This window comes from Xanthobacter sp. 126 (genome assembly GCF_000526175.1).
GTDB classification, from domain to species: domain Bacteria; phylum Pseudomonadota; class Alphaproteobacteria; order Rhizobiales; family Xanthobacteraceae; genus Xanthobacter; species Xanthobacter aminoxidans.
In genome coordinates, this window is record NZ_JAFO01000001.1 from 4772501 (window position 1) to 4827869 (window position 55369).

Sequence of the window (55369 nt, forward strand, 5' to 3'; positions counted from 1 at the left end):
CGCAGGAACTGCGCACGGGCTTTTTGCGGCCAACCGGCCCAGACCGCAGCCAGGGCCGGGCGCGCGGCATCCATCACCCGTTGCCACGGCACTCCGCGCACGGCCGCCTGCCGGACCGCCGCGCGGATGAGGCGGAGCGTCTGTATCGGGTCGCGCGCCTTGTCCGGATCAAGGAACGGCTCCACGCTACCGAGCCGGCCCGCCACATCCGCATGGACATGGGGCACCAGGCCATGGCGGGACACGCTCCAGATCGGCCCGCGATGGCCGCGCGCCTCGAGCATCAGCGCAACGTCCACCATGGTGAGGCCGGAGCCGATGAGGAGCACCGGCGCATCCGGCGCAAGACTGTCGATGTCCTGCCATCGCCACGGGTCCGGAACGAACAGCGGACTGTCATAGACGCCGCCGTCGCGGGTCCGCGGCGGACGGGGCGGGAGATTGCCCGTTGCGAGCACAACATGGGTGCCCTCGATGCGCCGCCCATCGGAAAGGGTGACGCTGGGCACCGGGCGATCTGAAACCCGCACGGCCTCGCCGCGAACCCGGCGCAGACGCCCGTTGCGGGCTGCGAGCGCCGTTTCCAGCCGCTCGGCGAGGTAGGCCCCGAACAAGGCGCGCGGGACGAAGGCGCGGGCGAGATCGCCCCCCGCCTCCTCGATGGCGGCGGAAAGTTCGGCGCCACTCGCCTTCAGCCAATGGGCGAAGCTCGGTTTGAGGCCGACCTCCATGCGCGCTACCGGCACGTTGAGCAGGTGGAGCGGATCGCAGGCGCCATAAGCGAGGCCGGGGCCGGCCTTCGCCTCCCGCTCCACCAGCACCACATCGAGCCGCGCGGCTGCCGCCGCCAACGCGAACAGTGTTCCGCTGAAGCCGCCGCCGACGACCACGACGGTGGTACGCGCATCCCGCTGCGGTTCCGAGCCCTGCGTTTCCCAGGCATTCAGCATGGCGTTGCTCCTCGCGAGGCGGTCCGGTCAGGAGGCGGAGACACGGCGCGCCTCGGGAACGATGGCATTGCCGATGATCTCCCCGAACGGGCCGCGATGATTGGTGACAACGCCCGGCGCGCCGGTTCCGGCTGCCCGCGGCAGCAAAGGCAGCACGCTTTCGCCGAAGCGATAGGCCTCCTCCAGGTGAGGGTAGCCCGAGAGCACGAAGGTATCGACGCCCACCGCCATGTATTCCTTCAACCGCTCGGCCACGGTCTCCGGATCGCCGACCAGAGCGGTTCCGGCGCCGCCGCGCACGAGGCCGACGCCAGCCCACAGATTGGGCGCCACCTCCAGCCTGTCGCGCCGGCCGCCATGCAGCGCGCTCATGCGGCGCTGGCCTTCGGAATCCATGCGCGAGAACACCTTCTGCGCCTCGGCGACGGTGGTGTCGTCCACGTAGCGGATCAGGTCGTCCGCCGCCGCCCAGGCCTGCGCCGCCGTATCGCGGACGATAACATGGAGGCGCACGCCGAACGTCACCTCGCGGCCGAGCGCGGCAGCGCGGGCGCGGATGTCCCGGATTTTCTCAGCGACCTGCGCCGGGGGCTCGCCCCAGGTGAGATACTTCTGCACCTGCCGCGCCGCCACGTCATGGGCCGGCGCGGAGGAGCCGCCGAAGAACAAGGGCGGGTGCGGCTGCTGGACCGGCGGATAGAGCAGCTTGCCGCCCTCCACCCTGAAGTGCTTGCCCTCGAAGTTCACGTCCTCGCCCTTGAGAAGGCGGGTGTAGATGTCGAGGAACTCGGCGGTGATCTCGTAACGCTCCGCATGGTCGGCGAAAAAGCCGTCGCCCCTGTTCTCCACCGGGTCGCCGCCGGTGACGACATTGATCAGGGCGCGACCGCCGGAGATGCGGTCGAGCGTCGCCGTCATGCGCGCGGCCACCGCCGGCGAGAGCAGACCGGGGCGCACCGCCACCAGAAAGCGCAGGCGTTCGGTGAGGCCGGCGAGGGCGGACGCCACGATCCAGCTGTCCTCGCAGCTTCGGCCGGTCGGAATGAGCACGCCGAAATAGCCGAGCTGGTCCGCCGCCTGGGCGATCTGCCGGAGATAGCCGAGGCTCACCTCGCGCGCCTTGTGCGACGTGCCGAGATAGTGGCCGTCCCCATGGGTGGGCAGGAACCACAGCACGTTGGCTTCTGTCGCGGCGGGCAGGGTCGGATCGGCGACAGGGGAGGACGGGGCGAGGGTCATGGACAGGCTCCGGATGGGCCGGGAGCGTCGGGGTCACGCGCTCCGGCATTAATTCAATAAACTTTATAGAATTTATTGACCAACTTTGATCCGCCTGTCTATTCTTTTCTCCGATCCACCCCCTCCGGTTTCCTCCGGAGGGGCGCTGGAACGTGTTGCCCTGAGGGGCTGAACCCGCGGGCAGGACCTTTTCGCCCGCACGTTCGAAGAAGGCAGATCGATGAACGCGCACGTCTCCGCCCCCCTGAGCCAGCCGGCCCAAATCGCTCCCGCCCCCGTTCCCGAGCTTTCCGCCGCCTCGCTCGCCTTTCGCAGTGCCATGCGCAAGCTGGCCGGCGCCGTGAGCGTGCTCACGGTGGGCCAGGGCGACGAGCGCACCGGCCTCACAGCGACATCGGTCACCTCCCTTTCGGTGGAGCCGCCGACGCTTCTCATCTGCGTCAATCGCGCCACCTCCTCGGTGGTGCCGCTGCTGAAGGAGCGTGCCTTCGCCATCAACGTGCTGAGGCCGCATCACGAGCCGGTGGCGGACCGCTTCGCCGGCAAGGGCGGTCTCAAGGGGCCGGCCCGCTATGACGGCGCCGACTGGACCCGCCTCTCCACCGGCGCGCCGGTGCTCGCCGACGCGCTCGCCGCCTTCGACTGCGAGCTGGAAGACGCCATCGAGCGGCACTCTCATCTCATCGTCATCGGCCGGGTGGTCGCCTCCCGCATCACCGAGAGCGCCGAGCCCCTCCTCTACTGGGCCGGCAGCTATCGCGGCCTCTCCCTCTGACCCCCATTCAAAGGACCTCCGACATGAGCACGGGCATCACGCGCCGACACCTCGCCATCCTCGCCTCCGGCCTCGCGGGGGCGCTTGCCCTCGGCGCAGCTCCGGCGCGCGCACAGGAGAAGGTGGTGCGCATCGGCTATCAGAAATACGGCACCCTCATCCTGCTGAAGAACAAGGGGCTGCTGGAGCCTTTGCTGAAGTCGCTCGGCTACAGCGTGAAATGGGCCGAGTTCCCGGCCGGGCCGCAGTTGCTGGAAGCGCTCAATGCCGGCGCGGTGGACTTCGGCAACACCGGCGAGGCGCCGCCCATCTTCGCGCAGGCGGCCGGCGCGCCCCTCGTCTATGTGGGCTACGAGCCCGCCGCCCCGCAGGGCGAGGCCATCCTCGTGCCCAAGGACAGCCCGCTCAAGACCGTCGCCGACCTCAAGGGCAAGACAGTGGCGCTGAACAAGGGGTCCAACGTCCACTATCTCCTGGTGAAGGCGCTGGAGAAGGCGGGCGTGCCATATTCCGAGATCAAGACCGCCTATCTCACCCCGGCCGACGCCCGCGCCGCCTTCGAGCGCGGCTCGGTGGACGCCTGGGCCATCTGGGACCCCTTCCAGGCGGCGGCGGAGAAGACCATCGACGCGCGCCAGCTCGCCGACGGCACCGGCATCGTCTCGAACTACCAGTTCTATCTCTCCACCCGCGCCTTCGCGGACCAGGCGCCGCAGGTGGTGGACGTGCTGCTCAAGGGCGTCGCCGAGGTCGGCGCATGGGTGAAGGCAAACCCGAAGGCGGCCGCCGCCGAGTTCTCGCCGCTCATTGGCATCCCCGCCGCCATCCTCGAGGTCGCCCTCGCCCGCCAGCAGTATGACGTGAAGCCCATCACCCCCGAGGTGGCGGCGGCGCAGCAGCATGTGGCGGACGCCTTCCTCGCCCTCGGCCTCATCCCCAAGCCCATCCGCATCGCCGACGCCCTGCGCGCGCCGAAGTCGTGACCGGGACGCGAGGAGCCAGCCATGAGCCCGCCCGCCCACAGTGAGGCCGCCGTTCTTCCGGCGGCCACCGCATCCCTCGCCGCGGAACCCGCGGAAATCCGTCGCCTCGCCGGCGCCCGTGCCGCCGCGCTGGGCCGCGCGCTCCTGCCATGGGCGCTTCCCCTCGGGGTGCTGGCCCTGTGGCAGGCGGGGGCGGGCCTTGGCCTTCTCTCCTCGCGCGTGCTGCCGGCGCCGAGCGACGTGGCGGTCGCCTTCTGGCGGACGCTGGGCGACGGCTCGCTCCTGACCAATGTCGCGGTCTCGACCCGCCGGGCGCTGATCGGCCTCGCCATCGGCGGCTCCATCGGCTTTGCGCTGGGGGTGCTGAACGGCATCGTGCGGCCGGCGGAGACGGCGTTCGATTCCACCATGCAGATGCTGCGCAACGTGCCGCATCTCGCCATCATCCCGCTGGTGATCCTGTGGTTCGGCATCGATGAGGAGGCGAAGATCTTCCTCGTCGCCATCGGCGTCGCCTTCCCCATCTATCTCAACACCTTCCACGGCATCCGCACGGTGGACCGCGGGCTGGTAGAGATGGCGTGGGTCTATGGCCTGTCCAGCACCGCATTGTTCTGGCGCATCGTGCTGCCCGGGGCGCTGCCCTCGGTGCTCGTGGGGCTGCGCTACGCGCTCGGCATCATGTGGCTGACGCTGATCGTGGCCGAGACCATCTCCTCCACCGAGGGCATCGGCTACATGACCATGAACGCCCGCGAATTCCTGCAGACCGACGTGGTGGTGCTCGGCGTGCTCGCCTACGCCCTCCTCGGCAAGCTCGCCGACAGCTTTACCCGCGCCATCGAGCGGCGGGCGCTGGCGTGGCATCCCGCCTATCAGAACGGCTCGGAAGGAGCGGCCTGATGGAAATCTTCGCCGCCGCAGACGCCGACGTCGCCGCGAAGGTACGCGCCGACGAAATCCGCGCGACTTTCACCCCACCCGAGCCGCGCCAGAGCACCCCGCGCTGGAAGGGCGAGCCCATCCATCTCTCCGCCGTCACCAAGAGCTTCGGCGCCCGGCCCGTCCTGCGCCGGCTGGATCTGGACGTTCCGGCCGGGCAGTTCCTCGCCGTGGTCGGCCGCTCCGGTGGTGGCAAGACCACGCTCATGCGCCTCATCTGCGGGCTCGACCTCGCCACCTCCGGCGAGGTGCGGGTGGGTGAAAGCCGCGTCACCGGGCTGATGCCGCAGGTGCGCCTGCTGTTCCAGGATGCCCGCCTTGCGCCATGGCAGCGGGTGCTTGCCAATGTGGGCATCGCGCGCGGCCCGCACTGGCGCGAGGAGGCCCATGCGGCGCTGCGCGACGTGGGCCTCGCCGACCGTGGCCGCGACTGGCCGTCGGTGCTCTCCGGCGGGCAGAAGCAGCGCGTGTCGCTGGCCCGCGCCCTGGTCTCGCGCCCCGGCGTGCTGCTGCTGGACGAGCCCTTCGGCGCCCTTGATGCCTTAACCCGCACCGAGATGCACCGCCTCACCGAGCGCATCTGGACCGAGCACGGCTTCACCGTGGTGCTCATCACCCACGATGTGGCCGAGGCGGTGGCGCTGGCGGATCGGGTGGTGGTGCTGCGGCAGGGCGAGATCGCCCTCGACGTGCCGGTGGGCCTGCCCCGCCCGCGCAGCGGCATCGCATCCGCCGAGGCGCTCGACCTCCAGGGGCGCATTCTCGCCGCCGTCTGAACGCCCCCGCAAACAGAAAGGGCGCCCGGTGACGAGCCGGGCGCCCTTTTCTTTAGCGTTACGACCTCAGCGCTGGAGACCCCATGCGCGCACCGTGCGCTGCTCCACGAGGCGGAACAGCACTTCAATCAGAAGGCCAATCAGGATCACCGTGACGAGGCCCGCGAACACGCGGTCCGTCAGCAATTCATTACGGTTGCGATAGATGAACCAGCCAAGACCGCCCGAACGGGAGGAGACGCCGAACACCAGCTCCGCCGCGATCAAGGTACGCCAGGCGAAGGCCCACGCGATCTTCAGCCCCGACAGGAGCGAAGGCAGCGCCGCCGGAATGAGGATGAGCGCCACATAGGCCGGCCCCTTCAGCCCGTAGTTTCGACCGACGAGGCGCTGCGTCTCCGGCACCTGCTCAAACCCCGTGAGCGCCGCCAGCGCGAACGGCCAGAGCACCGCATGCACCATCACCAGCAGCAGGCTTGCCTCGCCGAGGCCGAGCCACATCATGGCGAGGGGCAGGAGGGCGATGGCCGGCAGCGGATTGAACATGGCGGTGAGAGTCAGCAGCACCTCCTTCACGAACGACACGGCGATCGCCACCGAGACGAACACCAGCGCGAGGGCCAGCGCCAGCACATAGCCCTTCACCAGCACCGTGAGCGAGGCGACCGAGGCGGGGAACAGATCCTCATGGCGCAGTGCCTCCACCAAGGCCGAGATGGTGTCGGTGAAGGTGGGAAAGAGCAGCGGGCTGTTCTGCCACGTGGCAGCCACCTGCCAGAGGACGGCGAGGCCGGCGAGCACCACCAGCCGGCGCACCAGGGTGAAGCGCCCGAGGCCAGCGCCGGCCGTGGCGAGCCATTGTGCCGGCGCTGTGCGGGTCGTGGCGTAGACCACCCGGAACAGGGCAGGCTGCCGGCTGAGATCGATGTCGGACATGGCGGACCTCATGGTCTTGTCAGGCAGCTCACAGGTGGAGAAATGCCAATTGATGTTCGTCAACTCGTTCCGGGCGCAACCAACGCCCCGGATCAGATCCTCAAAGCCGCAGGTCTCGACTAACTTCACGAGACGCCGGAAACACAACCTGATGTCGGCTTGATATTCTTCAAAAGCCTTGCGACAGTCCCACGCGTAAATTCACATGGGGGAGTGGGGTTAAATGGGGAAAAGAAGAAACATCAGCGTATTCAGTTCCGTATTTCTGCTTTTTACATTCGCTTCTTATATTGACGTTGCGTCAGCTCAGACCGGAAAGAGCGGCGAATTCACTATCCATAACGAGACCGAGGCAAATACTGTCGTCGGCTTCTATACAAATGACGGGACCGGCTGGAGTACCAACTGGCTGAGCGAGCCGGTCGGCCCCGGCGACAACGCCGCCCTCGTCTTCACCAAGACGAGCGGCCGTTGCCAGCAAACGCTGCGGGTCGGCTGGCGCGGGAAGTCGGGCGGCGAAGTGAAGGATGATCCGATCCGCATCGACATCTGCAAGGCCAGCAACGTCTACCTGCACGACAACGACATCACCTACGATTGAGCCATGGGCCGGCGGCGGAACACACACCGTCGCCGGCTCCCCTCGCGCTCCGCTCATCTCCACGGCCTTCGGCCCCTGCCCCGAACGTCAGTCATGGCGGGCTCCGTTGGCGAAGAGCAGGTCGCTGACCTCCCGCACCACCCCCTCGAAGGCCGGCGAGCCGCGCTCGGCGAGGCCGAGGCCGGAGGTGTCAAAGCTGGCAATGGTCCGGCCGGGATGGGCGGCCAGCAGATGCAGCCGCGTGCCGACCAGCACCGCCTCGTCGATGGCGTGGGTGACGAACACGAGCGTGAAGCCCTGTTCCTCTGCAAGCCGCAACAGATCTTCCTGAAGCGTCCGCCGCGTCAGGGCATCGAGCGCCGCGAAGGGCTCGTCCATCAGCAGCACATCCGGCTCGGCGGCGAGCGCTCGGGCGATGGCGGCGCGCTGCTTCATGCCGCCGGAAAGGGTGTGCGGATAGGCATCGAACGCGCGCGCGAGGCCCACCTTGGCCAGCGCCGCACGCGCCCGCTCGCGGGCTTCCTTCAGCGGTACCTTGCGGGCGACGCGCAGCGGGAAGGCCACGTTGTCCGTGATGCTCTTCCACGGCAGCAGCTGGTCGAACTCCTGGAACACCACGAGGCGATCCGGCCCCGGCCCGGTCACCGCCTTGCCGCGCAGGCTCACCGTGCCGGCGGCGGGCTTCAGGAATCCGGCCAGCGCCTTGAGGATGGAGGACTTGCCGCAGCCGGAGGGGCCGAGCAGCACAAGACGCTCGCGCGCATGGAGCGTAAAGCTCACATCCTCCACCGCCCGGTGGCGGCCGGCCTGCCCGACATAATCGAGCGTCAGGCCCCGCGCCTCCAGCACGGGCGGCGCGGTGTGGACGACGGGAGGCACGGCGGCGGAAACGGGGGCGTGAATGGTCATCGCTTCCCCCTCAGCTGCCCGACGCGGAGTGCAGGTCCTCGAAGGTGAAGTCCTTGAAGCTCGTGGGCTTCGCCTTGATGGCGCCGATGCGGTTCATGAAATCCGCGAACTTCAGCGTGCCCAGCGGCACGAGCGTGTATTGCGTGTCCCGATCGCTCAGCACCTCGGCGACGAAGGCGGGATCGAGCCTGGACTTCTCGACCTTCACATAGATGTCCGCCGCCTCCTTCTTGTTCTGCTCCACCCATTTGGTCGCTTCCTCGAAGGCTTCGAGGAAGGCCTTGTAGGTCTTCGGATTGTCCTGCCGGAACTTGACGGTGGCATAGGCCACGGTGGGCGTCACCGGGCCGCCGAAGATGTCGTAGGAGGAGAACACCTTGTGGATCTTCGGGTCCTTCAGCGCGTGGTTCTGGAACGGCGCGTTGGAGAGATAGCCTGTTATCTCGGTGGAGCCGGAGAGGAGGGCCGCCGTGGCATCCGGATGGGGCAGCGTCACCATCAGCGCGTCGAGCTTCTTCGCATTGCCCGGCCCGAAGGTCTGCTCGGCGGCGAGCTGGAGGATGCGCGCCTGAACCGACACGCCAGCCACCGGCATGGCGATCTTGTCCTTCTCCGTGAAGTCCTTGATGGTCTTCACGTTGGGATTGTTGGTGAGCAGATAGTTGGGCTGCGCGCCGAAGGCACCCACGATCTTCACCGCGTTGGAGGTGCCGCGCGTCTTGTCCCACAAGGTGAGGAACGGCCCGATGCCGGCGGAGGCGATGTCGATGTTGCCTGCGAGCAGGGCATCGTTCACCGCCGAGCCGCCCGAAAGCTGGATCCACTCCACCTTGATGTCGATGCCCAGCGCCTTGCCGCGCTGCTCCACCAGCCCCTTTTCCTTCATCACGTGGAAGGGCGTGTAGAGGGTGCCGAACTGCTGGGCGATACGCAGCACGCCTTCCGCCTGAGCGGGGGCGGCGGCCAAGATGGGCGCGACAACGGGCGCAAGGGCGAGAGCGGCGGCAAGGCCGAGGACGGTGCGACGGGTTTTCATCTCGAAAGACCTCTCGAAGACTGCTCAGGAGACGGCGGCGAGGCGCCGCTCCGCGCTGTGGGAGCCCACGGCGAATTCGTTGACGATGTTGTCGGACACCTTGCGGCGGCGGCCGTCGATGCCGAGTTCGGGGAACAGCAATTCCGCCACCCGGTAGGCCTCTTCCAGGTGCGGGTAGCCCGAGCCGATGAAGGTCTCGATGCCGATCTCCTGATACTCGCGGATGCGGGCGGCGACACTCTTGGGGTCGCCAACCAGCGCGGTGCCGGCGCCGCGGCGCACGAGGCCGATGCCGGCCCACAGGTTCGGCGCGATCTCCAGCTTGTTGCGGTCGCCCGGCTGGAGCGCGGCCATGCGCGCCTGGCCGACGGAATCCATCTCGACCTTGAAGCGCTTCTGCGCGTTCTCGATCTGCGCGTCGGAGATGCGGGAGATGAGCCTGTCGGCGGCGGCCCAGGCCTCCGCCTCGGTCTCGCGCACGATGAAGTGGATGCGCAGGCCGAATTTCAGCTTGCGCCCGCGCTTGGCCGCACGAGCCTGCACGTCCGCGAGCTTGTCCTTCAGGATGTGGGGCGGCTCGCCCCAGGAGAGATAAGTGGTGACATGCTCGGCCGCGACCTCGTGGCCGGCCTCGGAAGAGCCGCCGAACCACAAAGGCGGGTGCGGCTTCTGCACCACCGGGAAATCGAGCCGTCCGTGGGCGACGCGATAATACTTGCCCTCGAAATCCACCGTCCTGCCGGCCACGAGATCGCGCCAGATGGTCAGGAACTCATCCGCCTGGGCATAGCGCTCGTCATGCTCCAGGAAGATGCCGTCGGCGCCGAGCTCCGCGGGATGGCCGCCGACCACGACGTTGAGCAGCAGCCGGCCGTCGCTGAGCCGATCGAGGGCCGCGGCCTGCCGCGCGGCGAAAGCCGGCGAGGTGACACCGGGCCGCAGCGCCACGAGGAATTTCAGACGCTCGGTGGCGGTGGCAAGGCCCGCCGCGGTGATCCAGCTGTCCTCGCAGCTCTGGCCGGTGGGCAAAAGCACGCCCTTGAATCCGAACCGGTCAACCGCCTGTGCCACCTCGCGGAAATAGGCGAATTCCGGCGGCCGCTGCTGCGTTTCCGAGCCGAGATAGGAGCCGTCGCCATGGGTCGGGATGAACCAGAACAGGTCCGGCGGGGCGGCTGGAGACTGGAACGCGCTCATGGGGAACTCCGTTAGTCCCCATAGAGGAAGCGGGCTTTATATGATAAAGTCAATAGAATTTATTTTTTTAACAAATCGCCGGCTTTTTCAATGTCATTCCAGATCATTGCCGGAAAGCGCCCTGCGAAGAGCGGTCGCGGACATGAGGGCGGGCACGAGAACAGAAGTCGATCACCAAACCAGCCTAACGTCTCGGTTAAGTTCCATTGACCGTCGTAAGGTGCGACCTTAGAAGGTTGGGCCAAGGATCCCAACGACAGCTCCACGGGCGAGTGCGCATGGCCCGCGGTGTCACTTCCACCGTGTAAAGGGTTCGCGCGACCGGAACGGATCGGCGGTCTGATGGCCAACCCTGCCTGGGATGAAAGTTACGGTTGGCGCGTCGGCGCGATGACGCTCCTCGAGGCACTCCTGCTGATCGGCACGGGCAGCCTCTGGTTCGTTGCACTGATGATGATGGACCGACCGCTTCTGGCCGGGCTCAATCTCGCCGTAGCCGCCTTCGGGGCGAGCCAGCTGGTCCTGTTGCTGCGCGGGCGGCTCCGTCTTGCGACGATCCTCGCGGTCCACCTCGTGCCTCTGGCCATCGCGGCCTCCTGCCTGTTCGACAATCCCCCCCTCGGCGTGCCGAAGGCAACGGTCCTTTACTTCCTCCCGATGGCGGCCGGCTGTTACTTTGCGTTCCAGCGCGATGAACATTACCTGCGGATTGTCCTGCCGGCCAGTTACCTCGTCGCCTTCGTCGCCTTCAGCCTCCTGCCGCTGGCGATCAGCGACCCCGCGCTGCTCATCCCGCCTGAGGCAGCCCCCGTCGCGGCATGGGTGAACACCCTTTCGGCCCTCGTTGCCTTGGTCTTCATCTTCGTGCCGATGCACGCCGATCCGACGGACCGTCGCTCCTTGGAATACGACTTGCGTCGGGCCATCGCCGGCGGGGAATTCCACCTTTATTATCAGCCGCAGGTGGATCGGGGCGGGCGGGTGCTTGGGGCGGAGGCGCTTCTTCGCTGGCGCCATCCACGGCGCGGCGAGGTTCCTCCCGACCAGTTCATTCCGCTGGCGGAGGAAACCGGCCAGATCGTTCCCATCGGGGACTGGGTTCTGCGTGCCGCCTGCGCACAGCTCGCCAAGTGGAACACACAGCCGCAGACCGCGCATCTGACGCTCTCGGTCAATATCAGCGTCGCCCAGTTCCTTCAGCCCGACTTCGTCCGAGACGTCATGAATATCGTCATGTGGAGCGGCTGCGACGTGTCGCAGCTGAAGATGGAGCTGACAGAAAGCATGCTGACCGCGAACGCGCCCGACATGGGCGCCCGAATGCAGGCTTTGTGCGACATAGGCCTCGCCTGGGCCCTCGATGACCTGGGCACCGGCTATTCGTCTCTCCAGTCCCTTAGCCGGTTTCCCTTCGCCCAGATCAAGCTCGATCAGTCGTTCGTGCGCGGCCTGCCGGCCGACGAGTCGAGTCTGCGCATCGTGGAGGCCATGATTTCCCTGGCCGACACTCTCTCCCTCATGTCCGTCGCCGAGGGCGTCGAGACGGAGGAACAGTTCAGATGCCTGGTGGAGGCCGGGTGTCAGGTGTTCCAGGGCTATCTGTTCGGCCGCCCCATGGACATCGACCGCTTCGACGCGCTCATCACATCCGCACCGGACGCGCCCGCCGGGAGCGCGGATGGCGGCGACGCGTCCCCCGAGCGGTAGGCGCGGGCCGACGTGCCGGGGTGCATTTGCCAGCGATCCTGCCTAAATGGGTGCCGTTGAGCCTTCGCTGCAAGGAGCCGCGCGCCGCCCCATGATCCGTTTCCTGCTCCGCTTCACCGGATTCTGGCTGCTTGCTGGCGGCTTCGTCGCGCTCATCGTGGATGGCACGCGCTCCATTGCGGCCTCCGGCCTCGTCTTCACATCGGCCGGAGATGCCTGGTTCGCCTTGGCGCCGGGCAGCCTGGAGCGGGCGGAGACCTCGGCCAAGGCCGGGATGCCGGCCGTGTGGAACACGGTTCTGCTCCCGCTCCTCTCCATGCCGGCCTTCGCGCTTCTCCTGCTGATCGGGCTGATCCTGATGGGCCTCGGCCGGGTGCGCGAGCGCTCGCGCTTCGAGATCGGCTGATCTCCCAAGCCCTCCCCTCGCGCAAGCACGGCCGCATCCCCATATTGGGGATCCAGCGGGGTTTCTCCCCCTGCCCCATCCAACACCATGCCGTGACCGCAGGGTCCGATACCCTCCGGTTGCGAGACGAGGAGCCCGCCATGTTCTGGCAGAAGAAGTCCCTCGACCTGCCCACCGCCGCCGAGGCCCTGCCCGGCCGCGCCGCCGCCATCCCCACCGCCGAAGTTCATTACGTCAACGGCCACGCCCTGAAGGGTCCGTATCCGAAGGGCTTTGAGACCGCAGTGTTCGCCCTCGGCTGCTTCTGGGGCGCCGAGCGCAAGTTCTGGCAGCAGGATGGCGTTTGGGCGACGGCTGTCGGCTATGTCGCCGGCCATACGCCGAACCCCACCTATGAGGAGGTCTGCTCCGGCCGCACCGGCCATACCGAGGCGGTGCTGGTGGTCTATAATGCCGCGGTGGTGTCCTACGCCGAACTGGTCAAGCTCTTCTTCGAGAGCCATGACCCGACACAGGGGATGCGGCAGGGCAATGATGTCGGAACGCAGTACCGCTCCGGGATCTATGTCGCCGGGCCGGAGCAGCGTGCCGAGGCGGAGGCGGTGAAGGCGGCCTACGAGCCGGCGCTGAAGGCGCGAGGCTTCCCCGCCATCACCACGGAGATTGTCGATCTCGGGCCGTTCTATTTCGCCGAGGGATACCACCAGCAGTATCTGGCGAAGAACCCCAACGGCTATTGCGGGCTCGGTGGCACCGGCGTCTCCTGCCCCATCGGCACCGGCGTCGCCGCGCAGTAGGGCAAACGCGAAGCCGGGCTGACGCGCCTGACCTTGAGCTGATGCGCCTTGCCAAATCGACACGCGGCGGGCTTGAGTGGGCGCCTCTCATCTGGTCCCCATCATGCCCGCTGCTCCTTCCCGTACCCTCCTCGCGCGCGGCCACGCCCTACACCTCGGGCCGCGCACCCTCATCATGGGCATCCTCAATGTGACGCCCGATTCCTTCTCGGACGGCGGCCGCAGCGCTGCGCCCGACGACGCTCTGGCCAATGCCCGGCGCCTCGTCGCCGAAGGCGCCGAAATCCTCGACGTGGGCGGCGAATCGACGCGGCCGGGCCATACGCCGGTTGCGGCGGAGGACGAGTGGGCGCGCATCGCCCCGGTCATTCCCGCCCTTGTGGCGGAGATGGGCGTGCCGGTCTCGGTGGACACCTACAAGGCCGAGGTGGCCCGCCGCGCGCTTCAGGCCGGAGCCAGCATCGTCAACGACGTGTGGGGCTTCACCCACGATCCCGACATGGCCAAGGTGGTGGCCGACTACGATGCCGCGGCGGTCGTGATGCACAATCGCGCCGAGGTGGACGAATCCCTCGATATCGTTTCGGAGATGCTGGGCTTCTTCGAGCGGGTGCTGGAGATCGCCGACCGCGCCAGCGTGAAGCGGGAAAAGCTCGTGCTCGACCCCGGCATCGGCTTCGGCAAGAGCTTCCCGCAGAACCTCACCGCCATCCGGCGCCTGCCGGAGCTGCGCGTGCTGGGCTTGCCGATCCTCCTCGGCACATCGCGCAAGTCGTTGATCGGCAAGGTGATCCAGACAACGCCGCAGGAACGGGTACCCGGCACCATCGCCTCCAACGTCATCGCCATCATGGATGGAGTGGAGATCATCCGGGTCCACGACGTGGCGGCCCATGTGCAGGCGGCCCGTGTCGCCGAGGCGATCCGGGACGCATCATGACGATCGCCTATCTCTGCCTCGGCTCCAACGTGGGCGACCGCGCGCAGACCATGGCGCAGGCGCTGGCCACCCTGTGCCGCGCCGGTCTCACCCTGCGCCGCAGCTCCTCTTATTACGAGACACCGCCCTGGGGGCCCGTGCCGCAGGGGCCTTATCTGAACCAGGTGGTGGAGGTGGACAGCCCCATCGGGCCGAAAAGCCTTCTGGCGCTGGGCCTTGAGGTCGAGCGGATGCTGGGGCGTGACCGGCCCAACGAGGTGCGCTTCGGCCCGCGCCGCATCGATATCGATATTCTGCTGTTCGGCGATGAGACCGTGCGGGAGGAGGATCTCGAAATCCCCCATCCCCGCCTCATGGAGCGCGCTTTCGCGCTGGTGCCGCTCACTGAGATCGCGCCCGACATCGTGGTCGGCGGCGTCCGTGCGGCAGAGGCGCTGGCCAAGCTCGACCAGAGCGGCATCACGCGCCACGAAGACAGCGCGTCCCACGCATGAAAATGCCCCGCGCCAAGAGACGCGGGGCCGGGGCGCGAGGCCCGTCCTTGCAGGAGCGTTCGGCTCACATGGTCCGGATGTTGGTCGACCAGGTATCGACCTGGCGCTTCACCTCGTCCTTCGCATAGCCGTAGCGCTCCTGCAGCTTGCCTTCGAGAACCTCGCGGTTCCCGTTGATCTCGGTGAGGTCGTCGTCGGTAAGCTTGCCCCACTGGGACTTCAGATTGCCCGTGAACTGCTTCCAGTTGCCTTCGATGCGATCCCAATTCATCGGCTCGTCCTCTGTGTGGGTGGAAAGATGCAACAAGAACGTTCACGCTTGAGGGGGAGTTCCGCTAAGTGTTGCGTATTGGGGGAGGAGCGATGACCGCCGCGGTGCACGACGACGAAAAGCTGGCCGCAGGCGTCGCGAGGGGAGAGAGGGCAGCGCTGGCGCGGGCCATCACCCTTGTCGAATCCCGCCGCGCAGACCACCGCCGCCGCGCCCAGGCGCTGCTCCAGTCGCTCCTGCCGAGAACCGGGAACGCCTATCGCATTGGCATCACCGGGGTGCCCGGCGTCGGCAAGTCCACCACCATCGATGGGCTCGGCACCTATCTGACGGGGCTGGGCCACAGGGTGGCGGTGCTGGCGGTGGACCCCTCCTCCACCCGCACCGGCGGCTCCATCCTCGGCGACAAGACGCGCATGGCCCGCCTTTCGGTGGACCCCGCCGCCTTCATCCGCCCCTCCCCGTCCGGCGGCACGCTGGGCGGCATCGCGGCCAAGACGCGCGAGACCATGCTTTTGTGCGAGGCCGCCGGCTTCGACGTGGTGCTGGTGGAAACGGTGGGCGTCGGCCAGTCGGAGACGGCCGTGGCCGATCTCACCGACACCTTCCTCGTGCTCATGCTGCCCGGCGCGGGCGACGAATTGCAGGGCATCAAGAAGGGTGTGCTGGAGCTGGCGGACATCGTGGCCGTGAACAAGGCCGATGGCGACAACATCCCCCGCGCACGGGCGGCGGCCGGCGAATATCGCGCCGCGCTGCACCTCCTCGGGGCGCGGGAGGCGCACTGGTCGCCGCCGGTCCTCACCTATTCCGCGCTGACCGGAGACGGCATTCCCGGCGTTTGGGAGCAGGTCATCCTGCACCGGCAGAAATGCGAGGCGGCCGGCACGTTCGCCGCCACCCGCCGTGCCCAGCAGGTCCGCTGGATGTGGACGCTGCTGAACGAGCGCCTCGCCGAGAAGGTCGCCCACGATCCCGGCGTAAAGGCCCGGCTTCCGGCGCTGGAGCGGGAGGTCGCCGAAGGCGCCCTCTCCCCGGCCCTCGCCGCGGCCGAAATCGCCGGGCTGATCGGGCTGTAAGGCCGTGAACGGGCCGATGCGCATCCTCATCTGCGCCTTCGGCCCGTTTCCGGGCGTGGCGGTGAACCCCTCGCAGCAGCTCGCGTCGGATCTCCTGCGCCTGCGCCGCCCTGCCCTCGCCGGCATCGAGATCGCGCTGGAAATCCTGCCCACCCGCTGGGACTCGCTGGCGCGGCTCGATGCGCGCCTCGCGGCGTTCGATCCGGACGCGGTGCTGCTCCTTGGCGTTGCAGCCCGACGGAGCCGCGTCTCCATCGAGATGCGGGCGGTCAACGCCACGCACGCCGCGCCCGACGCCGCCCGGCGGCATCCCCCGGCGCGCCATCTCGCGGCTGACGGACCACCTCTCCTGCGCACTTGCGTCCCGGCCGGGCCGTTGGCGAATGCCCTGCGCCGGACCGGCATCCCTGCCGCGCCCTCGCGGGATGCCGGGCGATATCTGTGCAATGCCAGCTATTTCCACGCCCTCGCCTGGGCTGGGCGGCAGAGCGGGCGCCCGCGGCCGGTGCTGTTCGTTCACCTGCCGCGGCACGAGGGCCGGCCAGCCGGCGTCTCGCGGGCACGGATGGGGCGCGGCCTGTCGCAGATTGTCATTGCCCTCGCCGCCCAGGCCCGGCACCCCTCCGCCGCCGTCCGGGCAGACGCCTTTAAGTCGATGGAATAGCTACAGCTTTCGCCTTCGCACATGAACCGCTATAGGCTCGCCCATCCCCGCGTACCGAAAGCCGGCCCGTGACGATCTATCTGCCCATCGCCGAGCTGCCCGTCGCCATCTTCTCGATCCTCGCGATGGGCCTCGCGGTGGGCTTCATCTCCGGGATGTTCGGGGTGGGCGGCGGCTTCCTGATGACGCCCCTGCTCATCTTCACCGGCGTTCCCCCGGCGGTGGCCGTGGCCAGCGTCTCGCCCTACATGGCGGCCTCGTCCCTGTCCGGAGCCCTGTCCTACTGGCGCAAGGACATGGTGGATACGACGCTGGCCGGGGTGCTGCTCTCCGGCGGCCTCGTGGGCACCCTATCGGGCGTTCTGCTCTTCCTCTGGCTGCGCTCCATCGGGCAGGTGGACCTCGCCATCCGCCTCTCCTACATGCTGCTGCTGGGCGCCATCGGATCCCTGATGCTGGTGGAGAGCGTGCGCGCCATCCTGCGGGAACGATCCGGCGCGCCGCGGCCGGTGCGCCGCCCCGGCACACGCCCCCTGTTCATGCGCCTGCCCTTCAAGATGCGCTTCCGCCGCTCGCGCATCTACATCTCGGCCCTGCCGGTGATCGTCATCGGCTATGTCATCGGCCTGCTCGGCGCGGTGCTGGGCGTCGGCGGCGGCTTCATCCTGGTGCCAGCGCTGATCTACCTGCTGCGGGTCCCCACCCAGACATCGGTGGGCACCTCGCTGGTGCTGACGCTCGTCACCATGGCGGCCGCAACCGTGCTGCACGCGGTCGCCAACGGCACGGTGGATGCCGTGCTGGCGCTGGTGATGATGATCGGCGGCACCGTCGGCGCCCAGTTCGGAGCCCGCACCGGGCAGACGCTGAAGGCGGAGAACCTGCGGCTGCTGCTCGGGCTTCTGGTGCTGTCGGTGGCGGTGCGGGTGGGCGCCGAACTGGTGACCGCGCCGGCCGATACCTTCGCCGTCACCGTGGTGGAGACGATCCGATGAGCCCCGTCCGCCACCGCGCTGGAGCGGGACCGGCATGGCTCGCCCGGTTAGCGTTCCTCGCTCTGGCGTTGATTGCTGGCGTGATCACCTCTCCGGCGCGTGCGGACCGGCTGGTGCTGTCGGTGTCGCAGCAGATGGTGAGCATCTCCTCCAGCTTCTCCGGCGCCGAGCTCGTCGTGTTCGGCGTTGCCGAGACCACCGATGGCGCCCCGCTTGACGATGCGCCCGACGTGGTCGTCACGGTGCGGGGGCCGGCTGAGGATTTCACCACCTGGCGCAAGGCTCAGGTGCTCGGCCTGTGGGTGAACACCGACAGCCGCACCTTCATCGGCGTGCCGGCCTTTCTCACCGTGCTGTCGAACCGGCCGACGGACGAAATGGCCAGCCTCACGATCCTGCGCCGGGAGCAGATCGGCCTCTCCCGCAACATCTTCGTCCAGCGGGTCGGCAGCGACTTTGCCGACGTGGTGCCCACCGATCCGTTCCGGGCCGCCTTCCTCCGCCTGCAATCGGCGCAGGGGCTTTATGAGGAAAACCCGAAGGGCGTCACCTTCCTCGCGCCCCGCGTGTTTCGCGCCGAGGTCCGCATCCCCGGTGCTGCACCCATCGGTCAGTACCAGATCGAGGTCAAGCTGCTGCGCAACGGGCTGATTTCCGCGACGGAACAGGCCCACTTCGACGTGCGGAAGATCGGCTTCGAGCAACGCGTAGCAGAGTTCGCCCTCAACGATGCGCTGCTATATGGACTGGCCGTGGCCCTAGGCAGTCTGGTTGTCGGCTTCATCGCCAACATATTGTTCCGCAAGGAATGAGCTGTGAAGAGCGGCCGTCGGATGTGATTTGGTATGCAACCGGAACGAAGATCAACAGACGGATGCGAGTACCAGCCCCGAAATTTAGAGCTGTTCGAACATTTTTTCCTTGAACCTGCTTTGATCCCCGTCCACACAGGGGCAGGGATAGTCATAATAATATAATACCTTCCGAAGGGCATTTGCAGCTGTCGCTCAGCCCTCAAGGACGTGCTTCGGGTGCCAAGCCCTGACCGGCGCCCGTAGGGGACGGGACGGCGCGCATGCGTCGTCCCGGACCCCCTTACCGCATCAAGCACCGGAATGCGGCCAGTCATTTCACCACCCTGCCGCGGGAAATCCCGTTTCGGCCCGACGGCGTTGCAATGGGCTCGGCCCGTGCTCTAGGAAAGTCTCAGCCACCGGCGATCGCCGACTGGCGAGAAGCCGCGCCCGCAAGGAGCGTCGGCGGGGAGCAGGGAGACGACCTTGGCCGGTAGCATCGCCATCACCGTCGAGGGGGGCATCGCCCGCCTTGCGCTGACCAATCCGGAGCGCCGCAACGCCATCTCCAGCACCATGTGGCGTGCGCTCTCCGCCTTTGCACAGGAGGCGACCCGCCGCTCGGACATCCGCGTGGCGGTGCTGCGCGGCGCGGGCGACCTCGCATTCTCCGGCGGTGCGGACATCTCGGATTTCGACAGCGCCCGCTCGGATGCCTCCGGTGCGCAGAGCTATGACGATCTGGTGGAGCAGGCGTGCTCGGCCATCGAGGGTCTGGCCTTCCCGACGGTCGCCTTCATCCGCGGCGCCTGCGTCGGCGCGGGGGCTGCTCTGGCGGCGAGTTGCGACATGCGCATCGCCGCCGACGACGCCTTCTTTGCCATTCCCGCCGCGCGCCTCGGCCTTGGCTACGATCCGCGCGGCCTCGGCCGGGTGCTGCGGGCTTTCGGCAGCCAGGGCGCGCGACAGCTGTTCTTCACCGCCGATCGCCTCCCGGCAGAGCGCGCTCACATGGTCGGCGCTGTCGACCTCATCGCGCCAGCCGCCGAGGTGGAGGCGCTGGCCGAGCGCACGCTCCACCGCATCGCCGAGAACGCACCCCTGACGCTCAAGGCTGCCAAGCTCGCCATCCGCGCGGCCGAAAGCGGCAGCCAACCGCTCACCGGCGAGGCGAAGCGCGCCACCGCCCTCGCCAATGCCAGCTCCGACTATCGCGAAGGCCGCCTCGCCTTCACCGAGAAGCGGGCGCCCCGTTTCACGGGCAGCTGACCCGCACGGCACCCGTACCAGCCGACGCCTGAGAGCCGGCTGGACCTGTTTGTATCGCGCCGTCGGCCGGCAAGGCCCGGACGCGATGCGCCCGGGCAAGCGCCATTATTTTCCCTGCGACTTGAGGCGCGTGTTGCAGGCGCTCCAGTATTTCGGCCAGGTCTGACCGGCGGGAATCTTCCCCGCGGCCTTCGCCGCGCGCCACTCTGCGCCGCAGGCTTCCTGACGCTGGTGCGCAGCCGTCTTCGCAGCCGAGGGCTGCGCACCCGGCTTGGCCGCAGTGCCGGCGCCCGTGGCGGCCGGAGCGGTTGCCGCCGGCTTGGCCGTCGACGCAGCGGGAGCGGTCGGCGCAGGAGTCGTGGTCGCGGCCGCCGGCGGCGTGGTCGTGGCCGGCTTGGTCGTGGCGGGGGCTGTCGTGCTCTGCGCGAAGGCGGGCACGGCGAAGGCGGCAGCGAAGGTGAAGGCGAGGATGGCAGTACGTGCACGCATGGGTGCAGGCCTCCAAAGAGGGCCGCGCGAAGCGGCGCGGCGCACGGTCCGGTTTCGGACGCCGCGTCAGCACGCCATGCGACAAAGGCGAAATCGCGGCACAAACATTTGATGACGCTGCGTAATTTATCCCAATGCACAACTGCTGCGCCGCCGTTGGGCCGGGCACATGAACCACCGCGCCCGGCATCCTCCATTCGCATCGGCAATCACACGCCGATCCGTGGACATGAGCCCCCCACGCCTATATGTTCCGCCGCCGCGTTGGGGCGTAGCCAAGTGGTAAGGCAGGGGATTTTGATTCCCCCATTCCCTGGTTCGAATCCAGGCGCCCCAGCCACCGCGCCACGCCCGCTACTCCCAGCCCTCCAGCACGATCTTGCCGATGGACCGCCCGCTCTCGAGCGTAAGATGGGCGCGGCGGAGGTTGTCCGGGGTTATGGCGCCGAAGTGGGCGCCGAGGGTGGTGCGCAGGAGGCCTTCGTCCACCAGTCCCGCGACCTCGGAGAGGATGCGGTGCTGGGCGTCCATGTCCGGGGTCTCGAACATGGAGCGGGTGAACATGGACTCCCAGGCGAGCGCCCCGCTCTTGGGCTTCAGGAGGGTGGCGTCGAGCGCGGTGGGATCGTCGATGACGCAGATGGCGCCCTGGGGCATCAGCGCCTCGACCAGCTGAGGCCAATGCTGGTGGGTGCCGGTGATGCTGAAGATGCGATGCGCGCCGCCAAGGCCGAGCGCCTTCAGCTCGCCCGCGAGCGGCTTGGTATGGTCGATCACATGGTCGGCGCCGAGTTCCTTCACCCAGGCGATGCTCTCGGGGCGGGAGGCGGTGCCGACGATGGTGGCGGAGGCGAGCCGGCGCGCCAGCTGCACCGCCATGGAGCCGACGCCTCCGGCGGCACCGACGATCAGCAGCACCGTCTTGTCGTCGGCGATACCGCGCGGCAGGCGCAGGCGGTCGAACAGGCTCTCGTAGGCCGTGAGCGCGGTGAGCGGCAGGGCGGCGGCCTCGGCGAAGGAGAGGGTACGCGGCTTGCGCGCGGCGATGCGGGCATCCACCAGGTGGAGCTCGGCATTGGTCCCGGGCCGCGTGATGGCACCGGCATAATAGACCTCGTCGCCCACCGCCAACGCTCCGGCGTCGGCGCCCACCGCCTCCACCACGCCGGCCGCATCCCAGCCGAGGATCACCGGTGCCTCGGCCGTCCCCTGGCGGCGCATGCGCACCTTCGTATCCACCGGATTGACCGAGATGGCCTTCACCCGCACCAGCAGGTCGCGCGGGCCGGGAACGGGGTTCGGCGCCTCGAAGGCGAACAGGGCATCCGGACTGTCGGCGGGACGGGAGGCAACGTAACCGATGGCCTTCATGACGATCTCTCTCGAAGCTGGCGCGGGGCGCGCCGGTGTCCCCTAATCTTGATCGTCCGGCGTGCGGCGCAAGACGGCACAATCGGGTGGGCTGGTATCAGTCATGATACGCCGTGTGGCGTGAGCGATCGCCCTCCGCCATACTTCGCCGCCATAGCGGCGGTTGGAGGGATGAGCATTGGCAACGCGCCACGTGACCTATCCGGGAACGGGATGCCCCGTGGAAGCGACGCTGGCACTGATCGGCGCCAAGTGGAAGGGCGCGACCCTCCATCACCTCATGAGCGGCGAGCTGCGTTTCTCCGAGCTGCGCCGGAGGATGCCGAACGTCACCCAGCGCATCCTCTCCAAGGCGTTGCGCGAGCTTGAGGCGGACGGGCTGGTGCTGCGCCGGGTCTATCCCACGGTCCCGCCGCAAGTCGGCTACCGGCTCACGCAGAAGGGCGAGGCCCTGCGCGGCGTCGTGGAAGCGCTGGCCGATTTCGGCCGTGGCCATCTGCAGGGCGCGGCCTGCCCGTTTCCCCATGCCGAGCACGCGCTGGCGGCCGAATAGGGCGCCATCACCACCAAATTCGGCTAGTGTCGGGCCATGCCCCGTCCGTACCATCATGGCCCGCCCTCGGATCATTTCGACGGCACGCGCTTCTTCAATCCCGACCACCCCTCCACCGACAAGAGCCTGAAGGATCTTCTCGCCTGGCGCCGCGCCAAGCGGGGACAGGAGCCCGTACCCGTCGGCTGGCCGGCCGAGCCACGACTCCCCGCACGGCAGGAGACGCCGCCTCCGCGCGTGGCGTCCGGCATCCGCATCACCATGGTCGGGCACGCCAGCGTGCTCATCCAGGTCGCGGGGCTGAACATCCTCACCGATCCGGTCTGGTCGGAACGCGCAGGCCCGCTCCGGTTTCTGGGGCCGAAGCGGCACACCCCGCCCGGCATCGACTTCGGCGCGCTGCCGCCCATCGACTGGGTACTGCTCAGCCACAACCACTACGACCACATGGATCTCGCGACGCTGCGGCGCCTCCAGCGCGCCCACCACCCGCGCGTGCTGACGCCGCTCGGCAACGACAAGATCCTGCGCCCGCAGATCAAGGCCCTCGACATCATCACCGGCGACTGGGGTGCACGCTTCGATCTCGGCGCGGGCGTGGAGGCGATCGTCCATCCCGCAAACCACTGGTCGGCGCGCGGCATAAGGGACCGGCGGTTTGCCCTGTGGGCCGGCTTCGTGCTGGCGACGCCGGAAGGGCTGATCTATTTCGCCGGTGATACGGGCTATGGCACCGGCGACATCTTCCGGTCGATCAAAAGCGCATTCGGCGCGCCGCGCGTGGCGCTGATCCCCATCGGCGCCTATGAGCCGCGCTGGTTCATGGCGCCCCAGCACACAAATCCCGAGGAGGCCGTGCGCATCCTGGAGGACACTGGCGCCACCCATGGCCTCGGCATCCACTGGGGCACGTTCCGCCTCACGGATGAGGGGCAGGATGCCCCGAAGCGGGCGCTGAGCGAGGCGCTCGACGCCGCCGGGATCGCGCGGAACCGCTTTCTGCCGCTGCACCCCGGGCAGGTGTGGGACGCGCCCGGCGTCTAGCCGAGCGCCTGTTCCAGCCGGTCGGCGATGGTCTTCAGCACCTTGACCCGGCCGTAGCGCTTGTCTTCGGATTCAACCAGCGTCCACGGGGCGATGCGGGTGGAGGTGCGATCCACCATCTCGGTCACGGCCGCCTCGTAGAGCGGCCACTTCTCCCGGTTGCGCCAATCCTCCGGAGTCAGCTTGAAGCGCTTGTAGGCGACGGTCTCGCGCTCCTCGAAGCGGCGCGCCTGCTCCTGCTGGCTGATGGCCAGCCAGAACTTCACCACCACATAGTTCGCCGCCGAGAGCTGGGCCTCGAAATCGTTGATCTCGCCATAGGCACGGCCCCAGTCGTCAGGACCGCACAGGCCCTCCACGCGCTCCACCAGCACGCGGCCGTACCACGACCGGTCGAAGATGACCGTGCGCCCATGGGCCGGAATGTGCCGCCAGAACCGCCAGAGATAGGGGCGCGCCCGCTCCTCGTCGGTCGGGGCGGCAATGGGGTGGACGCGGAAGCGCCGCGGATCGAGCGCCCGCCGCAGCCGCATGATGGTGGAGCTCTTGCCCGCCGCATCCGAACCCTCGAACGCCACCACCAGCCCCGCATCTGCGAAGCGCGGGGAATTGGTGAGGCGGGTGATGCGGCTCTGCTCCTGCGCGAGTTCGCGGTCGTAATCGTCTTCGTCGAGGGATTTGGAGAGGTCGAGCGTGGAGAGAATGGAGAAGGTCGGCAGCGCCGGCGGCAGCCGCGTGGGGTTGGGCGCGAGCGGCTGGGGCGCCGGCTCGGGCTCGGATACCATGGACCTCAGCTTCTCCAGGAGCAGGCTGCCGGCCATGGCGTCGCGATACTCTTCGTCGGCGGCCGGCACCACGTGCCAGGGCGAGGTTTCGGTGGAGGTGGCGCGCGCGGCGTCCTCGGAGATGGCGAGTAGCCGCTTGCGCGGGCCGGAGCCTTTCAGTTCCTCCCACTCGCGCACCACGGGGCGCTGCCAGTCGCCCTTGGTGACGCCCTTGAGGCGGACACGCGCCTGCTCCGGATCGAGATAAAGCCAGATCTTGAGCAGGCTCACGCCCTCGGCGTGGAACATGGCCTCGAAACGCTGGATTTCCTCCAGCGCCGCCATGAAGTCGCCGCGCTTCATTTCGTCCAGCGCCCGCTTGCACAGGGGCGCGTGGTACCAGGAGCCGAGCATGATGCCGATCTGTCCGAAGGGCGGCAGCTCGCGCCAGTATTTCCACATGGCCGGACGATCTTCCGGCGCGCAGGGCATGTCGAAGGTCAGCGTCTGGAGCTTGCGCACATCCAGCCAGCCATAGAGGCGGTTCAGCACCGCCCCCTTGCCGGCCCCATCGGGGCCATGGATCAGGACGATCAGGCTGCGGCGCTTCTGCTCGATCAGCTGGAACTGCGCGGTGAGCAAATCCTCGCGCAGGCTGGGCTCCATCGCCTTGAAGGCGGCCTTGTCGAGATGGTGCGCGAACGTCGCGGATTCGAACATGCCGCCTCTCCTCCTGCCGGGGGGAGGCAGCGTGTACGAGCCGTCAGACGGATGCAACCTTCTGGGTGGCGGCGGACGGCACCTTCACCCACGCCTCGCCATCCAGCACCACCTCGCCCTTCACCGTGCAGATGCAGGAGAGCCGCGCGCGGAAGCGCTCGGGGATCAGTTCCACCACGCGCACTTCCACCTCCACCGTGTCGTCGATGCGCACGGGGGCACGGAAGTTCAGCGTCTGGGAGATGTAGACCGCGCCCGGACCCGGAAGGCGGGTGCCGAGAACGGCGGAGATCAGGCTCGCCGTATAAAGGCCATGGGCGATCCGGCCGCCGAAGGGCGTGCGCGCGGCGAAATGCTGGGACAGATGGATGGGATTGCGATCGCCGGTCAGCTCGGCGAAGCCCACGATGTCGGACGACGAAACCGTCTTCGACATGCGCTCGATGCGCCCAACCGTCAGGTCTTCAAAAAAGAGGTTCTGCAATTCGAGGAACATGGGCGCGCTTCCGTTATGCTTGTCGGGGCGCGCACTCTAGAAGGCAGCCGCACGGGTGGAAAGCCGGCCGAAATGGTAAGCCGGAACGTCGCAGGCAAGCCGGATGGCAGAAGGAGGCGGCCTTAGGCCGCCTCTCCCTTGAGCTTGCGCATCAGCTCTTCCAGCTCCGCGCTCTTCTCCGCCGGCAGCACCACGTTCACCCGCGCCAGCAAGTCGCCGTGGCCCCCTGTCGCATTGGGCAGGCCCTTGCCGCGCAGGCGGAAGGTGCGCCCGCCGGAGGTCCAGGCCGGGATGGCGAGTTCCACCGCGCCGGTGAGCGTCGGCACCCGCACCTTGGCGCCGAGCACCGCATCGGCGAGCGGCACGTCCAGAGACTGCCTGAGGTCGTCGCCATCACGCTCAAACAGCGGATGGCTGGCATAGGAAATGGTCACGTAGGCATCGCCGGCCGGGCCGCCCATGGGGCTCGGCTCGCCCTGCCCCTTGAGGCGCATCCGGTGCCCCTCGCGGGTGCCGGGGGCGATCTTGATGTCGATCTGCTTGCCATTGGGCAGCCCGACACGCTTCGAAGCCCCCTGCGTCGCCTCCTCGAAGGAGACGGGGAGCGTGATTTCCATGTCGGCGCCCGGCTGGGGCGGGAAGCCGCCGCCAGCGGACCGGCGCTGCCGACCGAAGCCGAAGATGTCGCCGATATCCTCGAACCCGCCGCCACCGCCACGGGACGTGCGCCGGGCTCCTTCGGGACCGAAGGAGAAGCTCTCGAAAATCGTGTCGCCGTCGAAGCCGGAAAAGCCACCGGGGCCGCGCCGCGGGCCACCGCCGCCAAAGCCGGTGAATTCCGGAGCGCGCGGCTTGCCCTCCGCGTCGATCTCGCCGCGGTCGAACTGGCCCCTTTTCTCCTTGTCGGAGAGAATCTCGTGCGCCGTGTTCAGCTCGGCGAAGCGGTCCTGGGCCTTGGGATCGGACGCATTGGCATCCGGGTGGAGCTTCTTCGCGAGCTTGCGGTAGGCGCGCTTGATCTCTGCCTCGTCGGCGGTCTTGGAAACACCGAGGACGTCGTAGGGATCACGCATGAATAGTCACCTCGCCGGCCGGCACTCAGGCGGCCAGCCGCAGGGAACATGTGGTTCGCGGCGCAGAAAATGCAACGGCACCGCTCAACCCGATTGCGCTTTTGTGCGCCATGCCCGTTTTCCGCGCCACTCCTCGGGAGAAGGCTCAGGCGCGGCCGAGCAGGCGGACCTGGTTGAGCGTTGTGCCGGTGCGGCCCTTGCACGCCTCGCCCTGCACCCAGCGATCGGCGGACTTGCCGTCCACCAGCGAGATCATGAAGCCGCGGCAGCCGGCCTGGGTCGGGCCGACCGGGGTCGCCGTGCCACGGGCGCCGGTCTCCGGATTGTCCCACGGCACCGACACGTCGCCATCGCGGGCGGCGAGCGCCTGGTCGAGGGCGAGCTTGGCCTGCGTCCAGTCGCCGGCGGTGATGCCCTTGGGGGCCGGCCCTTCCGGCACCGGCAGGGAGACCTGAGTCGCCTTGATGGAGCCGGTGACGAGCGAATCGTCGTCGTGGAACGGCGCGCTGGCGCAACCGGACAGGAGCGCGGCGAGAAGACACGCGCCTGCCATGGCCGCGAACCCTTCGCGCGGGCGCCCGACACTTCTATATAGAACGATGAAGCCGCCCGGAGAGGCGTGCGAACGGTCAGACACGAGGGGCTCCACATGACGGCGAGCGACACCATGGAACCCCGTGATCCCTTAACATCCGGTGATTTCACCGAATCTTCCGAGCCTTTCCGTCTTTTTGCCGAATGGCTTGAGGAGGCCGGTAAGTCCGAGCTCAACGATCCGAACGCCATGACCCTCGCCACCGTGGACGAGGACGGGCTGCCGGACGCGCGCATGGTGCTGCTGAAGGGGCTGGACGAGCGCGGCTTCGTCTTCTTCACCAACACTGGCAGCGCCAAGGGACGGGAGCTGGCGACCCATCCAAAGGCGGCGCTGGTGTTCCACTGGAAGTCGCTGCGCCGGCAGGTGCGGGTGCGCGGGCCGGTGGAGCAGGTGAGCGACGCGGAGGCGGACGCCTATTTCGCCACCCGCCCCCGCCTCTCGCAGATCGGCGCCTGGGCTTCGACCCAGTCGCGCCCGCTGGAAGGGCGCTTTGCGCTCGAGGCCGCCGTGGCGACGACGACAGCGAAATATGCCCTCGGCAGCGTGCCGCGCCCGCCCCACTGGACCGGCTTCCGCATCCTGCCCGTGGCCATCGAGTTCTGGCACGACCGGCCGTTCCGCCTGCACGACCGCGTGGTGTTCCGCCGCGCCGGCGAGGGCGAGGCCTGGACCAAGACGCGGCTCTATCCCTGACCGAAAGGGTTGGCGGCAGAGCTGGCGGGACTTGACCCGGACGCGGGCGGATGCTGCATCACGTTCGCCCGCTGTGGCCGAGGCTGACACCATGACATCCGAAACCGAAGACCGGCCGCGCATCATGCTCCTCACCGGGGCCTCGCGCGGCATCGGCCACGCCACGGTGAAGCGCTTCTCCGCCGCCGGCTGGCGCGTCATCTCCTGCTCGCGCCACGCTTTTCCCGAAAAGTGCCCGTGGGGTGCCGGCCCGGAAGACCATCTGCAGGTGGACCTTTCGAGCCCTGCCAGCACCAAGGCTGCCATCGCCGAGGTCAAGAGCCGCCTGCCGGAGGGCAAGCTCGACGCGCTGGTCAACAACGCCGCCATCTCGCCCAAGGGCGAGGGCGGGACCCGCCTCGGTACGCTGGACACCGACCTCGAGACCTGGGTGGACGTGTTCCAGGTGAATTTCTTCGCCCCCATCATCCTCGCCCGCGGGCTTTCGGCGGAACTGGAGAAGGCGCAGGGCTCGGTGGTGAACGTCACCTCCATCGCCGGCTCACGGGTGCACCCCTTCGCGGGGGCGGCCTATGCCACCTCGAAGGCGGCGCTGGCCTCCCTGACGCGGGAGATGGCTTCCGACTTCGGCCGCAGGGGCATCCGGGTGAACGCCATCGCGCCTGGCGAGATCGACACCGCCATCCTCTCGCCGGGCACGGACAAGATCGTGGCGCAGATTCCCATGCAGCGCCTCGGCACGCCGGACGAGGTGGCGAAGATCATCTACGTGCTGTGCACGGAGACCTCCTCCTACCTCAACGGCGCCGAGATCCACATTAATGGCGGCCAGCACGTCTGACGCGGCGGTCTACAGCCAGCCGCGCCACTTGAAGAAGACGTAGGGCAGGATGCCGGAGATCACCATCGCGACGAGCGCCGCCGGATAGGCATAGGTCCAGCTCAGCTCCGGCATGTGCTGAAAGTTCATGCCGTAGATCGAGGCGATCAGCGTCGGCGGCATCAGCACCACAGAGAGCACGGCGAAGATCTTGATGATGTTGTTCTGTTCCAGTCCCACCATGCCGATGGTGGCGTCCAGCAGGAACTGCAGCTTGTCGCCGAGGAAATTGGCGTAGTCGGACAGGCCGGCCACGTCCCGGCTCATGGACTTGATGTTGGCCTTGCCGTCTTTCGCGATGGTCGAGCCGTCGGTGTCCGCGCCGAGGAAGGAAATGAGCCGCTGCAGGGAAGCGAGGCTTTCCCGAGCGTAGGAGACGAGACCCTCCTTGCGGCCGATGTGGGACAGGATGGCGCGGTAGCGCTGGTTGGCGTTCTCCCGACCGCTGGAACGCTCGAAGATGCGCCGAGAGATGCGCTCCACGTCCGCGCCGATCTGTTCCAGCACATCGGCGGAACGGTCCACCACGGCCTCCAGCAGTTCGATGAGGATATCCTCGCCCTTCACCGTTGCGGGGCACGACTTGCCCAGCCGGCTGGAGACCGAGGGGAATGCCCGGGGCTCGCCGTAGCGCACGGTGATGAGACGGCCGCGGGTGAGGATGAAGGTGACGGCCAGCATCACCGGCGTCTCGGTATCGGCGCCGCAGAGTATGGTGGCGGTCATGTAGCGCGCGCCGTCCTCCACATAGAGGCGGCTCGACTGCTCGATCTCGCCCATCTCCTCCCGCGTGGGCACGGAGATGCCGGCGAACGATTCCGCCCGGTCGTCGTCGGCCTCGGTGGGGGAGATCAGGTCGACCCAGACCGCGGCCTCGGGGATGGGTCCGTCCGTGACCGGGACGGCCTCAAGGCTTCCTTGTCTGGCGATATAGGCGAAGAGCATGCGGCGGTCCTTGATCGGCCCGCCCTTCTAGCCCGCCGCGAGGCGTGTGGGAACCGAGCCGACCGGGAGGTGCGACCGCCGTCGCTTCCACTCCCCGCCGCGGATACCACCCACCCGGACGTCCGGCGGCAAAACGGTGTCGCCGCCGATCGGGACGTGGGGTTTCGATGCGTGACATCTTGTGGCCAGCGCACCGCTTTCACCACCCCGGTCCGGCCCCCGCGCCGGTTCCGGGTGGACCATCGCTCTCGCCTCAGGCGGCGAGGAAGTCGATGTCCTTGAGGGTGACGACCTTGTTGGCCTGCGCCGCCTTGGCCTCGACCGCCTTCTTGTCGCTCGCCTGCTGGGCGGCCGCGGCTACGGCGGAAATACCGATGTCGCGCCACTGCTGGCTCTGCGCTGTACGCTTCAGATCCGATTCCTCCCGGGGGCTGAGCCCTTGGTGTCCGGTAGACATGTCCCAACTCCTGTGTGGTGCGCCGTTACGCAGCGGCACCTTCGCGTGACCCTTCCAGAGATGGCGATCAACTGCGTCAAAACTGTGCAGCCGATGCGACTTCTCCGCGGTCATACGAAGAGTAGGCGCCCCAAAGCTTGCGAAACTCCAAAGAGGGTGCCGAAAGGGCAATCTGTGAGGCATTTCTGCAACGCTTTCTCACAAGCATCCGCTCCTCAACTGAACACCCTTCTAGCGGAGCGGACATTGGGTTAATTCATTTTCGCGGGTCGAATCCTCCTTGTGCGTCAAGGGAAGAGTTAAAGAGGCGAGCTATGATGTGGCGGGTCGTCGGGGCACTGCTGACGGGATTGATGCTCAGCGGCTGCGTGTCCGAGACACTTGCGCCGGCGCCGGAAACGGCGATGACGGCGCGTGACAAGCAGCTTCTTGCAAACAAGCCGTACCCGAATGTGAAGCCTTCGGGTCAGTATGCGCGGCATATCGTTGAGTATCCGACCAACAAGAAGCCGGGAACGGTGGTCGTCGATACCCCGAACAAGTACCTTTACTACGTGGAAGGCAACGGTAAGGCGATCCGCTACGGTGTGACCGTCGGCGAGGAAAGCCTCGCCTTCCGCGGCCAGGCCAAGGTCGGTCGCAAGACCGAATGGCCGAGCTGGACTCCCACGCCGGAAATCCACCAGCGCATTGCCGGCCTGCCCTCCTATGTGGCGCCCGGCCCCCACAATCCCATGGGCGCCCGCGCCCTGTACCTCTACCAGGGCAATCAGGACACCCTGTTCCGTATCCACGGCACCAATCAGCCGGAATACATCGGCCAGGCGATCTCCTCGGGCTGCATCCGCATGCTCAACGAGGACGTGATCGATCTCTACAGCCGGGTTCCGGTTGGTGCCGAGGTCGTGGTGCTCTGAGCCTTCGTCTGTCTTACGCAAAAAAGGGCGCGGCTCGGCCGCGCCCTTTTTTTGTTTGCGTGCTCTCCTTGCGGAAGACGGTGAAGCCTTCAGTCGGCCTGACCCTGCTTTGGCTGGGAGCCCTTTGAGCCACTGTCCTTGCTCTGAGTATTCTTGGGTGGGGACGTCTTCGTCTGGCCGGGCTTTGCGGCGCGATCCGCGCCCGGCGCGTCAGTTTTCGCCGTGCCCTTCCCAGTAGCGGGTTTGCCGGTGGCAGGTTTGCCGGTTCCAGCGCCGCCCTTGGACGGAGGAAGTGGCGCACTCTGGGCCTGGGGCTCGGCCTCGGCATTCCCGGCGGCGGCGGCCGCGGCCTTCTCCGCCGCCTCGTCATCTCCGCCCCCGGTCGGAGCCGCCGGAGCGTTCGCCGCCGGCTTGTCCTTGCGCGATGCCACGGCTGAACCGGCGTCGAGATTCCAGTGGCACAGCTTGAAGTCATTCCGGCGCTGGGCGAGGTCCACATGGATGTGGTCCTCGTGGTAGCCGTCTGAGCCGGGGCCGAGCACCGTGGCGAAACGGGTGCAGGCACTGTCCTTCATGGACGCACGCAGGGCCATCGGCAGCCCCCCCTTCGCGACCGTCCACACCCGCCCGTCGCCCAGCTCGAAGCCGCCCACGTCCACCGCATTGCCGCGGCCGTGCTCACTTATCTTGGCGCCCGCCACCCGGTTGCGCGGGCGGCAATTGTAGGAATCGGCGATGCGGATCGCTGTCAGCTCCCCGCCGGCGGCAGCGACGGCGGGGGCCAGCGCCTCACTCATCCACGCCGCAGCCGCCACGGTCATTTCACATCGCGAGATCGCGGCCGGCTTCAGCGGAAGCATCCGTCCATCGGCGAGCCGCACTGCGGTCAGTCTGACCGGGATGAACGTGCCGCAGACTGGACTGGGAGTGAGGGACGTCTCGAGGCTGGCCTCGATCGCCCCCTCCACGATCAGATCGGCGCAGGCGGCGGGCATCACCATGGGACCGGCCGGTGCCGATGGCACCACGCTGGGAGATACGGCCGATGGAGTCGGGACTCTCGGGCCGCCGGAGGTCACCGCGGCGTCGGGCGCCGTCTCCCGCGAGGCCACCTGCGGCCGCTGCGCAGGCCGTACGGGATCCCGCACGAAGCGATCTGCCCTGCCAACGTCCACCGGTCCCTCGTGCCGCGCGGCGTCCTGCCCATCGGCCTCCGCCGCGCTGTCCTCTTCCGCCAGTTCCGGCGGGCGCCGCGGCGGAAGCGGGGCCGCGCGCAGAGAGGGCACCCGCGCAACCGCCGAAGAGGACGACGCCTTGAGATCCTTGGGCTTGACGGGTGGCAGCGGGGTCGCCGCGCTGGATGGGCCGGGCATCGTGAATGCGACCAGGCCGATGCATACGGCGACCGGCATCCCCGCCGTCCACGGCACCGCCCTCCGCAGCGCTGCGTCGGGCATGGTCAGGGAACGGCTCGGATCGGCGGGTCGTCTGGATGACATACACGTGATACTAAAGACGTCCTCCGCCGCGGTCGAGCCGGCCTGCGGGAGCCCCTCCCCACCCAGCGGATGAACCCATGCAGGATCTGACCGCGCTGCTTTTCGACAAGGACGGCACCCTGGTTCACTTCGACCGCACCTGGGGTCGGGCGGCCGGTGCGGTCATGCGGCAGATGGCGCGCGATGACGCCCATGCCGTCGCCCGGCTGGAGGCGGTGAGCCACTATCTCCCCGACCAGGAACGATTCCTGCCCACCTCGCCCCTCGTATCAGGCTCGTCGGTCCATTATGGCCCGCTCTGGGCACACGCTCTGAGCCGCCCCGCCGATGCCGACTTCCTCGCGGAGATCGATCGCCTGTTCGCGGCCGAGGGCCTCGCCAACCTCACGCCCATCGGCCATCCCGCCCGGGCGCTGCAACGGCTGAAGGCGGCAGGCTTCGCCCTCGGCATCGTCACCAATGACGCGGAAGAAAACGCCCGCCAGCAGGCGGCAGCCCTCGGCTTTCTCGATCTCCTCGACGCGGTTCACGGCTATGATTCCGGCTTCGGCTCAAAGCCCGGTCCGGGAATGGTGGCGGCTTTCGCCGAGCGGTTCGGCCACCGCCCATACGCAATGGCAGTGATCGGCGACAGTGCCCACGACCTTGCGGCCGCACGTGGAGCGGGCGCGCGCTTCATCCTGGTGCGCAGCGGGCCGGCGCCGGTGGGCGATCTCGTCACCGATGCGGATCTCGTGGTGGACAGCGTGGACGACCTGCCCGAGGTCCTCCTCGCCTCGGCGGGCAAAGCCTCTTCCCTCGCCGCCGAAAACGCGGTCTAACCAACCGGCAACGGCGCAGGACGCGCACCACAGGCCGCAGGATGATCAGACGCCGGCTTTACACCGAGGAGCGCTATTCACCGCTGGCCCGCTGGAGCTTCCGGCTGGCGCTGTTCTCGGTGCCCGTGGTGGCGCTTGCAGCCGGGCTCTATCGCGCGGGAATGCTGGATTTCCAACCGGCCATCGCCACGCTGTCGGCGGGGCTCGGCATGGCGCTCATCGCCGCCGCAATGGGTATCGTCGCCTTCTTCATCACCTGGGAAACGGGATGGCTCGGCATCGGCCGCGCCATTGCTGCGGTGGCCATCGGCGGCCTGGTTCTCGCCGGGCCTGCCGCCGTTCTCGCGCGTGGCATGATGCTGCCGAAGCTGACCGATATCGCGACGGACCCCACCGATCCGCCCCGCTTTCGCGCCCTCATGCTGGCCCACCCCCGGGATGCCAACAGCCTTGCCTTCGGCGGGTCGGCGGCGGCCGAGACCCAGCGGATGGCCTATCCCGGCATCAAGCCGGTCGACCTCACGGCGACGCCGGAAGAGGCGTTCAATACGGTCCTTGCCCTGGTGCAGAAGCGGCGCTGGCACATCCTCGATGCGATTCCCCCGCGCGGAACCCGGCGCGACGGTCAGATCGAGGCCGTGGCGGTTTCGCCCGTCATGGGCTTCCGCAGCGACGTCTCGATCCGTATTCGGCCAACCGCGAAGGGGGCGCGGGTCGATGTGCGGTCCTCCGCCCGCTACGGCATCCATGACCTCGGCACCAACGCCCAGCGCATCGAGGCGCTGATGGCGGACTTGGCGGCCGAGCGGCGGCGGCGCTGAGTCTCAGACCGCAGACGTTCCCAGAAGCGCAACGGCAGCCGCCGCCTCGTCCGGCGGCAACGGTTCCACCAGGCCCGGGCCTTCATTGCGGACGGAATTGACGTTGGCCGAAACCGGGGTCAGGCGAAGCGCTTCGCCGGGGTAGGAGCGCATCAGCGCTGCGCCCTCCTCCCCCTCCAGCCAGGCCGAGATTTCCTGGTCGGGCAGGATCACCGGCATGCGCTCGTGCAGCGGGCGCAGGCGTTCTGTGGCGGGGCAAGTGAGGATGGTGAAGGTGCGGAGCCATTGGCCCGTGCCGGGATCCTTTCAGCCCTCCCACAGACCGGCAAAGGACATGGGAGAGCCATCTGCGCGGGAAATGACGAAGGGCTGGCGCCGCTTGTCCACGGCCTTCCACTCATAGAAGGCGTCGGCAGGGACGATGCAGCGGCGCCGGGCGCGCCAAGCCCCGCGGAAGGTCGGCTTTTCCGCAACAGTCTCCGAACGCGCGTTGATGAGACTGCCGCCGCCGGATGGCCCCTTGGCGAAGGACGGCACCAACCCCCAACGCAGCAGATCGAGATGGCGCCGCCCCGTCTCCGGATTTCGGCGGACCACCATGAGATCCTGCGTCGGCGCCGCGTTGTAGCGTGCTGGACCGTTGGGCAGGGGCGACAGTGCTGGATCGACCCCGAACAGGGCCGCGAGGGCCGCCGGGGGCGTCAGCTGGACGAACCGTCCGCACATGGCCGCGCCGGTCTCTCTCGCGTCAGGCCGCCCGGCGGAATCGGCCGGTGATGGCTGCCGTTCCGTCGGTGACGACCCGGCCGCTGGCCACCAGATGCTCCAGATGCGCCAGAACGGTGAGCGATGCCGCTCCCACGAGCCGGGAGTCGAGGCCGATATAGATGCCCCGCACCAGATCTGGAATCGTCTCCACGTCCCGGTCCAGCGCCCGCAGGATCGCGGCCTCCCGCGCCACGCGATGGGCGAGGTAATCGCGGACGAACGCCGGGGCGCCGCGCACGGGCCCGCCGTGGCCGGGGAGGTAGACCGACTCGGTGCGGGCCGCGAAGCGCTCGAGCGATCGGATGTAGTCGCCCATGGAGCCGTCCGGGGGCGCGACGATGGAGGTGGCCCAGGCCATCACATGATCGCCGGAGAAGATGAGATCTTCCTCGGCCAGCGCGAAGGCCATGTGGTTGGCGCAATGCCCCGGGCTCGCGATACCCGTCAGCGTCCAGCCCGGACCATCCACCGCCTCGCCGTCGGGCAGGACGACGTCCGGCCGGAAGTCCATGTCGGCGCTGGCGTCCAATGGGTTCACCTCGCCGATGGCGAGCGGGCGGGCGGCGCGATGTTGCCCCTCCGCAACAGTCGGCGCACCGGTGGCGGCCTGGATGGCGCGCGCCGCGGGGGAATGGTCACGATGGGTATGGGTGATGACGATGTGGCTGACGGTCTCGCCGCGCACGGCATCGAGCAGCGCCGCAATATGGGTGGGATCATCCGGTCCCGGATCGATGATCGCCACCGTGCCTCTGCCTAGGATGTAGGAGCAGGTTCCGGTGAAAGTGAAAGGCGAGGGATTGGGCGCCACGATGCGCCGGACCAACGGCGTCACCTGGTCGAGGCGGCCGGCTGGAACGTCAAAGCTTCGGTCGAAGGCGATTTCGTCGCTCATGGGGGCAACGCTAGCCCAGTTGAGGCTTCAGCGACAACCGCGGCGGTGGCGGGCTCCGGACGGATCGGTGCGCGCTGATGCGCTTGGATGGTTCGGAAACGGCGGCCTGGACCGGAACGGGATCGGGTCGCCAAGCTGGGGCCGCGCAGGCAAAAGAAAAGCCCGCTGCCGAGGCAGCGGGCTTCACGATGAAGCAGAGCTTCGATCAGAACTTGTAGTTCACACCCGCGCGGAACGAGTTGAACTTAGAGTCCGTGCTGGCGCTCAGGCCGGGCGCGATCGCAACGGCGTCCACGCTCGCAGAGCCGAGGTCGACGTAGAGGTATTCAGCCTTGAACGTCCAGTTGTTGGTGATGGCGAACTCGCCGCCGGCACCGATGGTCCAACCCCAGTTGGTGCTGGACTTGTCGAACACCTGCACGCCCAGGACCGAAGCCGAGGTCGCGGTCTTGCCGTAGGCCACACCACCGGTGATGTAGGGCAGGAACCGGTCGATCGCGTAGCCGAGGCGGGCGCGGATCGTGCCGAAGTAGTCGATGGTGGTGCCAGCGCTCACGACCGGCAGGCCGAGCACGGAGGCGCTGACGTTGCCAGCGATGTTCGACCACTGCAGGTCGGTCTCGATGCCGAGCACGACGTTGTTCGCGAACTGGTAGTTGTAGCCGATCTGGCCACCGGCGTAGAAGCCGGAGGAGTTCAGGCTGGCCGAGGCGACCGGGGAGCCGAAGTAGTTGACGTCGTAGGTGAACGAGTCACCGCCGTAACCGACGTTGCCACCGATGTAGAAGCCGGTCCAGGAGAACACCGGAACGACGGCAACCGCCTTGACGGGATACTTCGTCGCCAGGTCAGCAGCCGCGGCCGGAGCCGAGAGCGCCGCCAGCGCGACAGTGGCGAGAAGGAACCGCTTCATGACCAAAACCCCCTTGCTTGGGTAACTTGTGCTTTGGGCGAAATCACCGACGACCGTCTCGGGCCACAAGTCCTTTCGTCCAGTGACATCTATCTAGCAGGGGTCTCGCCGGAATGCCGTAACATTCTTGCCACAGTCGCCCCAAATCAGCACGCCTCGGAGCCAAATTCCTAGTATGCTACCGCTACATAGCGGTGTTGGCCGCCCTTCGCCGGCTATCGGCGCGGTGACCGGATCCGAAAGGTAAATTGTTCGTAAAAACAATCGCCTTCAAGCTGCGTTCAGAGGCCCGGATTTAGTCTGGATTCGTAGGTCTCCCGAAGGAGGACGCCATGCAACCTTACCGATTCCCCGCCTTTGCGCGGTCGGTCGCGGCCGGGGCGGCGCTCGCCGCAATCACCTCCGGCGCTGCGCTGGCGCGGCCAGACAGCCTCACGATGACGTGCGCCGCGGCGGCCGGCCTCGTCTCGAGCCAGGGCGCCATCGTCATGGGCACGGGCCCCAACATCTTCGACCGCTACGTGATTTCGCTGCGCTACTGCTCCGGCTTCGAGCAGTTGAAGCCGGAATGGATCAAGACGAAGGACAATCCGCAATGCTTCGTGGGCTATACCTGCTACGTGCCGACTCGGGACAATTCCTTCCGGTGAGGAACGACCGGCTCGAAAGGCCCGTCACGAAGGAGGATGCCATGACGACGTGCACCACCAGCCGGGTCCGCCCGGTTCTCGGCCTTGTGATGGCGGCCGGCCTTACCGCCTTCGCCGGGCCTGCGGCGGCGCAGACGCAGAGCCGATCCTTCACCTGCACCCAGGCCGCGGCCCTCATTCAGTCGAAGGGCGCCGTGGTGCTCGCCACCTCCCCCACCCTCTATGATCGCTATGTGCGGGACCAGAGCTTCTGCGTCTACGACCAGGAGACCCGCCCGGAATGGGTGCCCACGCGCGACAATCCCCAGTGCTTCATCGGCTACAGCTGCTATGTGCCCTCCCGCGGCGGCGGCCTGCGTTGAAATATTGGGGCCGAAATCCCGGCCGCCGGACGCAAAAAGGCCGGGCAATCGCCCGGCCTCGATAGGGTCAAAAAGCGGCGCCCCGCTCAGGCGATGCCGCGCTCCTTGAGCACCCCCTCGATCTCCTCCAGCACGCCGGCATCGTCGATGGTGGCGGGCACGGTCCAGGGATCATGGTCGGCGATCTTCTTCATGGTGCCGCGCAGGATCTTGCCCGAGCGGGTCTTGGGCAGACGGTTCACGGTGACCGCGAGCTTGAAGGCCGCCACCGGCCCGATGCGGTCGCGCACCAGCCCCACCAGTTCCTTCTCGATGACGTCCGGCGCGCGCCGCTCGCCGGCCTTGAGCACGACGAAGCCGCAGGGCACCTCGCCCTTCAGCTCATCCTTCACGCCGATGACGGCGCATTCGGCCACGTCCGGATGGGAGGCCAGCACCTCCTCCATGCCGCCGGTGGAGAGACGATGGCCGGCAACGTTGATGATGTCGTCGGTGCGGCCCATGACGAAGACATAGCCGTCATCGTCCAGGAAGCCGGCGTCGGCGGTCTTGTAGTAGCCGGGGAACTCGGCAAGGTAGCTTTCGGCGAAGCGGTCGTCCTGCTGCCACAGGGTGGGCAGGCAGCCGGGCGGCAGCGGCAGTTTCACCACGATGGAGCCCATGGTGCCGGCCGGAACGGGCTTCGACGCCTCGTCGACGATCTGGACGTCGTAGCCGGGCATGGGCACGGTGGGCGAGCCGAGCTTGATGGGCAGCAGGCCGAGGCCTACGGGATTGGCGGCGATGGCCCAGCCGGTCTCCGTCTGCCACCAGTGGTCCACCACCGGCACCTTCAGCTGCTCCTGTGCCCACATCACGGTATCGGGATCAGCCCGTTCGCCGGCGAGGAACAGGGTGCGGAAGCGCGAAAGATCGCGCCCCTGCTTCAGGAGGCAGTCCGGGTCCTCCTTCTTGATGGCGCGGAGTGCGGTCGGCGCCGTGAACAGGGCGACGACGCCGTGCTCCTCGATTACCCGCCAGAAGGCGCCGGCGTCGGGCGTGCCAACCGGCTTGCCCTCATAGACCAGCGTGGTCGCGCCGAGGATCAGCGGAGCGTAGACGATGTAGGAATGGCCGACCACCCAGCCGATGTCGGAGGCGGTCCAGAATACCTCGCCGGGCTTGATGCCGTAGAGGTTCTTCATGCTCCAGTCGAGCGCCACCATGTAGCCGCCGGTGTCGCGCACGACGCCCTTGGGCTTCCCGGTCGTGCCTGACGTGTAGAGGATGTACAGCGGATCGGTCGCCCGCATGTCGGCACAGAGGGCGGCCTTGCCTGCCGCGGCTGCGGCATCGACCGCGGCCTGCCAGTCGAGGTCGCGGCCCTCCACGAGCGCGCCCGGCCCCTGGGTCCGCTGCAGCACCAGGCAGTGCTCCGGCTTCACGGCCGACATGGAGATGGCGAGGTCGAGGAGCGGCTTGTAGGGCACCACGCGGTTCGGCTCGATGCCGCAGGAGGCCGCGAGGATCACCTTCGGCTCGGCATCCTCGATGCGGGTGGCGAGCTCCTTGGCGGCGAACCCGCCGAACACCACGGAATGAATGGCGCCGATGCGGGCGCACGCCAGCATGGCGCAGATCGCTTCCGGCACCATGGGCATGTAGATCAGTACGCGGTCGCCCCTGGTGACGCCCATGTCCTGAAGCACCGCGGCCAGCGTCGCCGTCTCCTTCAGCATCCCGCCATAGGTGAGCGTGCGCTTGGTGCCGGCAACCGGGCTGTCGTAGATCAGTGCCGCCTGATCGCCACGGCCGGCCGCGACATGGCGGTCGAGGGCGTTGTGGCAGACATTGCCCACCGCATCGGGAAACCAGCGGCCATAGACGCCGGCATCAGCATCGAAGATGGTCTCCGGCGGCCGGGTCCAGTCGATGCCACGGGCAGCCTCGGCCCAGAAGGCGGACGGATCGGTCTTCCAGCCGGCATAGGCCTGCGCGTAGCGGCTCGCGCGATCAATGGACATGGACGTCTCCCTCAAGGGTCTTCTTTGGCCCGGTAGTGCCGGGTGCTTTTTTACAGCGCAAGCTCGCACAAATGCGTAAGACGTTTGTCGCCCGGGTCCGCAACCACATGCGGCGAACTGGTACTTTGGTATCGGGCACCGCTGATTGCACCGCCCTGCCGCCCTCGGCTAGGTTCGCGCTCCAATTCGACCGGAATCCCGGCACGAACACAAGCTTTCGGACGAGGGGGGAGACACGATGGCCGGCATCTACGACCAGGATCTCGATCGGAACGCGGCGAACTACCAGCCGCTGACGCCCCTCGGCTTCCTCGAGCGGGCGGCGAGCGTCTTTCCGGACCACACCGCCATCCTGCACGGCAATTTGAAGCGCAATTACCGCGATTTCTATGCCCGCAGCCGGCGCCTTGCCTCGGCGCTCGCAAAGGTGGGCATCGGCGGCGGCGATACCGTTGCGGTGATGCTGCCCAATGCGCCGGCCATGCTGGAAGCCCATTACGGCGTGCCCATGGTGGGCGCGGTGCTCAATTCGCTGAACACCCGGCTCGATGCCGCCATCCTCGCCTTCACCCTCGACCACGGCGAGGCGAAGGTGCTGATCACCGACCGCGAATTCTCTCCGGTCATCAAGGCGGCCCTCGCCCTCGCCGTCTGCAAGCCGCTCGTCATCGACTATGACGATCCCGAGTTCACCGGTCCGGGCGACCGCATCGGGGTGATGGAATACGAGGATTTTCTCGCCACCGGCGACGAAGGCTTCGCCTGGAAGACGCCGGCCGATGAATGGGATGCCATCGCCCTGAATTACACGTCCGGCACCACGGGCGATCCGAAGGGCGTCGTCTATCATCACCGCGGCGCGCATCTGCTGGCGGTCGGCAATGTGGTGACGTGCGCTCTGGGCAAGCATCCGGTGTATCTGTGGACGCTGCCCATGTTCCACTGCAACGGCTGGTGCTTCCCCTGGTCCATCACGCTGGTAGCCGGCACCCATGTGTGCCTGCGTCAGGTGCGGGCGAAAGCAATGTTCGACGCCATCGCCGACCACAAGGTGACACACATGTGCGGCGCGCCCATCGTGATGTCCACCCTGCTCAATGCGCCGGAGGCGGACAAGCGGCCCCTGCCCGGCCGGGTGGAGTTCATCACCGCCGCCGCCCCGCCGCCGGAGGCCGTGCTCGCGGCCATGCAGGATGCGGGCTTCAACGTGGTCCACGTCTACGGGCTCACGGAAGTCTACGGCCCGGCGGTCGTCAACGACTGGCATTCGGAGTGGGACGCGCTCGACGCCAAGCAGCGGGCCTTCCTCAAGTCGCGGCAGGGCGTGCGCTACAGCGCGCTGGAAGCCCTCGACGTGATGGACCCCGAAACCATGGTTCCGGTCCCCGCCGACGGCGAGACGCTGGGTGAGGTCATGTTCCGCGGCAATGTGGTGATGAAGGGCTATCTGAAGAATCCCGCCTCCACCGAGAAGGCGTTTGCCGGCGGCTGGTTCCACTCAGGCGACCTCGGGGTGAAGCATCCCGACGGCTACGTGCAGTTGAAGGACCGCTCCAAGGACATCATCATCTCCGGCGGCGAGAACATCTCCTCCATCGAGGTGGAGGACGCCCTCTACAAGCATCCCGCGATCGCCGCGGCCGCCGTGGTAGCCAAGCCCGACGAGAAGTGGGGCGAGACGCCCGTCGCCTTCGTCGAGCTGCGCGACGGCATGAGCGCGACGGCCGAGGACATCATCGTCCATTGCCGCGCTCATCTGGCGGCGTACAAGTGCCCCCGCCACGTGGTTTTCGAGGAAATCCCCAAGACCTCCACCGGCAAGATCCAGAAGTTCCGCCTGCGCGAGCTGGCCAAGGAGGTTTGAGGAAGATGTCCGACATTGAAGTCCGCGACGCCAACGGCGCCGTCCTGAAGGACGGCGACAACGTCACTCTCATCAAGGACCTCAAGGTGAAGGGCACGTCCGTGACCCTGAAGCGCGGCACGCTGGTCAAAGGCATCCGCCTCACCGGCGACCCTGAAGAAATCGACTGCAAGGTCGAGAAGGTGAAGGGCCTCGTGCTGCGCACGGAGTTCGTGAAGAAGGCCTGAGCGCGTCACCTGGACGACGCGAGCCATGTCCAGCGCGCCCCATTTCGGGAGGACTGGTCAGGCTCCCCGTGCGTGACTGCCCGATGACCCGGGGTTACAGACTCGATTTGCAATCCTGTCTGTAACCCCGCCTCCCCTGCCCCACCGGCACCTTTCCAATCCTTCATCCTGCGGCCATGGTTCAGTCATGCGCGGGGGTTCAATGCTTGCCGCGAAGCCCTCCCGGAGAGCCCGGCCTTGCGTGCCCTTCTATCCCTTCTCGGCGACATCCGCCGCCTGGCCGTGCCCTATTTCAAGAGCGAGGAACGCTGGATCGCCATCGGCCTCCTCGCCGCGGTGATCGCTCTGGAGCTCGCGTGGGTGTTCGCCACGGTGATGCTGAACGAGTGGAACGTCGCATTCTACAACGCCATACAGGAGAAGGACTTCGCCGCGTTCAAGACGCAGATCCTGATCTTCTGCGCCATCGCCGCAGGCGCCATCGTCGTGGCGGTCTACCAGATCTACCTGAAGCAGTGGCTGGAGGTGCGCTGGCGGCGCTGGCTTACCCGGCGCTATCTCGGCGCATGGCTGGGTGACGACGTGCATTATCGCCTGCGGCTCAGCGGCGATGAGGCGGACAATCCCGACCAGCGCATCGCCGAGGATGTGCAGTCCTTCATCAGCCGCACGATTTCGGTGGGCGTCGGCCTGCTCGGCACCGTGGTGTCCCTCATCTCCTTCTCCGTCATCCTGTGGAATCTGTCAGGCTCGCTGCCGCTCCATCTGTTCGGGCGCGAGCTGAACGTGCCGGGCTACCTGTTCTGGGCGGCGCTGATCTATGCCGCCGGCGGAACGCTCCTCGCCCATTTCATCGGCCGGCCGCTGGTGAAGCTCAATTTCGAGCAGCAGCGCTATGAGGCGAATTTCCGCGTCGATCTCGTGCGGGTGCGCGAGAATGGCGAGCAGATCGCCCTTCTGGATGGCGCGCAGGCCGAAGAGCGCAAGCTCGAGGGGCGCTTCTCCCACATCTTCGGCAATTTCGTTGAGCTGATGAAGGCGCAGAAGCGCCTCACCTGGTTCACCGCCGGCTACAACCAGATCTCGACCATCTTCCCCTATGTGGTGGTGGCTCCGGCCTATTTCTCCGGCCAGATCCAGCTCGGCCAGCTGATGCAGACGGCGAGCGCCTTTTCCTCTGTGCAGGGATCGTTCTCCTTCTTCATTTCCAGCTACGTGACGCTGGCGGAATGGACCTCGGTCGTGCAGCGGCTCATCGGCTTCGAGAAGGCCATCGCGGCGGCGCAGACCAACCGTCCCACCGAGAGCCTCGCCTCCCTTCCCGCCACTAAGGCCCTGGCGCTGCGCGGGCTTGATGTGCGCCTGCCGGGCGGCGCGCCCCTCATCGCCACCGACGAACTCCATATCGCGCACGGAGAATGCGTGCTCATCACCGGCCCTTCCGGCGCCGGCAAGACCACCCTGCTGCGCGCCATCGCCGGTATCTGGCCCTACTCGACGGGCTCCGTGCATCGGCACGCCGAGCATCGCCTCATGGTGCTGCCGCAGAAGCCCTATGTACCGGCCGGGCGGCTGGATGTGGCCCTCGCCTATCCCCGCCCCGTCGCCGACGTGCCGCGGGACCAGATCGCCGAGGCCTTGACCGCCGTCGGGCTCTCCGACCTCGCGGGGCGGCTGGATGCGGAAGCCCTGTGGCCGCACGAGCTCTCGCTGGGTGAGCAGCAGCGCATCTCCATCGCCCGCGCACTGCTGGAAGAGCCAGAGGTGCTGCTGCTGGACGAGGCCACGTCCGCCGTCGACGAGGCGACCGAAGCGGCGCTCTACCGCCTGCTGCGGGAGCGTCTGCCGGAGAGCACCTTCATCTCCATCGGCCACCGCAACACCCTGGTGGACCTGCATGACCGGGTGCTGCACCTCCACGGCGAGGAATCGCCGCGAATGTTGGGACCGGCCGCGCCCCCGGCGCTCAAGGCGGTTTGAAAGCGGGCGGGGCGAGGACGGGTCGGTAGTCCTTGCCCCCCACCGCACGCCTCAGCTAAGTCTGTTGCTGCAGTGCATCAGGCTGCCCAGCTGCCCCGCCCCGAGGTCCCGCGTGACATCCGCCGAGCCCGCCCAGAAGCCCCGTGACATCGTCTATTACGCCCTCGCCGCGCTGGTGGGCTTCATGGGGGGCGGCGTCGGCGCCGGCTTCCACTGGGCGACGGTCAAGGCCGGCGAGTGGCCGCTCCTGCTGCGTGAGCATTTCCAGGGGCCTGAGCTTTACGCCGCGCTGTCGGTCGGCGCCGCGCTGATGGTGGCGCTCGCGGTCTTTCTGGTGCGGCGCTTCGCGCCCGAGGCGGCGGGCTCCGGCGTGCAGGAGATCGAGGGCGCACTGGAAGGCCTGCGCGAGGTGCGCTGGAAGCGGGTGCTGCCGGTGAAGTTCGTCGGCGGCGTGCTGGCCCTCGGATCGGGGCTGGTGGCGGGCCGGGAAGGCCCGACGATCCACATGGGCGCCTCCATCGCCAAGGCCATCTCGGACGCCGCCGGCCTGAGCACCCGCGACAGCCGGGGCCTGCTGGCGGCCGGTGCCGCGGCGGGTCTGGCGGCGGCGTTCAACGCGCCGCTGGCGGCCATCCTGTTCGTCATCGAGGAGACGCGGCGGCAGTTTCCCTATGGGTTGCGGACCTATAGCGCGGTCATCATCTGCTCGGCGGCGAGCGCCATCGTGGCCCAGGTCATCGGCGGTACCGCGCCGGACATGCAGATGGATGTGGCCGCCGTGCCGCTGCATTTCCTGCCCGCATTCATCGGGCTTGGCGTGGTTCTCGGGGGGGTGGGAATCGCCTTCAACGCGGCGCTGGTCTTCTCGCTCGATGCCGCACGGGGACTGGCTTTGAAGGTCTCCCCCTATGTCCTGCCGGTGGTGGTGGGCGCGGCGGTGGGGCCGCTTCTGGTGCTGCGGCCGGAGGCGACGTTCGGGGGGGAGATGCTGGCGGTGTCGCTGCCGGGCATGGGGTTGCCGGCGCTGACCTTGGCGGGGATCGTCCTGATCCGGTTCGCCATGACCATGGCGAGCTATTCCACGGGTATTCCCGGCGGCATCTTCGCGCCCATCCTGGCGCTGGCGACGGCAGTCGGGGTGCTGTTCGCGACCTTGCTCGGGAGCCTTTTTCCCCTTCCACCGCAGATGCTTGCGGCCTGCGGGATCGCCGCCATGGGTGGCCTGTTCTCGGCCACGGTGCGGGCGCCGCTGGTGGGGATGGTGCTGGTGGCGGAGCTGACCGGGGCCTACGATCTCCTGCTGCCGACCATCCTCACCTGCGTCACCGCAAACCTTGTGGCAGAAGGACTTGGCGGCAAACCGATCTACGAAGTGCTGCTCGACCGCACCCTGCGCCTCGCCGGAATGCCCCGTCCGCCGGAGCCGGAGCAGGACGTCATCGGCGGCTGGGACGAGCGGGAGCGGCGCCCGCAATAGAGGCCGATATCGGCAGGTTCAGTGGGGGTAGCACCAGGGGTATCGGCGGGATTCGGGACCGGTTCGGGACGGTTCAGCTCCTGCCGGGTCCAAGATCGAGGCCGTCGCGCCCAACCACCCCTCAAACGGTATCAAATTACATCCCCGCCCTCGCCCCGAGTCCCCGCTGCGCGTCCGGGCCGGAGGCATCGGGACGCGACACGGAGGCCCCCCATGGCGGTACGCCAGATCGTGAAATTCCCCGACCCGCGGCTGCGGCAGCCGGCAGCGCCGGTGACGGCGTTCGACGCGGCGCTGGCGGCCCTCGCCGCCGACCTCCTCGACACCCTGCGGGCGGCGCCGGGCATCGGCATCACGGCGCCCCATGTGGGGGTGCCCGCGCGGGTGGTGGTGCTGGAGCTTTCCCCAGGGGAATGGCCGCGCACGTACGTCAATCCCGAGATCGTGTGGTCCTCGCCCGAGACCATCCGCCATGCCGAGGGCAGTGTCTCCATGCCCGGCGCGGTGGAGGAGGTGGAGCGGAAGGCCCGCGTGCGGGTGCGCTACGAGGATCTCGCCGGCGCCGTTCAGGAGGAAGAAGCCGAGGGGCTGCGCGCCGTCTGCCATCAGCACGAGTGCGACCAGATCGACGGCATCTTCTGGCTGCAACGCCTGTCGCGCCTCAAGCGGGAGCGGGTCGTCCGCAAATACGAGAAGGCGCAACGCCCGCCCGTCGGCTGACGCGGAAAGCGGCGACCGTAGGCCAAGCTTGTGCTTGCGCATCCCCCGCCGATGCGCTCACTCTCACCCAATAACCCTCCCCCGGCGTTGCGGTTCGGGGCGGGCGGCTGGCCTGAAGGCGGGGCCGGAAGATGCGGGCTCGACGCGGGCGGACGGCGGTTCACGGGCGAATCGGGACGGCACGGGCGTGCCTGCGGCAGCTCATGGCCGCCCTCGCCCTCATCCTCATGGCACTGTCCCCGGTCTCGCCCGCGCGCGCCGAGAATGAACCCATCCGGCTGCAGGTGGTCGGCGGGCTCGGCGGTGTCACCCAGTTCACCCGGCTGGAGCAGCCGTTCTGGGAGCGCGAGATCACCGAGCGCACCGGCGGGCGCGTGGTCGCCACCATCATCCCCAACGACAGCGGCGGCCTGCGCGGGCAGGAGATGCTGCAGCTCATGCAGCTGGGCGTGGTGCCGTTCGGCACCGGCCTCCTCTCCGTGGTCTCGGCGGAGGAGCCGGAGCTCAACGCCGTGGACCTGCCCATCCTCAACCCTGACATGGCGACCCTGAAGAAGACGGTCGCCGCCTTCCGCGTGCATCTCATCAACATCCTGCGCGACCGGTGGGACATCGAGCTGCTCGCCATCTATGCCTATCCGGCGCAGGTGCTCTTCTGCCGCTCCGGCTTCCGCGGCCTCGACGACATCGCCGGCCGCCGGGTCCGCACCTCCTCGGTGGCCCAGTCCGACCTCATGAAGGCGCTCGGGGCCATTCCCGTCGTGGTGCCGTTCGCGGATGTGGTGGATGCGGTGCGGCAGGGGGTGGTGGACTGCGCCATCACCGGCACCCTCAGCGGCCACGAGATCGGCCTCGGCGACGTCACCACCCACGTCCACAGCATGGCGATCAGCTGGGGGCTTTCCTTCTTCGGCGCCAACGTCAATGCGTGGCAGGCCCTGCCGGCGGACGTGCGGGAGCAGATCCGAAGCAGCCTCGCCGATCTCGAAAGCCGCATCTGGCAGCAGGCCCAGGCGGACACCGCACGAGGGCTCGACTGCAACACCGGCGCCATCGCCTGCGGCCGGCCGATGACCCGCCGGCTGGTGGTGGTGCCACAATCCGAGGCCGACGCCGCCCGCCGCCTCAACCTTCTCTCCGGAACCATCCTGCCACGCTGGATCCAGCGGTGTGGCGCGGCTTGCGCCGATGCATGGAATGCCTATCTTGCCGAACTGCACGCGACGACCGCCAAAGCCGAGTGATCGCAGCCGGCCGGATGATCCGGGCGGAAGGGCCTCCCCCGGCGGGGACGGCGGCGCCCTCAAGCCTGGGGACTGGCGCCGACGATGATCTGGCACCGCCTCAAGCTCTCCGTCATCGCCGGGACCATCGTCATCCTGGGCCTGCTGACGGTCGGGACGGCCCTGCTCGCCCATCGCGGCTTGGTCGCGACGCGGCTCGCCGCCGAGGCGGACATCGAGCGCTCCGCCCGGGGCGTGGAGAATGCGCTCAACCGTCAACTGCTCCAGATCCATGGCGCGCTCGCCACCATCCGGCCGCTGTTCGCCGCCGCCGGAGTCACGGCCACCTCGCCCGCCGCCAACGAGCTGCTGCGCGGCTTCAACCTGCAGACCATCGCCTATCGCGACATGATGCTGGTCGCCCCCGACGGCACCATCATCGCCTCGGCCCGGCCACGCGGCGCGCTGCGCTCGCTGCCCATGGTGACCCAGCCCACCAACATCCAGCCCGCCGCCATGATCGGACCGGTGCAGAATCCGGTGAACGGCGACTGGTCGCTCTATGCCGTCCGGGCGGTTCCCGGATGGGACGGCGTGGTCGCCGTCGCCGACGTCTCGACCCAGTCGCTCATGAAGATCCTGGCGGAGACCGGCCTCGCCCCGGGCATGCGCATCCGCATCGAACGGCCGAACGGCCAGCTGGTGGCCTCGCTGCCCCATGACGAGCTGGCCGTCGGCGAGTGGCGGCACGGTGCGCTGGGCACGCGACCGCCCGATGGCAGGGCCTTCGTCACCACCGGCGACAAGGGCCAGCCGGAACTGGCCGTGGTGCGGAGCTCCCTGCCTGGGGACCTGCGCGTGGTGCTGGTCACCGACCTCGACGATGCCCTCGCGCCGTGGCGGCGCTTCCGCGATCGCCTGGCCGCAGCCGCCGCTTTGGGCGGCACGCTCGTGGCCGCCTTCGCCGGTGCCCTGCTCATCGCCCTGCGCCAGCGCGAGAAAGTGGATTCCGAGCGGGCCCGCGCCACGGCCGTGCTCGCCAATGCGGTGGAGGCCATGTCTGATGGCTTCGCCCTGTGGGACGGCGATGACCGGCTCGTCGCCTGCAACCAGCGCTATCGCGAGCTGTTCGCCATCACCGCGCCTTTTCTCATCCCGGGTGCGCGCTTCCAGGACATCATGCGGGCGAGCACCTATGCGCAACAACTTCCGTTCCCCGGCTCGGTGACCGAAGAGGCCGTCGCGGAACGGGAGCGCTGGCATCGTCCCGAAAACAGTCCCGTCGAGCGACAAATGTCCACCGGGCGCTGGGTGCTGATGACAGACCGGCGCACCGCGGACGGCGGCGTGGTCGCGATCCGCACCGACATCACCGCGCTCAAGGCGGTGCAGGCGGAGCTGGCCGAGGCCAACCTGCGGGCCACCGAGGCCGCCGCCGAGGCGCAGCGCCAGAACATGGTGCTGATTGAGCGCGAGGGTCGCATCCGCTTCCTCGCCCACCACGACGACCTCACCGGCCTGCCCAACCGGGTGGTGTTCCGCGAGCGCATCGGCAAGGCGCTCCACCAGGCCGCCGACCGGGGCGAGAAGATGGCCCTGCTCTATCTCGACCTCGACCGTTTCAAGGACGTCAACGACACCCTCGGCCATCCCGTGGGCGACGCTTTGCTGCGGAAGGTCGCCGCCCGCCTCACCAACTGCGTTCAGGCCACCGACATGGTGGCGCGCCTCAGCGGCGACGAGTTCGCCATCATCAGCATCGGGCCGCAGCAACCGCAGGCGGCGACCGAGCTGGCCGAGCGCATCATCGCCCTGCTCGGGGAGCCCTATTCGGCCCTCGGCCATACCATCGCGGTCAGCGTCAGCGTCGGCATCGCGGTGGCCGAGGCGGCATGGATCGACGCCGACACCCTGCTCAAGCAGGCCGACCTCGCCCTCTACCGCGCCAAGGCGTGGGGCCGCGGCACCATGTGCGTGTTCGAGCCGGAGATGGACACCCATCTGCGCGCCCGGCTGGAGATGGAGCAGGACCTCAGGGAGGCCCTGGCCGAAGGGCAGTTCGATCTCGCCTACCAGCCGATCTTCTCGGTGGTCACCGGCGCGCTCACCGGGTTCGAGGCGCTGCTGCGCTGGAACCACCCGCGCCGCGGCATCGTCGACCCCTCCACCTTCGTGCCGCTGACCGAGGATTCCCGCAGCATCGTGGAGATCGGCGCCTTCGTGCTGCGGCGGGCGGTGGCCGACATCGCAGCCCTGCCCGGCGCGCTAAAGGTGGCGGTGAACCTCTCGCCGGTGCAGCTCGCCTTCGGTGACATCATCGGCACGGTGGAGGCGGCGCTGCGCGACAGTGGTTTGCCGCCCGACCGCCTCGAATGCGAGATCACCGAAACCGCCCTGTTCGAGAGCGAGCAGACCAGCCTCGCCGTGCTCCAGCGCCTGCGCGACCTGGGGGTGAGGATCGTGCTCGACGATTTCGGCACCGGCTATTCCAGCCTCAGCCGGCTGCGCCTTCTGCCCATCGACAAGATCAAGATCGACCGCTCCTTCGTGCTGGATGCCACCGAGGGCTCGGCCAGCGCCGCCATCATCGAGGCCGTCACCGTGCTCACCAGCCGGCTCGGCATCGCCACCGTCGCCGAAGGCATCGAGACCGAGGAGCAGTGGGCGCTGCTCGCCCGCACCTCCTGCGCCGAGGCGCAGGGCTTCCTGCTCGGCCGGCCCCTCCCCATCGCCGAGGCCGCGGCGCTCGCCCGCGCCGGGTCCGGCGTGCCGGTGGCGCTGGCGCAGCGCTTTTCCCCGCCGGCCTGAAGCGCACCCCCTACCCCGCCTTCCGGTACAGAGCGGTGAGGATCACCATGGGGGAGAGCAGCGGCTGCGGCGCCGCGCGCATGCGCCTGCCCAGCCCGTCCATCAGCCGGTTGGTGAAGGCGTCGCGGAAGGCGGCGTCACGGCTGGGGTCGAGCGCCGCCAGCAGCGAGGGCAGGAACGGCGCCCGGAAGAAGCCGAGATGCTTGTCCGCCAGCGCCGCCGCATCGCCATCCAACCCATAGGCCGGCCAGAACGGGTCCCGCATCTCCCGCGCCTCCTCGGCGACGAGGGTGAGCCCTTCAAAGGCCCCGCCGGCGAACGGGATGCGGGCGTCGGCGGCGGTGCGCTCGAAGACGAGGATGGTCATCCGCCCGCGCTCGTCCGGCGTCAGGATGCCGCCGAGCGCAATGGCGTCCAGCTCCGCCGCCACCCAGGCCATCAGCACCGGGAAGGTGGTGGGCTCGTCCTCCGGCAGGCTCGGCTGCACCACCACCAGCGCCCCGCCCGGCTTCAGCTCCTGCGCGCGGGCGGCGAGGAAGGCCCGCCAGTCGGCCGCCGCCTGCGCGGCGAAGGCGGCCCGCACCTCCGGCGCTGTCTGCCGCGGCCACACATGGCCGGCGGGTATCACCGGCGCACGGCTCATCCAGTGGGCGGCAAACGAGCACCAGCCGAAATCCACGCTGGCATCCGGCAGCACCTGCTCATGGAAGGTGCGCCCCACGGCGGATGCGAAGGCGTGCGCGTCTCGCCGGAGATAGCTTTCGGGATCGTCCCGCAGCAGCGCGAACAGGGCGGAGAAATCATTGCCCGGCTGGTCGGTGTGGACGACGCTCACCGGCACGTCCGGCCCCAGCCGCCGGCGCACATGGCCGAGCGCGAGCCCCATGGGCACCAGCGAGTTGCGCCCCGTGGCGCTGCCATAGTCCGCCAGCGTGACGGGGGCCTCGAGCGCCATGCCCTCGAACGCCCGGTCGATCAGCGGCAGCCCGTGGGCACCGCCCTTCGCCTGATGCTGGGCATGGTCATTGTAGAACCCGCCCCCCTGCATGGGTGCCGGGCCTGTGGCCGTTCCGTCCTGCCCCGCCATCGCTTCGTCTCCCCGATGCGCAGGATGGCACATCTGCGAGGGACAGGTTAAGCAGTGACGTTTGGGAAGGCCAACCTCAGGACAGAGGAAGCAAGGTCGCGTGCGCATCCTGCTCATCAACGTGCCGCACCCCTCCATCGGCAGCCGCATCCCCGACGATCACCTGCCGCCGCTGGGCCTCCTCGCCATCGGCGGCCCGCTCATCGATGACGGGCATGAGGTGCGCCTCGTGGACGGCGAGCTGAAGCCGATGACGGCGGCCGAGCTCGTCGCAACGGCGGCGGCCTTCAAGCCGGACGCGGTGCTGTTCGGCCATTCCGGCTCCACCTCCGGCCATCCGGTGATCGCGGCCGTGGCGGCCGGCATCGCGCAGGCGCTGCCGGCAGCCTTCATCGTCTATGGCGGCGTGTTTCCCACCTATCACTGGCGCGACATCCTCGCCGCCGAGCCCCATGTGACGGCCATCGTCCGGGGCGAGGGAGAAGAGACCGCCCGGCGCCTCATGGCGGCTCTGGCATCCGGCACGCCGCTCGCCGACATCCCCGGCATCGCCTTTCGCGACGCGACCGGCCTGCACACCACCCCGCCCGCGCCGATGATCCAGAACCTCGATGCCTACCGCGTCGGCTGGGAGCTGATCGATCACGCCCGCTATTCCTACTGGGGCGGGCTCAGGGCGGTGGTGGTCCAGTTCTCGCGCGGCTGCCCGCATCCCTGCACCTATTGCGGCCAGCGCGGCTTTTGGAGCCGCTGGCGCCACCGCGACCCGGTGCTGTTCGCGAAGGAACTGGCGCGGCTCCGCCGCGAGCAGGGTGTCCGGGTCATCAACTTCGCCGACGAAAACCCGACCTCGTCGCGCAAGGTCTGGCGCACGTTTCTGGAGGCCCTGATCGCGGAGGACGTGGACCTCGTCCTCGTCGGCTCCACCCGCGCCGACGACATCGTGCGGGACGCGGATATCCTCCATCTCTACCGCAAGGCCGGCTGGGTGCGCTTCCTGCTCGGGCTGGAGAACACGGATGCGGCCACCCTCGCCTTGATCCGCAAGGGCGGCGGCATCGACACCGACCAGGAGGCGATCCGGCTGCTGCGCCGCCATTCCATTCTTTCCATGGCAACCTGGGTGGTGGGCTTCGAGGAGGAGACCGACCGCGATCACTGGCGCGGCCTCCGGCGCCTCCTCGCCCACGATCCCGACCAGATCCAGATGCTGTACGTGACGCCGCATCGCTGGACGCCCTACTACCAGCTCGCCGCCGGCCGGCTGGTGATCGAGACCGATCGCCGGCGCTGGGACTACAAGCACCAGGTGCTCGCCACCCGCCACATGCCGGCGTGGCGGACGCTCGTCTGGGTGAAGTTCACCGAGGCGGTGCTGCAACTGCGGCCCAAGGCGCTCCGGCGGACCTATCTGGAGCCAGACGCGCGCCTGCGCCATGCCATGCGCTGGTATGCGCGGATCGGGCGGCGGGTATGGCCACACGAGATTCTCGGCTTTCTGCGCCATCCCCCGCGCGACACCGGCGCGACGGTCGCGGATGTGTGGGGGCCGCCGCAGGACCGCGAGGAATATGCGATGGCGCCTCCGCCCCGCAGGCCGGCGGAAGCGCGCGAGCCGGCCACGCCTTCAATGGCCTCCGCTCAGGCGCGATAGCCCACCATCGCACGGAGGAACGCGCTGACGCGGGTGCCCAGCGGCAGGGCGTCCGTCGCCTCGCGTTCGAAGGCGGCGAAGGCGGTGGCGAGGCGGGTGCGCTGGCGGGCCTTTTCCGGCGGTGACAGGAAGGCCTTGTCGATGGCGGTCTCAGCGAAGCCCTTGAGGCGGCGATAGCCGAGGCCGTGGTCCTGCGAGGCGCGCAGATATTCGTTGGTGAGGTCGATGCGCGAGACGCCCGCATCGTCGGTGGCCAGCGTCACCGGCACGCTGGCCGAGAGATAGGTGCGGATGGGGTGGCGGCGATCGCGCACGCCGAGGATGACGTCGGACGAGGTGAGCGCGATCTCGATGGCGACGCCGCGCGCTTTCAGCTCCGCGAGCAGCCCGTCCATGTCGCGCTCGAAGCCGATGGCGGTGCCGTGGCCGATGCGCCGCGCCCCCGCCGTCTCCACCGCATCGCGGATGTGGAAGTCGAGATCCGGCGGCGGCACCAGCCCGATCCACAATTCGCCCGCATGGAGCGCCACCGGCACGTCCTTGCCGGCGAGGAAGCCGATCCACTGCATGTGGGCGCGGTAGTCCTGCCGGGCCGTGCGGTAGTCCTCGGGCCCCACATAATTGAAGCCGGCCACGACGTCCGGCAGGGCCCGCACCAGCGCCGCCGACACCGCCGTCTGGGCGAACACCTCGGCGGGCGCGCCATTGCGGTTCACCTGCGCGATGTAGCGGAAATCCACCCCGCAGCCGGGGCGGGTCGCATCCGCCGCGCAGCCGCGCAGCGCCTCCACCCGGGCGACGAGGGCCTTGATGTCCTCCACCCGGCGGCGCACCACTTCCGCCATGCCGGCCTTGTCCAGCGCCGCCAGCATGGCCTTGGGATCGCGCTCGGCACCGATGGCCTGGCCGAGGCGCCGGCGGTCCTCGCCCTCGATCAGCGTCACCATCAGCTCGGCATATTGCACGTTGTCCGCGCCGTACTGGCGCAGCTGGTCCACCGTCATCTCGGCGGTGCGCTCCAGGGTGCGCGTCCAGTCCGGCCCGCCGGCGGCAGGATTGAACTTGGAGAAGGAGGCGAAGAACTGGTCGTGGCCCGAGGGCACCCGGGGGGTCGGCAGGAACCAGCGCAGGGAGAGCGCATCCACCAGAAGATCGAAGGTGGTCTGGCCGCGCCAGCCGGCCACCGCGTCGGCGATCGGGACGATCTTGGGATCGGTGCCGCAGGGCTTATCCGCGCTCGCATCGGCGGGCGGGGAGAGGATGTTCATGGCGGCGGGATCGAGGCACAGGCCATCCTTGATGGCCCAGGCGATCAGCCGCTCGGCATAGACCGCGCCGGAGAGATGGGTATGCAGGTCGCCGCCCTTGGGCATGCGATGGAGGAAGGCGCGCTGGCGGTTGGGCTCCGGCCGCAGCACCTCGAAATGGGCGGCGGTGAGCGCCTCGGGCAGGTTGCTGGCGACGACGGCGGCCCGGATGGCGACACAAGCCGCGATCAGGACGAACGCGGCGATCAGGATACGGCGACGCAACAGGGCCTCCGGGGCGCGGGTCTCAACTCGAGCGCGACCCTAGAGAGCTGCCGCCGCGCGCGCAACGCGGGTGGGGCCCGGCGTGAAGATCGGCGGGGTGCGAGCGGGCGGAGGGGCTGGGAGGAGTCTCGCCGCACGGGCCAGCGTGCCCCGGCCTGCCCAGAAGAGCGCCGTCATCGCCCGCCTTGTGCGGGCGATCCACCCTTCCGCCGGAGGGGTGCCGGGCCGGATGAAGCGGACAAGCGGCGGAGTGGATCCCCCGGACAAGCCGGGGGATGACGGTGGTGACATACGCGACGGAAGCGACCAGGCGGGCGGCTCGGCTCTTTCCCGCTCAGCGCCCCGCTCAGCTCTTGGCCAGCCCGGCCAGCACCTTGTCCACGCCGGTGACGCCCACCTTCACGTTCACCTGCCGGCCGTCCTGCAGGCGGAAGGCGATGGTGGCTTCCTTGGCGGCGGACAGCTCCTTGGCGAGGGCCGCGTCGTAGGCAATGCTCGCCTCGCACTCGGTGCCGTTGCACCACTGGTAGGCGAGCTTGCGGGTGTTCTGACCGAGCACCAGGTCCACGCCGTCGCGCACCAGCACGCCGGTGGGGGTGGTGATGGCGATGGTCGGCACGTCCTTGCCGTCGCGGCCGATCTTCCACACCACGACCACGCGCTTCGACTGGTTGTCGGTGATGCGCAGCACGGCGAAGCAGGTCTTCTTGCCGGACTTGGCGCCGGCGGCCGGAGGCACCTCCTGGCAGGTGAGCACCCAATTGTCGAACGACTGGGTCTCCGTCTTCACCGGGCCGGCGGGCGCGGCCGGGGCGGCCGGCTGGTTCTGGGCAGTGCGGTTCTGGGCCGGCGCCGCCTGCTGGGTCTGCGCCACGGTGACGGCGCCCGTGTCCTCGGAGAACAGCACGGCGAAGGGCGTCGCCGCGAGGAGCGCGGCAAGGGCGAGAAAGGGGCTGGCGCGGAAGGAGGTGGTGCGGAACAGACGGGAAAGGATCACGAGACGCCTCCGTGGACGAGGACCCGGGGACAGAAGGAATCCGGAGAAGGGACGAAATGCGGGGACTGACGCGACGCGGGCCGGGAAACACGGGCCAGGAAACGCGGCCCCCGAAACGCGGGCCCGGAACTGGGCGGCCTGCGCCCGCAGCTCTTACCCGAACGGGAAGGATGGGACGGCCTGGAGCGAAAGCCAAGCTCCGTCACGATCTTGTCCCCGGAGAAGAAACGGGCGGCGCACCTTCAAGGCACGCCGCCCGCCGGACTGATCGAGGATCAGGTGCCGCTCACCACTGGTAGCGGACACCG

General features: G+C 68.3%; 55 protein-coding genes, 1 tRNA gene and 1 pseudogene (2 of these 57 cut by a window edge). 33 read left to right on the forward strand and 24 right to left on the reverse strand.

Annotation, left to right across the window (positions count from 1 at the left end; all coding sequences use genetic code 11):
- Together XAN126_RS0122600 and ssuD (XAN126_RS0122605) are read right to left on the reverse strand one after the other, a co-directional pair.
- Positions 1-950: the 5' portion of an FAD/NAD(P)-binding protein gene (locus tag XAN126_RS0122600; RefSeq protein WP_024280827.1), read on the reverse strand. 535 nt of this gene lie to the left of the window's left edge; only the first 950 of its 1485 coding nucleotides appear in the window; it begins with the start codon at positions 948-950; its stop codon lies beyond the left edge, outside the window.
- Positions 951-977: 27 nt separating this feature from the next.
- Positions 978-2189 (reverse strand): FMNH2-dependent alkanesulfonate monooxygenase, encoded by a 1212-nt coding sequence (gene ssuD / locus XAN126_RS0122605; protein WP_024280828.1) that lies wholly within the window; start codon positions 2187-2189, stop codon positions 978-980.
- 220 nt (positions 2190-2409) lie between these two features.
- Here ssuD (XAN126_RS0122605) and XAN126_RS0122610 point away from each other — a divergent pair, with 220 nt between their 5' ends.
- Genes XAN126_RS0122610 through XAN126_RS0122625 form a run of 4 tightly spaced genes read left to right on the forward strand, consistent with a single transcriptional unit; the run spans position 2410 to position 5665 of the window.
- Positions 2410-2964 (forward strand): flavin reductase family protein, encoded by a 555-nt coding sequence (locus XAN126_RS0122610; protein WP_024280829.1) that lies wholly within the window; start codon positions 2410-2412, stop codon positions 2962-2964.
- A 23-nt stretch (positions 2965-2987) separates the two neighbouring features.
- A complete protein-coding gene (locus XAN126_RS0122615) occupies positions 2988-3947 on the forward strand; it encodes a sulfonate ABC transporter substrate-binding protein (protein ID WP_024280830.1) in 960 nt (319 codons plus the stop codon).
- 21 nt (positions 3948-3968) lie between these two features.
- Complete coding sequence (gene ssuC, locus XAN126_RS0122620; protein WP_024280831.1) at positions 3969-4850, forward strand: aliphatic sulfonate ABC transporter permease SsuC; 882 nt, start codon at positions 3969-3971, stop codon at positions 4848-4850.
- Entirely contained in the window at positions 4850-5665 is an 816-nt protein-coding gene (locus XAN126_RS0122625) for an ATP-binding cassette domain-containing protein (protein ID WP_024280832.1), read from the forward strand. The genes ssuC and XAN126_RS0122625 overlap by 1 nt, the downstream gene beginning before the upstream one ends.
- A gap of 66 nt (positions 5666-5731) precedes the next feature.
- Here XAN126_RS0122625 and XAN126_RS0122630 read toward each other — a convergent pair whose 3' ends face one another.
- Positions 5732-6601, reverse strand: a complete 870-nt coding sequence (locus tag XAN126_RS0122630; RefSeq protein ID WP_024280833.1) for an ABC transporter permease — start codon at positions 6599-6601, stop codon at positions 5732-5734.
- Positions 6602-6824: 223 nt separating this feature from the next.
- On the opposite strand from XAN126_RS0122630, the gene XAN126_RS0122635 reads away from it, so the two are divergent.
- Complete coding sequence (locus XAN126_RS0122635) at positions 6825-7202, forward strand: hypothetical protein (RefSeq protein WP_029877612.1); 378 nt, start codon at positions 6825-6827, stop codon at positions 7200-7202.
- Between the two features lie 87 nt (positions 7203-7289).
- On the opposite strand, the gene XAN126_RS0122640 is transcribed toward XAN126_RS0122635, so the two are convergent.
- Genes XAN126_RS0122640 through ssuD (XAN126_RS0122650) form a run of 3 tightly spaced genes read right to left on the reverse strand, consistent with a single transcriptional unit; the run spans position 7290 to position 10344 of the window.
- On the reverse strand, positions 7290-8111 hold the full coding sequence (locus tag XAN126_RS0122640) for an ATP-binding cassette domain-containing protein (protein WP_051460665.1): 822 nt from the start codon (positions 8109-8111) through the stop codon (positions 7290-7292).
- A gap of 10 nt (positions 8112-8121) precedes the next feature.
- Complete coding sequence (locus tag XAN126_RS0122645; RefSeq protein ID WP_024280835.1) at positions 8122-9147, reverse strand: ABC transporter substrate-binding protein; 1026 nt, start codon at positions 9145-9147, stop codon at positions 8122-8124.
- Positions 9148-9171: 24 nt separating this feature from the next.
- Positions 9172-10344, reverse strand: a complete 1173-nt coding sequence (gene ssuD, locus XAN126_RS0122650; protein ID WP_024280836.1) for an FMNH2-dependent alkanesulfonate monooxygenase — start codon at positions 10342-10344, stop codon at positions 9172-9174.
- Positions 10345-10686: 342 nt separating this feature from the next.
- On the opposite strand from ssuD (XAN126_RS0122650), the gene XAN126_RS0122655 reads away from it, so the two are divergent.
- The 5 genes from XAN126_RS0122655 to folK all read left to right on the forward strand — a co-directional run bounded on the left by XAN126_RS0122655 (position 10687) and on the right by folK (position 14688).
- Positions 10687-12051, forward strand: coding sequence for an EAL domain-containing protein (locus XAN126_RS0122655; RefSeq protein ID WP_024280837.1), 1365 nt, complete (start codon positions 10687-10689; stop codon positions 12049-12051).
- A gap of 91 nt (positions 12052-12142) precedes the next feature.
- Positions 12143-12457, forward strand: coding sequence for a hypothetical protein (locus XAN126_RS0122660; RefSeq protein WP_024280838.1), 315 nt, complete (start codon positions 12143-12145; stop codon positions 12455-12457).
- Positions 12458-12597: 140 nt separating this feature from the next.
- Complete coding sequence (gene msrA / locus XAN126_RS0122665; RefSeq protein WP_024280839.1) at positions 12598-13254, forward strand: peptide-methionine (S)-S-oxide reductase MsrA; 657 nt, start codon at positions 12598-12600, stop codon at positions 13252-13254.
- A gap of 103 nt (positions 13255-13357) precedes the next feature.
- Positions 13358-14194 carry a dihydropteroate synthase gene (gene folP / locus XAN126_RS0122670; protein WP_029877614.1) on the forward strand — a complete coding sequence of 279 codons (837 nt, stop codon included), beginning with the start codon at positions 13358-13360 and terminating at the stop codon, positions 14192-14194.
- Positions 14191-14688, forward strand: coding sequence for a 2-amino-4-hydroxy-6-hydroxymethyldihydropteridine diphosphokinase (gene folK / locus XAN126_RS0122675; RefSeq protein WP_024280841.1), 498 nt, complete (start codon positions 14191-14193; stop codon positions 14686-14688). The genes folP and folK overlap by 4 nt, the downstream gene beginning before the upstream one ends.
- A gap of 64 nt (positions 14689-14752) precedes the next feature.
- Here the strand turns inward: folK and XAN126_RS0122680 are convergent, their stop codons facing one another.
- Positions 14753-14959, reverse strand: a complete 207-nt coding sequence (locus tag XAN126_RS0122680) for a CsbD family protein (RefSeq protein WP_024280842.1) — start codon at positions 14957-14959, stop codon at positions 14753-14755.
- A gap of 92 nt (positions 14960-15051) precedes the next feature.
- On the opposite strand from XAN126_RS0122680, the gene meaB reads away from it, so the two are divergent.
- From meaB to XAN126_RS0122705, 5 genes are all read left to right on the forward strand, one after another.
- A complete protein-coding gene (meaB, locus tag XAN126_RS0122685; RefSeq protein ID WP_024280843.1) occupies positions 15052-16038 on the forward strand; it encodes a methylmalonyl Co-A mutase-associated GTPase MeaB in 987 nt (328 codons plus the stop codon).
- A 4-nt stretch (positions 16039-16042) separates the two neighbouring features.
- Positions 16043-16702 (forward strand): hypothetical protein, encoded by a 660-nt coding sequence (locus XAN126_RS0122690; protein WP_024280844.1) that lies wholly within the window; start codon positions 16043-16045, stop codon positions 16700-16702.
- 68 nt (positions 16703-16770) lie between these two features.
- On the forward strand, positions 16771-17697 hold the full coding sequence (locus XAN126_RS0122695; RefSeq protein ID WP_024280845.1) for a sulfite exporter TauE/SafE family protein: 927 nt from the start codon (positions 16771-16773) through the stop codon (positions 17695-17697).
- A complete protein-coding gene (locus XAN126_RS0122700; RefSeq protein ID WP_081762752.1) occupies positions 17694-18509 on the forward strand; it encodes a TIGR02186 family protein in 816 nt (271 codons plus the stop codon). Before XAN126_RS0122695 ends, XAN126_RS0122700 begins: the two co-directional genes overlap by 4 nt.
- A 468-nt stretch (positions 18510-18977) precedes the next feature.
- Positions 18978-19760 carry an enoyl-CoA hydratase-related protein gene (locus tag XAN126_RS0122705; protein ID WP_024280847.1) on the forward strand — a complete coding sequence of 261 codons (783 nt, stop codon included), beginning with the start codon at positions 18978-18980 and terminating at the stop codon, positions 19758-19760.
- Between the two features lie 105 nt (positions 19761-19865).
- Here XAN126_RS0122705 and XAN126_RS26625 read toward each other — a convergent pair whose 3' ends face one another.
- On the reverse strand, positions 19866-20249 hold the full coding sequence (locus XAN126_RS26625; protein WP_024280848.1) for a hypothetical protein: 384 nt from the start codon (positions 20247-20249) through the stop codon (positions 19866-19868).
- A gap of 265 nt (positions 20250-20514) precedes the next feature.
- Here XAN126_RS26625 and XAN126_RS0122715 point away from each other — a divergent pair.
- Positions 20515-20589 (forward strand) — tRNA-Gln (locus XAN126_RS0122715).
- A gap of 14 nt (positions 20590-20603) precedes the next feature.
- On the opposite strand, the gene XAN126_RS0122725 is transcribed toward XAN126_RS0122715, so the two are convergent.
- Positions 20604-21620, reverse strand: coding sequence for a zinc-binding alcohol dehydrogenase family protein (locus tag XAN126_RS0122725; protein ID WP_024280849.1), 1017 nt, complete (start codon positions 21618-21620; stop codon positions 20604-20606).
- 178 nt (positions 21621-21798) lie between these two features.
- Here XAN126_RS0122725 and XAN126_RS0122730 point away from each other — a divergent pair, with 178 nt between their 5' ends.
- A complete protein-coding gene (locus XAN126_RS0122730) occupies positions 21799-22173 on the forward strand; it encodes a helix-turn-helix domain-containing protein (RefSeq protein WP_024280850.1) in 375 nt (124 codons plus the stop codon).
- A 36-nt stretch (positions 22174-22209) separates the two neighbouring features.
- A complete protein-coding gene (locus tag XAN126_RS0122735; RefSeq protein WP_024280851.1) occupies positions 22210-23217 on the forward strand; it encodes an MBL fold metallo-hydrolase in 1008 nt (335 codons plus the stop codon).
- Here XAN126_RS0122735 and pap read toward each other — a convergent pair.
- The 4 genes from pap to XAN126_RS0122755 form a co-directional block, all read right to left on the reverse strand.
- The gene (gene pap / locus XAN126_RS0122740) at positions 23214-24701 is read right to left on the reverse strand and encodes a polyphosphate:AMP phosphotransferase (RefSeq protein WP_024280852.1); all 1488 of its coding nucleotides are present in this window, start codon (positions 24699-24701) and stop codon (positions 23214-23216) included. The genes XAN126_RS0122735 and pap overlap by 4 nt on opposite strands.
- A 43-nt stretch (positions 24702-24744) precedes the next feature.
- Positions 24745-25197: a MaoC family dehydratase gene (locus XAN126_RS0122745; RefSeq protein ID WP_024280853.1), complete on the reverse strand. Its 453-nt coding sequence runs from the start codon at positions 25195-25197 to the stop codon at positions 24745-24747.
- 122 nt (positions 25198-25319) lie between these two features.
- Positions 25320-26270 carry a J domain-containing protein gene (locus XAN126_RS0122750; protein WP_024280854.1) on the reverse strand — a complete coding sequence of 317 codons (951 nt, stop codon included), beginning with the start codon at positions 26268-26270 and terminating at the stop codon, positions 25320-25322.
- A 145-nt stretch (positions 26271-26415) separates the two neighbouring features.
- On the reverse strand, positions 26416-26823 hold the full coding sequence (locus tag XAN126_RS0122755) for an RT0821/Lpp0805 family surface protein (protein ID WP_024280855.1): 408 nt from the start codon (positions 26821-26823) through the stop codon (positions 26416-26418).
- A 96-nt stretch (positions 26824-26919) separates the two neighbouring features.
- Here XAN126_RS0122755 and pdxH point away from each other — a divergent pair, with 96 nt between their 5' ends.
- Complete coding sequence (gene pdxH / locus XAN126_RS0122760; protein WP_024280856.1) at positions 26920-27561, forward strand: pyridoxamine 5'-phosphate oxidase; 642 nt, start codon at positions 26920-26922, stop codon at positions 27559-27561.
- A gap of 91 nt (positions 27562-27652) precedes the next feature.
- Positions 27653-28402 carry an SDR family oxidoreductase gene (locus XAN126_RS0122765; RefSeq protein ID WP_024280857.1) on the forward strand — a complete coding sequence of 250 codons (750 nt, stop codon included), beginning with the start codon at positions 27653-27655 and terminating at the stop codon, positions 28400-28402.
- 9 nt (positions 28403-28411) lie between these two features.
- Here the strand turns inward: XAN126_RS0122765 and XAN126_RS0122770 are convergent, their stop codons facing one another.
- A complete protein-coding gene (locus XAN126_RS0122770; protein WP_024280858.1) occupies positions 28412-29386 on the reverse strand; it encodes a magnesium transporter CorA family protein in 975 nt (324 codons plus the stop codon).
- A gap of 253 nt (positions 29387-29639) precedes the next feature.
- Positions 29640-29843, reverse strand: coding sequence for a hypothetical protein (locus XAN126_RS0122775; RefSeq protein ID WP_024280859.1), 204 nt, complete (start codon positions 29841-29843; stop codon positions 29640-29642).
- Between the two features lie 314 nt (positions 29844-30157).
- On the opposite strand from XAN126_RS0122775, the gene XAN126_RS0122780 reads away from it, so the two are divergent.
- Positions 30158-30760: a L,D-transpeptidase gene (locus XAN126_RS0122780; RefSeq protein WP_024280860.1), complete on the forward strand. Its 603-nt coding sequence runs from the start codon at positions 30158-30160 to the stop codon at positions 30758-30760.
- Positions 30761-30849: 89 nt separating this feature from the next.
- Here the strand turns inward: XAN126_RS0122780 and XAN126_RS28510 are convergent, their stop codons facing one another.
- On the reverse strand, positions 30850-32172 hold the full coding sequence (locus XAN126_RS28510) for an extensin family protein (RefSeq protein ID WP_024280861.1): 1323 nt from the start codon (positions 32170-32172) through the stop codon (positions 30850-30852).
- A 164-nt stretch (positions 32173-32336) separates the two neighbouring features.
- On the opposite strand from XAN126_RS28510, the gene XAN126_RS0122790 reads away from it, so the two are divergent.
- On the forward strand, positions 32337-33080 hold the full coding sequence (locus XAN126_RS0122790; RefSeq protein ID WP_024280862.1) for an HAD family hydrolase: 744 nt from the start codon (positions 32337-32339) through the stop codon (positions 33078-33080).
- Between the two features lie 41 nt (positions 33081-33121).
- Positions 33122-33901, forward strand: coding sequence for a DUF1499 domain-containing protein (locus XAN126_RS0122795; protein ID WP_024280863.1), 780 nt, complete (start codon positions 33122-33124; stop codon positions 33899-33901).
- A 3-nt stretch (positions 33902-33904) separates the two neighbouring features.
- Here the strand turns inward: XAN126_RS0122795 and XAN126_RS29190 are convergent.
- The 3 genes and pseudogenes from XAN126_RS29190 to XAN126_RS0122810 all read right to left on the reverse strand — a co-directional run bounded on the left by XAN126_RS29190 (position 33905) and on the right by XAN126_RS0122810 (position 36477).
- Positions 33905-34627, reverse strand: a pseudogene (locus XAN126_RS29190) (SOS response-associated peptidase).
- 22 nt (positions 34628-34649) lie between these two features.
- The gene (locus tag XAN126_RS0122805) at positions 34650-35564 is read right to left on the reverse strand and encodes an MBL fold metallo-hydrolase (protein ID WP_024280864.1); all 915 of its coding nucleotides are present in this window, start codon (positions 35562-35564) and stop codon (positions 34650-34652) included.
- Between the two features lie 205 nt (positions 35565-35769).
- Positions 35770-36477, reverse strand: coding sequence for an outer membrane protein (locus XAN126_RS0122810; RefSeq protein WP_024280865.1), 708 nt, complete (start codon positions 36475-36477; stop codon positions 35770-35772).
- A 332-nt stretch (positions 36478-36809) separates the two neighbouring features.
- Between XAN126_RS0122810 and XAN126_RS0122815 the strand changes: the two genes are divergently transcribed.
- Together XAN126_RS0122815 and XAN126_RS0122820 are read left to right on the forward strand one after the other, a co-directional pair.
- Complete coding sequence (locus XAN126_RS0122815) at positions 36810-37127, forward strand: hypothetical protein (protein WP_024280866.1); 318 nt, start codon at positions 36810-36812, stop codon at positions 37125-37127.
- Between the two features lie 41 nt (positions 37128-37168).
- Entirely contained in the window at positions 37169-37489 is a 321-nt protein-coding gene (locus XAN126_RS0122820; protein ID WP_024280867.1) for a hypothetical protein, read from the forward strand.
- An 86-nt stretch (positions 37490-37575) separates the two neighbouring features.
- Here XAN126_RS0122820 and XAN126_RS0122825 read toward each other — a convergent pair whose 3' ends face one another.
- Positions 37576-39492 carry a propionyl-CoA synthetase gene (locus XAN126_RS0122825; RefSeq protein ID WP_024280868.1) on the reverse strand — a complete coding sequence of 639 codons (1917 nt, stop codon included), beginning with the start codon at positions 39490-39492 and terminating at the stop codon, positions 37576-37578.
- A gap of 238 nt (positions 39493-39730) precedes the next feature.
- Here XAN126_RS0122825 and XAN126_RS0122830 point away from each other — a divergent pair, with 238 nt between their 5' ends.
- From XAN126_RS0122830 to XAN126_RS27360, 7 genes are all read left to right on the forward strand, one after another.
- On the forward strand, positions 39731-41356 hold the full coding sequence (locus XAN126_RS0122830) for an acyl-CoA synthetase (protein ID WP_024280869.1): 1626 nt from the start codon (positions 39731-39733) through the stop codon (positions 41354-41356).
- A gap of 14 nt (positions 41357-41370) precedes the next feature.
- Positions 41371-41583: an alkylphosphonate utilization protein gene (locus XAN126_RS0122835; RefSeq protein WP_024280870.1), complete on the forward strand. Its 213-nt coding sequence runs from the start codon at positions 41371-41373 to the stop codon at positions 41581-41583.
- A 237-nt stretch (positions 41584-41820) separates the two neighbouring features.
- Positions 41821-43563: an ABC transporter ATP-binding protein/permease gene (locus tag XAN126_RS0122840; protein ID WP_024280871.1), complete on the forward strand. Its 1743-nt coding sequence runs from the start codon at positions 41821-41823 to the stop codon at positions 43561-43563.
- Positions 43564-43675: 112 nt separating this feature from the next.
- On the forward strand, positions 43676-45040 hold the full coding sequence (gene clcA / locus XAN126_RS0122845; protein WP_024280872.1) for a H(+)/Cl(-) exchange transporter ClcA: 1365 nt from the start codon (positions 43676-43678) through the stop codon (positions 45038-45040).
- 213 nt (positions 45041-45253) lie between these two features.
- Positions 45254-45760 (forward strand): peptide deformylase, encoded by a 507-nt coding sequence (locus XAN126_RS0122850; protein ID WP_024280873.1) that lies wholly within the window; start codon positions 45254-45256, stop codon positions 45758-45760.
- A 203-nt stretch (positions 45761-45963) separates the two neighbouring features.
- Positions 45964-47004 (forward strand): TRAP transporter substrate-binding protein, encoded by a 1041-nt coding sequence (locus XAN126_RS0122855; RefSeq protein ID WP_245272324.1) that lies wholly within the window; start codon positions 45964-45966, stop codon positions 47002-47004.
- 84 nt (positions 47005-47088) lie between these two features.
- Positions 47089-49791: an EAL domain-containing protein gene (locus tag XAN126_RS27360; protein WP_024280875.1), complete on the forward strand. Its 2703-nt coding sequence runs from the start codon at positions 47089-47091 to the stop codon at positions 49789-49791.
- A gap of 10 nt (positions 49792-49801) precedes the next feature.
- Here XAN126_RS27360 and XAN126_RS0122865 read toward each other — a convergent pair whose 3' ends face one another.
- Entirely contained in the window at positions 49802-50878 is a 1077-nt protein-coding gene (locus XAN126_RS0122865; protein ID WP_081762756.1) for a hypothetical protein, read from the reverse strand.
- Between the two features lie 100 nt (positions 50879-50978).
- On the opposite strand from XAN126_RS0122865, the gene bchE reads away from it, so the two are divergent.
- Entirely contained in the window at positions 50979-52532 is a 1554-nt protein-coding gene (bchE, locus tag XAN126_RS0122870) for a magnesium-protoporphyrin IX monomethyl ester anaerobic oxidative cyclase (RefSeq protein ID WP_024280877.1), read from the forward strand.
- Here the strand turns inward: bchE and XAN126_RS0122875 are convergent.
- From XAN126_RS0122875 to XAN126_RS0122885, 3 genes are all read right to left on the reverse strand, one after another.
- Positions 52520-54064 (reverse strand): hypothetical protein, encoded by a 1545-nt coding sequence (locus XAN126_RS0122875; protein WP_024280878.1) that lies wholly within the window; start codon positions 54062-54064, stop codon positions 52520-52522. The genes bchE and XAN126_RS0122875 overlap by 13 nt on opposite strands.
- A 346-nt stretch (positions 54065-54410) precedes the next feature.
- Entirely contained in the window at positions 54411-55061 is a 651-nt protein-coding gene (locus tag XAN126_RS0122880; protein ID WP_024280879.1) for an invasion associated locus B family protein, read from the reverse strand.
- Between the two features lie 286 nt (positions 55062-55347).
- Positions 55348-55369 carry the 3' portion of a hypothetical protein gene (locus XAN126_RS0122885; RefSeq protein WP_155982383.1) on the reverse strand. Its footprint extends 8228 nt past the window's final position, so 22 of the gene's 8250 nt are visible here — the last part of the coding sequence; its start codon lies beyond the right edge, outside the window; it ends in the stop codon at positions 55348-55350.

Excerpts from the sequence above, each read along its gene's own strand:
- XAN126_RS0122745 (WP_024280853.1), bottom strand. The coding sequence starts at position 25,197 with ATGTTCCTCGAATTGCAGAACCTCTTTTTTGAAGACCTGACGGTTGGG.
- XAN126_RS0122865 (WP_081762756.1), bottom strand. The coding sequence starts at position 50,878 with ATGGCGGGGCAGGACGGAACGGCCACAGGCCCGGCACCCATGCAGGGG.
- XAN126_RS0122855 (WP_245272324.1), top strand. The coding sequence starts at position 45,964 with ATGGCCGCCCTCGCCCTCATCCTCATGGCACTGTCCCCGGTCTCGCCC.
- XAN126_RS0122700 (WP_081762752.1), top strand. The coding sequence starts at position 17,694 with ATGAGCCCCGTCCGCCACCGCGCTGGAGCGGGACCGGCATGGCTCGCC.
- folP (WP_029877614.1), top strand. The coding sequence starts at position 13,358 with ATGCCCGCTGCTCCTTCCCGTACCCTCCTCGCGCGCGGCCACGCCCTA.
- XAN126_RS0122630 (WP_024280833.1), bottom strand. The coding sequence starts at position 6,601 with ATGTCCGACATCGATCTCAGCCGGCAGCCTGCCCTGTTCCGGGTGGTC.
- XAN126_RS0122725 (WP_024280849.1), bottom strand. The coding sequence starts at position 21,620 with ATGAAGGCCATCGGTTACGTTGCCTCCCGTCCCGCCGACAGTCCGGAT.
- XAN126_RS0122825 (WP_024280868.1), bottom strand. The coding sequence starts at position 39,492 with ATGTCCATTGATCGCGCGAGCCGCTACGCGCAGGCCTATGCCGGCTGG.
- XAN126_RS0122615 (WP_024280830.1), top strand. The coding sequence starts at position 2,988 with ATGAGCACGGGCATCACGCGCCGACACCTCGCCATCCTCGCCTCCGGC.
- XAN126_RS0122770 (WP_024280858.1), bottom strand. The coding sequence starts at position 29,386 with ATGCTCTTCGCCTATATCGCCAGACAAGGAAGCCTTGAGGCCGTCCCG.
- XAN126_RS28510 (WP_024280861.1), bottom strand. The coding sequence starts at position 32,172 with ATGCCGGTCGCCGTATGCATCGGCCTGGTCGCATTCACGATGCCCGGC.
- XAN126_RS0122810 (WP_024280865.1), bottom strand. The coding sequence starts at position 36,477 with ATGAAGCGGTTCCTTCTCGCCACTGTCGCGCTGGCGGCGCTCTCGGCT.
- XAN126_RS0122610 (WP_024280829.1), top strand. The coding sequence starts at position 2,410 with ATGAACGCGCACGTCTCCGCCCCCCTGAGCCAGCCGGCCCAAATCGCT.
- XAN126_RS0122635 (WP_029877612.1), top strand. The coding sequence starts at position 6,825 with ATGGGGAAAAGAAGAAACATCAGCGTATTCAGTTCCGTATTTCTGCTT.
- msrA (WP_024280839.1), top strand. The coding sequence starts at position 12,598 with ATGTTCTGGCAGAAGAAGTCCCTCGACCTGCCCACCGCCGCCGAGGCC.
- pdxH (WP_024280856.1), top strand. The coding sequence starts at position 26,920 with ATGACGGCGAGCGACACCATGGAACCCCGTGATCCCTTAACATCCGGT.
- XAN126_RS0122775 (WP_024280859.1), bottom strand. The coding sequence starts at position 29,843 with ATGTCTACCGGACACCAAGGGCTCAGCCCCCGGGAGGAATCGGATCTG.
- XAN126_RS0122820 (WP_024280867.1), top strand. The coding sequence starts at position 37,169 with ATGACGACGTGCACCACCAGCCGGGTCCGCCCGGTTCTCGGCCTTGTG.
- XAN126_RS0122660 (WP_024280838.1), top strand. The coding sequence starts at position 12,143 with ATGATCCGTTTCCTGCTCCGCTTCACCGGATTCTGGCTGCTTGCTGGC.
- XAN126_RS0122780 (WP_024280860.1), top strand. The coding sequence starts at position 30,158 with ATGATGTGGCGGGTCGTCGGGGCACTGCTGACGGGATTGATGCTCAGC.
- meaB (WP_024280843.1), top strand. The coding sequence starts at position 15,052 with ATGACCGCCGCGGTGCACGACGACGAAAAGCTGGCCGCAGGCGTCGCG.
- XAN126_RS0122815 (WP_024280866.1), top strand. The coding sequence starts at position 36,810 with ATGCAACCTTACCGATTCCCCGCCTTTGCGCGGTCGGTCGCGGCCGGG.
- ssuD (WP_024280836.1), bottom strand. The coding sequence starts at position 10,344 with ATGAGCGCGTTCCAGTCTCCAGCCGCCCCGCCGGACCTGTTCTGGTTC.
- ssuD (WP_024280828.1), bottom strand. The coding sequence starts at position 2,189 with ATGACCCTCGCCCCGTCCTCCCCTGTCGCCGATCCGACCCTGCCCGCC.
- XAN126_RS0122735 (WP_024280851.1), top strand. The coding sequence starts at position 22,210 with ATGCCCCGTCCGTACCATCATGGCCCGCCCTCGGATCATTTCGACGGC.
- XAN126_RS0122755 (WP_024280855.1), bottom strand. The coding sequence starts at position 26,823 with ATGGCAGGCGCGTGTCTTCTCGCCGCGCTCCTGTCCGGTTGCGCCAGC.
- XAN126_RS0122795 (WP_024280863.1), top strand. The coding sequence starts at position 33,122 with ATGATCAGACGCCGGCTTTACACCGAGGAGCGCTATTCACCGCTGGCC.
- XAN126_RS0122680 (WP_024280842.1), bottom strand. The coding sequence starts at position 14,959 with ATGAATTGGGATCGCATCGAAGGCAACTGGAAGCAGTTCACGGGCAAT.
- folK (WP_024280841.1), top strand. The coding sequence starts at position 14,191 with ATGACGATCGCCTATCTCTGCCTCGGCTCCAACGTGGGCGACCGCGCG.
- XAN126_RS26625 (WP_024280848.1), bottom strand. The coding sequence starts at position 20,249 with ATGCGTGCACGTACTGCCATCCTCGCCTTCACCTTCGCTGCCGCCTTC.
- ssuC (WP_024280831.1), top strand. The coding sequence starts at position 3,969 with ATGAGCCCGCCCGCCCACAGTGAGGCCGCCGTTCTTCCGGCGGCCACC.
- XAN126_RS27360 (WP_024280875.1), top strand. The coding sequence starts at position 47,089 with ATGATCTGGCACCGCCTCAAGCTCTCCGTCATCGCCGGGACCATCGTC.
- XAN126_RS0122655 (WP_024280837.1), top strand. The coding sequence starts at position 10,687 with ATGGCCAACCCTGCCTGGGATGAAAGTTACGGTTGGCGCGTCGGCGCG.
- XAN126_RS0122765 (WP_024280857.1), top strand. The coding sequence starts at position 27,653 with ATGACATCCGAAACCGAAGACCGGCCGCGCATCATGCTCCTCACCGGG.
- XAN126_RS0122625 (WP_024280832.1), top strand. The coding sequence starts at position 4,850 with ATGGAAATCTTCGCCGCCGCAGACGCCGACGTCGCCGCGAAGGTACGC.
- XAN126_RS0122645 (WP_024280835.1), bottom strand. The coding sequence starts at position 9,147 with ATGAAAACCCGTCGCACCGTCCTCGGCCTTGCCGCCGCTCTCGCCCTT.
- pap (WP_024280852.1), bottom strand. The coding sequence starts at position 24,701 with ATGTTCGAATCCGCGACGTTCGCGCACCATCTCGACAAGGCCGCCTTC.
- XAN126_RS0122805 (WP_024280864.1), bottom strand. The coding sequence starts at position 35,564 with ATGAGCGACGAAATCGCCTTCGACCGAAGCTTTGACGTTCCAGCCGGC.
- XAN126_RS0122850 (WP_024280873.1), top strand. The coding sequence starts at position 45,254 with ATGGCGGTACGCCAGATCGTGAAATTCCCCGACCCGCGGCTGCGGCAG.
- XAN126_RS0122640 (WP_051460665.1), bottom strand. The coding sequence starts at position 8,111 with ATGACCATTCACGCCCCCGTTTCCGCCGCCGTGCCTCCCGTCGTCCAC.
- XAN126_RS0122750 (WP_024280854.1), bottom strand. The coding sequence starts at position 26,270 with ATGCGTGATCCCTACGACGTCCTCGGTGTTTCCAAGACCGCCGACGAG.
- XAN126_RS0122830 (WP_024280869.1), top strand. The coding sequence starts at position 39,731 with ATGGCCGGCATCTACGACCAGGATCTCGATCGGAACGCGGCGAACTAC.
- XAN126_RS0122790 (WP_024280862.1), top strand. The coding sequence starts at position 32,337 with ATGCAGGATCTGACCGCGCTGCTTTTCGACAAGGACGGCACCCTGGTT.